The sequence below is a fragment of the Paraburkholderia strydomiana genome (assembly GCF_031456815.1).
GTDB classification, from domain to species: Bacteria; Pseudomonadota; Gammaproteobacteria; order Burkholderiales; family Burkholderiaceae; genus Paraburkholderia; species Paraburkholderia caledonica.
This window is the reverse complement of the sequence record NZ_JAVDVL010000002.1, coordinates 285,965-342,237: the sequence shown is the minus strand read 5'-3', so window position 1 is coordinate 342,237 and position 56,273 is coordinate 285,965. Positions and strand designations below refer to the sequence as shown.

Below are 56,273 nucleotides of genomic sequence, written 5' to 3'. Positions count from 1 at the left end.
GAAGAAATCGTATGAGCCCGAGCCAATCGCGCTCGGCGTGAATACCGACGCCTGGCAGCCCGCAGAGCGCGATTGGCGGCTCACGCGCCGCGTGGTCGAGGTGCTCAGCGAGCGGAATCACCCATTTGCAGCGATCACGAAGTCGTCGCTGATCGAGCGCGATCTGGATCTGCTTGCGCCTATGGCGGCTCGTGGCCAGTTTATGGCAGCCATCACGATCACTACGCTAGACGCGGATATCGCCCGTACGCTGGAGCCGCGCGCGGCTACGCCCTCGCGGCGGCTGCGAACCATCCGCACATTGAGCGAGGCCGGCATTCCGGTCGGCGTGAGCATTGCGCCCGTCATTCCGTTTGTCACCGAGCCCGACATGGAGCGCGTGCTCGAGGCGTGCGCGGAAGCCGGCGCCAGCAATGCGAGTTATATCGTGCTCCGCTTACCGTGGGAGGTCGCACCGCTTTTCAAAGACTGGCTCGCTGCGCATTTTCCCGATCGCGCTGAACGGGTCATGGCGCGCGTGCGCGATATGCGCGGGGGTAAAGACTACGACTCGTCTTTTTCTGCCCGCATGAAGGGCGAAGGTTTGTGGGCCGATCTGCTCAAGCAGCGTTTCCACAAAGCGGTGCGCCGTTTAGGCCTGAACCAGCGCGACCGGGGCATTCTGGATATGTCCCACTTCCGGCGAAACGAGGCGCAGCGGGTTCCGGCGGCAGTTCGCGACAATCCGCAACTCGATCTGTTCTAGCGGATTGCGCGGCGCGCCGGATTATTGCGACAGCGCTTTGGCCGCCTGAACTTGCCCTTCGAAGTAGGTCTGGAAGGAAATGGCGAGGCCGGTCATTAACAGGAAGGCCCCGATCAGCAGCGAAAAGATCACCACGAAGATTACGGTCCAGCCCGATCGGCTCGTGCGCTGCGTGTGCGCGTTGAACTGCCTGTCCCATTTTTCGTCAGGGCGCAGACCGTAGACGATCGCGGCGAGGAATGCAGCCAAGAGCGAGACGGCGCCAGGAAACGCCAGGACCCAGCCTAGCATTGAGGTGCGTTCGCTCGCCACGAGCAACATCGCGCCTGGAATGCCGATCAGCGTGCCGATTACGTGAGCCCAGCCGAAAAGGTCGCGCGGTCCGTACAGGTAAAAGCGATGTGCGCCGAGGGTGCCCAGGAAAAATGCCAGTGCGGCGGTGATAGTTTTGGATCGAAAGTAAGTCGAGGTCGAAACTGGCTTGGACATGTAGGCGAGAGCAGAGTAACGGGCGGTCAGTAACGCGGGCCGAAGGGGTAGTCACGGAGCGGGCACACCGTTGCCGCGGACCGTCGCGCATTCTACGCCGCTCGCGTGCGGCCGGTCACGCGGCGTACGGCCTCAGGGGACGCGGGCATGTTGCCGTCTGGCTTGCTGGTTCCTGTGTCGCGCACCGCGAGACCAGATTGACTGCTGGCCCACTGAAATGTGGAGCGGCCGGACGGGCGTTCAAGGCGCAGAGTAAGTGACGCGATAGATAGCGCCGGCGTAGTCGTCGCTGATAAGCAGGGACCCGTCGGGCAGCGGCAGGACATCGGCCGGGCGGCCCCAGACGGTTTCTCCCGGCTGGAGCCATCCTTCGGCGAACACTTCCTGACGCGCATGACTGCCGTCCGGCTCCGTGACGACGCGCATCACGCGGTAACCGGACTTCTTGCTTCGGTTCCAGGAACCGTGCTCGGCAATGAAAATGTTTGCGCGGTAGTCGGGCGGAAACATGGAGCCGCTATAGAAGCGCATGCCGAGCGCGGCCACGTGCGCACCTAGCTTGGCGACGGGCGGCGTATACGCGCTGCATGGGTGACCCTCGCCGAATTCCGGGTCGGGAATGACGCCGGCGTGGCAGTACGGAAAGCCGAAGTCCATGCCGACGCGCGGGGCGCGGTTGAGTTCGTCGTCGGGTGCGTCGTCGCCCAGCAGGTCGCGACCGTTATCGGTGAACCATAGCTCGTGCGTCGCCGGATGCCAGGCAAACCCGACCGTGTTGCGTACACCGCGCGCCACGACTTCGTAATGATTGCCGTCCGCGTCCATGCGGCCGATCATCGCGTAGCGGTCTCGGTCTTTCTCGCAGACATTGCAGGGCGCGCCTTGCGGCACGTAAAGCTTGCCGTCCGGTCCAAAAGCAATGAATTTCGCGCCATGATGAGTCTCTGTCGGCAGTTTGTCCGTCACTACGACTGGTTTGGGCGGCGCATTAAGGCGCGTATCAATCGAGTCGAAGCGTAAAATCTTCGACACCGCGGAGACGTACAGCGCGCCGTTGTGCCAGGCCACGCCGACCGGAGTCTCCAGCCCCGAGGCCACCACATGGCGCGCGGTTGCGCGTCCGTCCTGCAGCTGGAGCGCGTACACGTGGCCGTCGAGGCTGCCTATATATAGAACGCCTTTCGGCGACAACGTCATGGCGCGAGCACTCGGTACGGCGTCCGACAAGACCTCAATGCGAAAACCGGCCGGCAGCTTGATACGTTCAATAGGCAGCGCGGCAAACACATTGCACGCAAAGGAGGCCAGGAGTGCTGCCGCCACCGTGCGAAAACCGCGACAGAGCGGGGCGTTAGCGGTGCGACGGGCGAAGTAGAGGAGTACGAGAGCGGCTCGGGACAGTGGTTTCACAAGGCGTTCCGTCAGGTTGTTTGGGCTTCTGGGCGCCGCCGACCACCCGCGCCGTATGGGCGGCGCAACCGCGCTGCTCAGTTTATCCCGGTAAGTGTTTGTTATGGCGTCAGTTTCCCGCTATAATCGCGTGTTTCAGTCGTTCCGAACCCCGGTTTTCAAGGATTCTAGTATGGTCATCATCCGCTTGGCTCGTGGCGGCTCCAAGAAGCGCCCGTTCTACAACATCGTCGCAACTGATTCGCGTAACCGTCGTGACGGCCGCTTCATCGAGCGCGTTGGTTTTTACAACCCGGTCGCTACGAAGGGCGAAGCCCTGCGTATCGCTCAAGACCGCCTCACGTACTGGCAAGGCGTTGGCGCACAACTGTCGCCGACCGTCCAGCGTCTCGTGAAAGAAGCGCAAAAGGCGCAGCCGGCTGCTTAATGGTAGCTCGCATGCGGATCGTCGTCGGTTTGCCCGGCGGCTCGTGCAACTCGCATGAGCAGTCCGATACGCAAGATTTTTTGCCGAAGCAGGCGTCGAAGTTCGTTGTGAGGCTCAATCATGTCCGAGCGTGATTCCGGCAGTTCAGGTCGCGTAAAGGCCAAAGAGCCGACACAAGAGCCGCCGAAAGGTGCGAGCTCACGTGCGAAGACGTCTGGTCAGGCGCCATTCGGTGCATTCGTCCGCAAGCCGGTCGAGCGGACCGAAGGCAAGGCGAAAGCCAATGTTGCAAACGCCGGTTCCGAGGCAGCAGCAATGCGCGCGGAAACGGCGGAGAGTTGGCCGGCCGACGCGGTCGAAGTCGGCGCAATCGTCGACGCATACGGTCTCAAAGGCTGGGTCAAGGTAGCCGCTCATGCGGATGCCGGCCATGGCGGCGACGCTTTGCTCAGTGCAAAGCGCTGGTGGCTGATGAAAGGCCGCGAGCGGCAGTCGGCGCCGTCATTGCAGGCGAAAACGCATAGCGACAGTGTGGTGGCCCATCTGGGCGGCGTCACTGACCGTGATGCGGCGTTGTCACTGCGCGGCTCTCGCGTCTATATCAGCCGCAGCGAATTCCCGGCGCTGGAAGCCGACGAATTCTACTGGGTCGACCTGCTCGGCCTGGATGTGGTGAACCTTGCCGGCGTCAACCTGGGCAAGGTGGCAGACATGATCGACAACGGTGCGCATTCGGTGTTGCGCGTCGAATATGCGGTAGCCGACAAAGTCGGTAAGCCGGTCACCGCCGAGCGTTTGATCCCGTTCGTCGGTGTGTTCGTCAAAACGGTGGACCAGGCGGCAAAGCAGATCATCGTCGACTGGGAAGCTGATTATTGACGGTTCAGCAAATCAAGTTCGCTAAAACGGAGAGAGCGATGCAGTTCGATGTCGTCACGCTCTTTCCCGAAATGTTTCGTGCGCTGACCGACTGGGGTATAACCAGCCGGGCAGCAAAGCAGGAGCGCTATGGGTTGCGAACGTGGAATCCGCGTGATTTCACAACCGACAACTACCGCACAATCGACGATCGCCCATACGGCGGCGGCCCCGGCATGGTCATGCTGGCCAAGCCGCTGGAAGATGCGATTGGCGCAGCTAGGGCGGCGCAGGCGGAGCAGGGCATCGACGCGCCGCACGTTGTGATGATGTCGCCGCAAGGCGCCACCTTGAATCACGAGCGTGTCATGAAGTTCGCCGCGCAGCCAGGGCTAATCTTGCTGTGCGGGCGCTACGAAGCGATCGATCAGCGTTTGCTCGACCGCGTTGTAGACGAAGAAGTCAGTCTTGGCGACTTCGTGCTGTCGGGCGGAGAGTTGCCCGCCATGGCCTTGATGGATGCGGTCGTGCGCCAGCTGCCGGGCGTGCTCAATGATTCGCAGTCGGCGGTGCAGGACAGTTTTGTCGACGTGCTGCTCGATTGTCCGCACTACACGCGGCCCGAGGAATACCAAGGCGTGCGCGTGCCTGATGTGCTGCTTGGCGGCCATCACGCGGAGATCGAAGCGTGGCGTCGACGCGAGGCCTTGCGGAACACGTTGCACAAGCGGCCTGACCTGATCGTCAAGGCTAGAAAAAACAAGATGTTGAGCCGTGCCGACGAGGCATGGCTTGCAAGTCTCGCGAAGGAAGAGCCGAAGGCGTAAAGCTTCGGTCTTTCGAGCGGACACCAGGCGGCGCCGCACATGCGTGTACGGCGCCTGATGTGAACCCATCCTCTATCGGGGCCGTAGCCGGGCATTTTCATGCGAGGCAGGTACGAACGCCGACAAGATGGACTTAGGAGTCAGTGATGAATCTGATTGCAAAACTCGAGCAGGAAGAAATTGCGCGCGCCCTCGGCGAAAAGACCATTCCCGAATTCGCTCCTGGCGATACGGTGATTGTCAGCGTGAACGTGGTTGAAGGTACGCGTAAGCGTGTTCAGGCTTACGAAGGCGTCGTGATCGCCAAGCGTAACCGTGGTCTGAATTCGTCGTTCATCGTCCGTAAGATTTCGTCGGGCGAAGGCGTCGAGCGTACGTTCCAGACGTACTCGCCGCTGCTGGCAAGCATCGTCGTGAAGCGTCGTGGCGATGTGCGTCGCGCGAAGCTGTACTACCTGCGCGACCGTTCGGGCAAGTCGGCTCGAATCAAGGAAAAGCTGGTCTCGAAAGACCGCGCTGCTTCCCAGGCGTAAATGCTGTAAGAAAAAGCACCCCTCGCGGGTGCTTTTTTGTTTGCCAGGTCAAAATAGCGGCATCGCCTCTACCGCTCACTCGAGAGATCCGTTGATCCGCCCCGCCTTTGAACCTGAAACGTTGCCTGTCGAAGCGACCGGCGCCCACTTGCCGCCAGTGCCCGCGGAGCGTCTTACGCCCGATGGCCTGCGCCGCCGTTTCAAACAGCATCTTTGCTGGACACCCGAGCCGATCGTCGAGGCGCCGTGGCGCAATGCTCAGGGCGATCCGCGTGTCGCCTCTGTACTGGTCCCGCTGGTAATCCGCGCAAATGGCCTGACTGTGCTGCTCACGCAGCGTGCCGACCATCTCAACGATCACGCAGGCCAGGTCAGCTTCCCCGGCGGCCGGCAGGAACCGTTCGACGCAGACGCCACAGCCACTGCTTTGCGCGAAGCGCAGGAGGAAGTCGGCCTGGCGCCGTCGCGCGTGGAAGTGCTTGGCGCGCTGCCCGACTATCTGACGGGCACGGGTTTTCGCGTGACGCCGGTAATTGGCCTCGTGCATCCGCCGTTCGCATTGAAAGCGGACGCGCTGGAGGTCGCAGAAGTATTCGAAGTGCCGCTCGCATTTCTGATGAACCCGGCGCATCACGAAGAACGCGTGTTCCGGTACGAAGGAGGCGAACGGCGTTTCTTCGCTATGCCGTACCCGCGCGGCGCGTCATTGGAAGCGGCTGAAAGAGACGACGGCACGGGCAGCCACTATTTCATCTGGGGCGCGACGGCCGCCATGCTGCGCAATTTCTATCGCTTTCTAATGGCTTAAGGCGAGGTGACGCGCATGGTCGCCCGATGTTTGGCAACGACCTCGCTCAGCGGCATCCGACCCTGTGCTATCGTTATGAAACAATCGTAAAACTCGAAAAGCACGGCGCATCGCATGACTTTTTTTTCCGTATTGCTGGCTCTGATCATTGAACAGGTGCGCGCACTGTCGCCGAACAATCCGGTATCCGCGCTGCTTCAATACCACGCGGAGTCGGCGGCGCACGGATTCGATGCAGGCAAGCCCAAGCACGGCCTTCTTGCGTGGCTCGTCGTAGTGGTGCCGTGGACGCTCGTCGTCGCGCTCGTCTACTACGTTCTGTACAACATCCATTTCGCGCTTGCGTTCCTGTGGAACGTCGCGGTGCTGTACTTCACGCTCGGCTTTCGCCAGTTCAGCCATTACTTTACGGACATTCATCTCGCGCTCAATAACGACGATGTGCCGCGCGCCCGTGAAATTCTGAACGAATGGACCGGCCTCGACACGCTCGACATGCCGGTCAGCGAAATCGTGCGCCATACGCTGATTCACGCAGTCGTCGCGTCGCATCGCCACGTTTTCGGCGTGTTCTTCTGGTTCCTGATTCCGGTCGGGCCCGCAGGCGCGGTGCTGTATCGCATCGCCGAATATTTGTCGCGCACGTGGGCGCGTCCGGTGGACGACCGTACCATCGCGTTTTCAAGTTTCGCGCAGCGCGCATTTTTCGTGATCGACTGGGTGCCGGCGCGGCTTACGTCGCTGGGGTTTGCGATTGTCGGAAATTTCGAAGACGCGATCTATGCATGGCGTAACCACGCGCGTCAGTGGCCGGATGCGAATGACGGCGTGTTGCTGGCCGCCGGCAGCGGCGCGCTCGGCGCGCGTCTGAGCGGGCCGCTCGCAGAGCCGTCGAGTCTCGACGCGCTCGCCACCGGCGACGGCGGTCCCATGCAAGTCGGCGACGATTGCACGCCGCGCACGCTGCAGTCGGCCGTCGGGCTGGTGTGGCGCGCAGTCGTGTTGTGGATGATCCTGTTGCTCATGCTGACTATCGCCGTGTGGCTCGCTTGACCGCACACGCATGCGAACAAAAAAAGCCGGGTCGCCCCGGCTTTTTTTACGTCCTTCTCCGGGCTCAGGGGCGCTTTGAAAGCTAGGGTCCGCTGAGACCGAGCATCGACCACGCCGCGTCAGTCTGAACAGCATCGCATGAAGCGCATCAAGCGCACCAGCTCGTGTGCGTACTGTGTGTGAGGCGCGAATCACCCGTCCAACGGATCGCGCGCCGTACCGCACTGCCAGCACACGGTGAATTGCGCTTCGAGCCTCTCGCCGCACTGTCGGCACTGCCAGCCCGGCGCACCGGCCGCTGGACCTTGCGATGCGGCATCGATCAAGCGCCGCGCCACGGCCTCGTCGCGATCGTCGACAAGCCAGAGCTCAGGAGCGCACTGATCGGCGGGAATATCGCCGAGCGCGCCGTTCAGATAGCGGTTGTGCAACTCGCACGGAATGCCGGCCGCGGCCAGCACATTGACCCAATGCTGTCCGATGATCAGATTCGGCGCGCGCATCAGCCTCATATCAGCGAACGATCTGACTGGCTTCGTGCACCAGTTGCGCGTACAGCGCATGGCGTTCGCGGCGGATACGGCCATCGGCAACCGCCTCGAGGATCGCGCAGCCCGGCTCTTGCAGGTGATGGCAGTTGTAGAAGCGGCAATTGGGCAAGAGCGGCCGGAACTCCGGAAACGCGCGTTCGAGCCGGCCTTCGGTCATATGATGCAGGCCGAATTCCTGGAAGCCCGGCGAGTCGATCAGTGCGCCGCCTTCGCCATCCACGCTGCGAGTATGGTGCGCGTTGTCCGCCGTGTCATTGCGGGCGAAGTGCGGCAGCGGATAGAGACGCGTGAACGTCGTCGTATGGCGGCCGCTGTTCAGCGCCGTCGAGATCTCGCGCGTGGCGACTTCGGCGTCCGGAATCAGCAGATTCACGAGCGTGGACTTGCCCATGCCGGACTGGCCGAGCAACAGCGTCGAATGACCGCGCAAGTGTTCGATCAACGCGGTGCGAGCGGCCTCGGGTTGGGCCTTGATCGACACTTCCACCACCGTGTAGCCGAGCGCGCGATACGGCTCCAGCCGTTTGCGAGCGCCTTCGAGCGCATCGGTCACGTCGATCTTGTTCAGCACGATCAACGGCTTCAGCTCGTTGGCTTCCGCTGCGACGAGCGCCCGGCCGAGCAGGTCTTCGCTGAAATGCGGCTCTGTCGCGAGCACGATCAGCAACTGGTCGAGATTCGCGGCGAACAGCTTCGACTTGTACTGATCCGAACGATAGAGCAGATTGCGCCGCTCGCCGATTTCGACGATCACGCCCTGGTCCGCAGAAGTGGGCTCGTAGATCACGCGGTCGCCTACCGCGACTTCGCTGCGCTTTCCGCGTGGGAAGCATTGGAGCATCGGGCCGCCGTCTTCGGGTGCGACGAGATAGTGGCGGCCATGTGCGGCCACCACGAGGCCGCCTACGCGCGTGCTGGACGGCGCGCGCGGCGCTTTCTGAGGGCGGCCGCTCATGCGTGGCGCAACAGTCGGTCGATCCGCTGCGACGCAGGCGGATGCGAGTAATAGAACGCGGTGTAGAGCGGATCGGGCGTCAGTGTGGACGCATTGTCTTCATACAGCTTGACAAGGGCGTTGACGAGGTCTTGCGCGCGGGTTTGCGTGGCTGCGAATGCATCGGCCTCGAACTCATGCTTGCGCGACGTGAGACTGCCGAGCGGCGTCACAAAGAACACGAACACAGGCAGTGCAAGGAAGAACAGCACGAGCGCGAGTCCGCTATTACCGCCGACTAGCGACGGCCGCACGCCCAGCCCTTCATAGAACCACACAGACTGCGCGAGCCAGCCGAGCAAGGCGAGCATGGCGAGGCTGAGCGCGAACGTGACCAGCATCCGCTTGATCACGTGACGGCGTTTGAAGTGGCCGAGTTCGTGCGCGAGCACGGCCTCGATCTCGCTGCCCGACAGACGCGCCAGCAGCGTGTCGAAGAACACGATCCGCTTGGCCGCGCCGAAGCCGGTGAAATACGCGTTGCCATGCGCCGAGCGGCGGCTGCCGTCCATGACGAAAAGGCCTTTGGCCGCGAAGCCGCAGCGCTTCATCAGCGCCTCGATGCGGCTTTTCAGCGCTTCGTCCTTGAGCGGTTCGAATTTGTTGAAAAGCGGTGCGATGAACGACGGGTACAGCACCAGCACGAGCATCTGGAAGACGACCCAGACGATCCACGTCCACAGCCACCAGAAGCTGCCCGCCTGGTTCATCAGCCACAGTACGACGAACAGCAACGGCAGACCGAACGCGGCGCCTAGCAAGACGCCCTTCAACCGGTCGACGATGAAAATGCGCTTGCTCATCCGGTTAAAGCCGAAGCGTTGCTCGATCACAAACTGCCGGAAGTAATCGAACGGCAGGTCGATCGCGCTGGTAATCGCGATCACGGCCGCGACCAGTGCGATCTGCCCGACGTAGCCGCGGCCGAGCCAGTCCGTAATCGCCAGATCGAGTGCCTGCACGCCGCCTAGCAGTGTCAGGCCGATCAGCACGGCGGCGCCGACGACAATTTCGATCATCGTGAGACGTGTGCGCTCGACGGTGTAGTCGGCGGCGCGCTGGTGCGCGCTCAGCGCGATAGTGCCGGCAAACTGGCTCGGCACCTGCTCGCGATGGCCGGCGACGAAGCGGATCTGCCGCGACGCGAGCCAGAGTTTAGTGCCGACCATCGCCACGACGGCGACGACGAACAGAACGGTGAAGTACAGGGTAGGCATCCGTGGATTCCGTGGTATCTATGCGAGAATTATATGTTTCTTCCCGCCTCGCAGCGGGGACATGCTCAAACCATCTCAAACGACCAACCGCCGCAGCAATGGGGCTTCCCGCAAGCTTCCTGCCCGGCCATCAGGACTCCCTTCATGACCGACATTCCCGAATCCGCGCAACCGCTGCCGCTCGTGCGCAGCGACATGAATCTCATCTGGCTGGACATGGAAATGACCGGACTCGACCCGGATTCGGACCGCATCATCGAAATTGCGGTGGTGGTGACGAATTCGACACTCGACAGAATGGTCGAGGGCCCGGTTCTGGCGATTCATCAGAGCGACGAGACGCTCGCCAAAATGGACCAATGGAATCAGAACACACACGGCCGGTCGGGACTGATCGACCGCGTGAAGGCATCTACGGTGAGCGAAGCCGATGCCACCGAACAGATTCGCAATTTTCTCAGCACACATGTGCCACCCGGCAAGTCGCCGATGTGCGGCAACTCGATCTGCCAGGACCGCCGCTTCATGGCGCGCTGGATGCCGGAACTGGAGAGCTTCTTCCATTACCGCAATCTCGACGTCAGCACGCTCAAGGAGCTGTGCCGACGCTGGCAGCCGGCAATCTACAAGGGTTTTCAGAAGCGCGCGCTACATACGGCGCTTGCCGACATTCACGAGTCGATCGACGAACTGAAGTACTACCGGGAGCACTTCCTGATTCCGCCGACGCCGGACGCCTCCCTCAACGCGGAATAAGCTAAGCCTGCCGGGGGGCGCGCACCGCGCTCTTCGGCCGGAACGCCTTCACTACTTCCGCGTTGGTCTCCACGTACGGCCCGCCGATCAGGTCGATGCAGTAGGGGACCGCCGCAAAGATGCCGGGCACCTTCACCGTGCCGCCGGCGTCGGCATCGCGCAAGCCTTCCAGCGTTTCCTTGATCGACTTCGGCTGACCCGGCAGGTTGACGATCAGCGCCGCGTGATCCGCCGTCTCGCGGATCACCGCGACCTGGCGCGACAGGATTGCGGTCGGCACGAAATTCAGGCTGATCTGCCGCATCTGTTCGCCGAATCCCGGCATTTCCTTCGTCGCGACCGCTAGCGTGGCCTCGGGCGTCACGTCGCGCCGCGACGGGCCCGTGCCGCCCGTAGTCAGCACGAGATCGCAGCCGACTTCATCGACGAGTTCCGTGAGCGTTGCCGAGATGGTCGGCGCGTCGTCCTGAATCAGGCGCGTGACCACTTGCCACGGCGAACTCAACGCGGCGCCGAGCCACTCCTGCAACGCCGGAATGCCTTTGTCTTCATAAACGCCGGTGGATGCGCGATCGCTGATCGACACGAGGCCGATCAGGATCTCGTCGGGGTGATTGCGCTTCAGCTTGGTGTCAGGCGTCGCGGTCGTCATCGTCGTCTTCCAGTGCGTCGTCGGCATCGGAATCGCTCGCCGCTGCGGGTCCGTCCGCGTTCTTGATCCACTGGAACAACTCGCGGAAGTAACGCGGCGGCTTGTTCTGCTCGGCTTCCTTGCGGGCGTTGCGGATCAGCGTGCGGCCCTGCTGTGGATCGGCATTCGGATGCTGGCGGATGAAATCGGTCAGCGCGGCGTCGTCGGCAAGCAGTTTCTCGCGAGTGCGCTCGATCCAGTGCAACTTGGCCGTTTCCGCCTTGTTGACACCGTTGTAAGTGTCGAGCGCGGTGCGCAGCGCAGCGGTTTCTTCGTCCAGCAACGAGCGCATCACGCGCCCGACGTACTGCACCTGACGGCGCTTGCCTTCGTGATCGGTGATGCGGCGCGCCTCGCGCACGGCGTCGTCGAGCTTTTCGGGCATCGGCATGCGCTTGAGCGCGTCTTTGGGCAGCGCGATCAGCGCCGAGCCGAGTTCCTGCAGCTCGTGCATTTCGCGCTTGAGCTGCGACTTGCTCGGACGGTCGTAGCCGTTTTCGTCGACTTCCGGCTCGGCGGATTCGATGGGTTGAATGCGGGTTTTGCGTGTCATGCCGATATTGTAGCGTGCCAGGCCCGACGAACCGGCTGCGCCGCCGTGCACGGCGACCGACATCGCCGGAAGCGGGCAGCGAATGCCAGGTGCAGCAGCGCTTAGCTTGATATGATCGCGGGATGCGTGAGTGCGCTCGAACGCACGGCAAACGCAGACTGACGCGCATACGAGCAGCGCATATGAAGCGCACTGAACGGCGCGGCATGTGCGAACACCCAAGGGCCGCTCGGCCCCGAACAGGACGGCAACGACAATGGCAGCAGACATGGACGTCAAGCAGCGCTTTTTTCCGCATACCCAAGATGAACTGAAGGAAATCGCCTCGGACATCCTTCGTCACGCGAAGTCGCTCGGCGGTACCGACGCGGCAACCGAAATTTCCGAAGGCGACGGGCTGTCCGTCTCCGTGCGGCGCGGCGAAGTCGAGACGATCGAACATAACCGCGACAAGATGGTCGGCGTGACCGTGTTCATCGGCAACAAGCGCGGCAACGCGAGTACTTCCGACTTCTCGTCACAAGCGCTGAAGGACACGGTCGCGGCCGCGTACAACATTGCCCGCTTCACGGCGGAAGACGATTGTGCGGGTCTCGCCGAGGCCGAGTTGCTCGAGACCGAGCCGCGCGACCTGGATCTCTACCATCCGTGGAATCTGTCCGCCGACGAAGCCGTGGAAATCGCCCGTCGCGCGGAAGACGCCGCGTTCGCCACCGATCCGCAAATCAAGAACTCGGAAGGCGCGAGCGTGTCGGCGCAGCACTCGCAGTTCGTGCTTGCCACGTCGCGCGGTTTCCTCGCCGGCTATCCGTACTCGCGTCATTACATCGCCTGCGCGCCGATTGCCGGCAGCGGCCGCAACATGCAGCGCGACGACTGGTACACGTCTACCCGTAGCGCGGAGCAACTCGCCGACCCCGAAGCGGTCGGTCGTTACGCGGCGCAGCGCGCGCTTGCGCGCATCGGCGCGCGTGGCCTCGACACGCGCAAGGTGCCGGTGCTGTTCGAAGCACCGCTCGCCGCGGGTCTGCTCGGTGCGTTCGTGCAGGCTACGAGCGGCGGCGCGCTGTATCGCAAGACGTCGTTTCTCGTCGATAGTCTCGGCAAGCCGGTGTTCGCGCCGCATGTGCAGATCGTCGAAGATCCGCACGTGCCGCGTGCCATGGGCAGCGCGCCGTTCGACGAGGAAGGCGTGCGCACGCGGCAGCGTTCGGTGGTGAAAGACGGCGTCGTGGAAGGCTATTTCCTCTCGACCTATTCGGCGCGCAAGCTCGGCATGCAGACTACCGGCAACGCGGGCGGCTCGCACAACCTGTCGCTGCTCAGCTCCAACACGCGTGCGGAAGACGACTTCGAAGAAATGCTCAGGAAGCTCGGTACAGGGCTGCTGCTGACCGAACTGATGGGCCAGGGTGTCAACTACGTGACGGGGGACTATTCGCGCGGCGCGTCCGGCTTCTGGGTCGAAAACGGCAAGATCCAGTATCCGGTCGAGGAGATCACCGTCGCGAGCACCTTGCAGGAGATGTTTCGCCATGTCGTAGCGATCGGCGCGGACACGATCACTCGGGGCACCAAGCAGACGGGCTCGGTGCTGATCGAACGGATGACGATCGCCGGGCAGTAAGCGGTTTTCCAGCGTTGTAACGGTACAGACGAAAACGCCACGCAAGTTTGCGTGGCGTTCTGCTTTTTCGGCGTGCTTCGTTCCGCTTTTGTCAGCGCGCTTCACTGCGCTCGGGCGCCTTACGTCACCGGCTTTTGCGCTTGTATGTGACGAACGCGTAGTCGAAATCGTTCGGTGCATGCGCGCGATGCGTTTCGTGTGCGACTTCTTCCCACTCGTTCGGATCGACCGCCGGGAACGTCGCGTCGCCGTCGAAATCGGCGGAAATCTCCGTGACGATCATCTTGTCTGCAAGACGCAACCCTTCCACATACAACTGGGCACCGCCGATCAGAAACGCTTCGGGCGCCTGGTCCTGCGCGGCGAGCTTGAGCGCTTCGCCGAGCGTGGTGGCCGCGTCGCAACCCTGGAAGCGCCGACCGGCATCGCGAGTCACGACAATGTTGCGGCGTCCCGGCAACGGCCTGCCGATCGACTCATGCGTTTTGCGGCCCATGATGATGGGCGCGCCCATGGTGGTCCGCTTGAAAAACGCGAGGTCTTCGGGGAGTCGCCAGGGCAACTGGTTGTCGCGGCCGATCACGCCATTATTGGCGCGAGCAACGATCAGGGTGAGCGTCGTCATCGAATGGAAGAGGGAACATAACCCGCCTGATTCTACCTGACGCACACGCTCCGGCCGCCGCTCTGGCGTGATCCATCGAGCGGCGACGCCCAGCGGCACCGGCCGAAAAATGCCGCGCGTACTGCGACATCGGCTGAATCCGCGCAATAAAAGCCGATTGAGTGGCGAGTCTTCCTATACAGCGATTGGCGAACATCTCGGACCGCTCGCAAACCATTGGTGCATTGGTGAACAACGTTCCCGTCACCAATCAGATAAAGTAGTGGCACAGGAAACTATGCAGGTTGAACCCGCCAGAAGAAAATACCTATTAGATGCTAATTGAAACGGTACGATCTACCTGCGTTCCTACGTATGAGAAAAGCGCTTCCACATTTCGTAATTCGTAAGTTGATTACTTATTTATCGGCGTGGACGCCTTGCTGGGCAAGGGCGGGCGGATTAAATTCGCATAATTGTTTTCCAAGCCGCGCGCGTATAGTAAGCTCTCGGAAAGAGCTTCAATTTTAAAAAAAGCCCGCTAACGGGCCGTCTCAAACACACACGCCGCTTTCTGGGGATCAGCTGTCCGCACGGAATGGAATGGCCGTTCGGTTTTTGCTATTTGCGAATCCCGAATGTGCCAGCGTGTCTGAATTGCGGTTCAGGTGCGTGCATCATCCTTAACGTTCGTTGACGAGAGGATCTGAATAATGGAACCCGCAACGCGGCAACTGATTTACGTTTCGCGAGAGCCAAGCGCGGAACTGAACACCCGCTTCCACCAGCGTGGCTGGAATGTCGAAGTGGTGGGATCGGCGCGCGACGCGCGCCGGGCCGTACGCGCCGGTTCGGCAGCGGGTGGCCTGCTCGATTTATCGAGCCATTTCCAGCCGCATGAAATTGCAGCATTCGAATCCTGCCTGACCATGCCGAACGTCGGCTGGGTCGCCGCGACCATGCCTGGGCAACTCCAGGACGCAGCGCTGCGCCGTCTGGTACGCGATTATTGTTTCGACTATGTGACCGTCCCTTACTCCGGCGACCGGATCGTCGATTCCGTCGGTCACGCATACGGCATGATCTCGCTCGGCGAACCCGCTTCGAACGATGCATCGCAGGGCGCCGAAGGTGAAATGGTCGGGTCGTGCGACGCAATGCTGGCGCTGTTCCGCTCCATCCGCAAAGTGGCGATGACTGACGCGCCGGTCTTTATCTCGGGCGAGTCAGGAACGGGCAAGGAACTGACGGCTGTTGCGATTCACGAACGCTCGGCGCGGCGCAACGCGCCGTTCGTACCGATCAACTGCGGCGCGATTCCGCCGCATCTGCTGCAGTCCGAACTGTTCGGCTACGAACGGGGCGCGTTTACCGGTGCGAATCAGCGCAAGATCGGCCGCGTGGAAGCGGCCAACGGCGGCACGCTTTTCCTCGACGAAATCGGCGATCTGCCGCTCGAAAGTCAGGCGAGCCTGCTGCGCTTCCTTCAGGAGCGCAAAGTCGAGCGGCTGGGCGGCCATAGCGCGATCGACGTCGACGTGCGGATCATTTCCGCAACGCACGTGGATATGACGGCTGCCATGATCGAAGGACGTTTCCGCTCGGACCTGTATCACCGCCTGTGCGTGCTGCAAATTGACGAACCGCCGCTGCGCGCGCGTGGCAAAGACATCGAGCTGCTCGCGCGCCATATGCTGGAGCGTTTCAAGAAAGACGCGAGCCGGCGCCTGCGCGGTTTCGCACCCGACGCAATCGCCGCTTTGCACAACTACGGCTGGCCGGGCAACGTGCGCGAGCTCATCAACCGCGTGCGTCGTGCGATTGTGATGTCCGAAGGACGCGCGATCACGGCGCGCGATCTCGAACTCGCCGAGTACGTGGAGATCGTGCCGGTGTCGCTCGCGCAGGCGCGCGAAGCGGCCGAGCGCCAGGCGATCGAGCTTGCACTGTTGCGTCACCGTGGACGTCTTGGCGACGCAGCCCAGGAACTCGGTATCTCGCGTGTCACGCTGTACCGGCTGCTGTGCTCGCACGGCATGCGTCATATGGAAAGCGAGCCGCTGGCGTCGCCGCACGGCACGTTGCCCGCATCGGTGCCGCATCTCTGAGGTGCGGCCACACGCAACGGTTGTGAGCTGGCCGCTCCGCAGCGGCCTGTAGACCGGACGGGCCGCGACGCGTCGGCCTCGCCGTGGTTTTCGCGCGGGGCTCGTCGCACCAGGCCGCCTTCCTTCCATAGTCTCTCGCAAGCGGTCGGCGCCCGCCGGACGCGCTTGGTAAAATCGGGTTTTCCGCTCAATCTCGCGGCGCACCGCTTCCGGACCGCGTCGAAGGAACCCGCATGAAACAATACCTCGATCTCGTCCGCACGATTCTCGACACTGGCACGTGGCAGGAGAATCGCACCGGCATCCGTACCATCAGCATGCCGGGCGCCATGTTGCGCTTCGATCTACAGCAGGGTTTCCCGGCGGTCACGACGAAAAAGCTGGCGTTCAAGTCGGCCGTGGGCGAACTGGTCGGTTTCCTGCGCGCGTCGCGCAGCGCCGCCGATTTTCGCGACCTCGGCTGCAAGGTGTGGGACGCGAACGCCAACCAGAACCCGCAATGGCTTGCCAATCCGTATCGCGAGGGCCCCGACGACCTGGGCGACGTATACGGCGTGCAGTGGCGGCAGTGGCCGGCCTACAAGGTGCTCGACGCCAGTGCGAGCGCGCAGCTTGCGGATGCGACCGCGCGCGGTTTCCAGGTGATCACTGAATTCGACGAGAACGGTAGCCGCAAGGTGCTGCTGTACAAGGCGATCGACCAATTGCGTCAATGCCTCGACACCATCATGCAGAATCCGTCGGACCGGCGAATCCTGTTTCATGCGTGGAATCCTGCGGTTCTGGATCAGATCGCGTTACCGGCTTGCCATCTGCTGTACCAGTTCCTGCCGAATGTGGCGAAGCGCGAAATCTCGCTGTGTCTGTACATCCGCAGCAACGATGTCGGGCTCGGCACGCCGTTCAATCTGACCGAAGGCGCGGCCCTGCTGCATCTGGTGGGACGCTTGACGGGCTACACGCCGCGGTGGTTCACGTACTTCATCGGCGACGCGCACATCTACGAGAACCAGTTGGACATGCTGAAGCAGCAGCTCACGCGAGAGCCCTATGAAAGCCCCAAGCTCGTCATTTCCGAGCGGGTGCCGGACTACGCGAAGACCCACGTGTACGAACCGGAATGGCTGGAAAAGATAGAGCCGTCGGATTTCTCGCTGGTCGGCTACCGGCATCACGAGCCGCTCACGGCGCCCATGGCTGTCTGACGCGCCTGACCAAAAAAGCCTCCGCGATTCCCATCGCGGAGGCTTTTTGTTTTCTGCCGACGGCAGACTGCTCGCAGGGAAGGGCGCTTAGCCCTTGTGATGCTCGTCGTGGCCACCGGCCGAGCGCTGCTCGCCGTGCTGCTGTGGCTCAGGACGCGGCTGCTGCACTTGCTGCGGATGAAACTCCTGACGCGGCGCCTGCTGAGCTTGCGGTTGCGGACGCGGTTCAGGACGCGGCTGCTGCGCCTGCTGCGGATGAAACTCCTGACGCGGCGCCTGCTGAGCTTGCGGTTGCGGACGCGGTTCAGGACGCGGCTGCTGCACTTGCTGCGGATGAAACTCCTGACGAGGCGCCTGCTGAACTTGCGGTTGCGGACGTGGTTCAGGACGCGGCTGCTGTTGAACCTGCGGCCGCTCGACCGCTCCGGCGCGCTGCGCGGGCTGCCGTTGATCTTGCGCCGCATGCTGCTGTTGCCCCATCGCCGGATTTTCCACGGGGCGCGGCGCCTCGCGTGACTGCATCGCTGGATTCCGCTGACCTCCTGGCTGCTGCGACCACTCCGGCCTTGGCGTCTGCGCCTGTTCACCGCCTCGCTGACGACCCTGCTGCGCTTGCTGGGCCATAGGCATATGCGGCTGCGTCCACGCCGGCTGCTGACGCCCATCCGCGGCAACTGACTGGCCCTGCTGCTGAGCCGGTTGTCGAGCCGGTTGCTCTGCCACTCCGCGCTGTTGTGCCACGCCCGGGTTGCCGCCGTTCGCCTGCGGCGGCCGCGGCACGCCGTTCGGCGGGGCACCTGCTGCGCCAACCTGCTGCCCATTCCACCGCAGGGGCGCGCCGGGACGCTCCGGCTGGGCGCCCGCGCGCCCCGGCTGAACGGCGACAGCCGCGTCGCCTGGACGGCGCCCGGCCTGCGGCACGTTGTTCTGCGGCTGGCCCGGGGCGCCCGGCGCGGCCAGTCCGCCCGGTCCCGGCTGAAGAACTGGCGCTCCCGCCGCCGCCCCCGGCATTCGTCCCGGAAGATGCGACTGGACGACCCGCACGTTCTGCACCGGCAACGCACCGGGCCCACCCGACATGTGCGCCGGGACCGACGTCCGAACGATGGGCTGCCCGGCGCCCGGCACGCGTCCACCGCTTTGCGCGAAACGCTGCGCGAGGCCATCGCGGTAGGCGGGCGGCATCGACGGACTACGCGTCGCGACGACTGGACGTGTCATCACCCCCGCCGGCGGCCGGTAGTTCGCGTTGCGCAGACCCGGCCCGTAACTCTCGCGCACCGGCGCGATGCCCGGGGCGCCCGGGTTGATCCGCGCATTGCGCCACTGCGCGGGATCCACCTTCTGCGCAAAGCGCCCCACAGGCTGTCCATGCACGAAAGCCGTCGCCGGAACCGCCGTCACAGCGCGCGGCGCCCGGTAGTTGACGTACGTGTTGTGAATGTTGGTGATATTGCGGTTGTAGTTGTTGATGACCGTCGTCTGATTGACGCGTTCGTAGTAGCGCGGGCTCCAGTGATCGTGGTCGCCCCAGTGCGGATGCCACCGTTCGCCCGGTCCGAGCGGGAACCACGCGACGCCCGCGGCCATCGCACCGCCAATCGCCAGGTTCACGCCCCAGTCGACTCCGCCGCCTCCGCCACCGCCGCCGACGAAAGCCACTAGCGCCGGCGCATAGACTGGCGGCGCGCTGACCACGACCGGGCCCGGCACCCATGCCCAGGAGTCGTCGACGTAGGCCCAGCGGCCGTAGTGATACGGAGCGAACCCCCACGGTGCGTCGTCGACCCAGGTCCAGCCCCAGGGCGCCTGCCATACCCAATGTCCGTCGTGGTAAGGCGCCCAGCCGGCGGGCGTCGCGCGCGGCACCCAGACCTCGCCGTACTGTGGGCTGCTGCGCCACGTACCGTTGGCGTCCAGATCCTGATAACCGGGGATTTCGCGCGATACATAGCGCGCCGATACCGAGCGGTTTTCGGCGGCGTCGCGGCTTGCGGCCCATTGGTCGAAGCCGTCGGGCCCCGGCGCGCCATTGTCGGCAAGCGTTCGCAAAGAAGTGCCGGCAAAGCGGATCTGCTGGCCGGCCGCGATCGCCACCTGGGCGCCGTCGCCATAAACCGTCGCATTGCCGTTGCGAACGGTGACGGTGGTGCTGCTGCCGTCCGGCGCGACGTCGACGCGGTAGTCGCCCGGGCCGTTCAAGCCGAGCGCGAGGTTCGGCGTGTCGATTTCATACGACGACCCCGGCGGCAGTTCCCGCACATGCGCCGACAACGTCCCTTGCGCGACCTTCAACTGCGCGCTGTTGTCGTCGAGACCGAGGATATCCAGGCTCGTCGACTGGCCGAGACGCACGGCGGTCGAGCCGATATGCAGCTCGGAACGCGCGTTCTGATCGTTCCACAACTGGTCGCCGGTGGTGAGCGGCCGGTTGATCTGCGCGTACGACCAGTCGGCGGCGCCGGCGGGCTCGGTGGTCACGGTTCCGGCCATGTAGTTCAGCCGCGCGACGCGCCCGGGCGGATCGCTGTCCGCAGCGACGCCCTGCGGCGCCGGCGCGGCTTGTTGCGCGAGCGCGGCCTGCGCGGCGAACAGGAAGGCGGCTGCGGCGATCAGCGAGTAGCCGATGGTGCGACGGGTTGACGAGGTTGTCGATGGTGAGGTCGTGGTTCTCATGATTGTTCTCCGACGGACGATGCACGTGCAGCATCCGTGAACCACTGTACCCGCGCCGTTTGTTTCAAGACGCCCACTTTTGTAAAGCCTGGTGGCGACTGGTAACAAAAGGTCTCTATCAGGCCGCGTCGGGCTCCGAGCCCGCAGTCACTCATTCGGCCAGGAAGGCGTCGAAGTGTCGGTGTCCGGCCGGCGTGATGCGCAAGATCCGCGGCCGTTCGGTCCGTTCGACCCAGCCGTGCGCGGCCCACGAGTCGAGCAGCGCCGCCCCGAGCGCGCCGCCGAGATGCGGGCGGCGTTCGCTCCAGTCCGGGCAGGTGCACGCGAAGCGGCGCCGGCCGCTGCGCTGCGCGGACAGGTCGATGCCCCAGTCGGAGAAGCGGGCGGCCCCCTCCGGTGTGGCTTCGAGCGACGCACCGTTCAAAGCCAGCACTCCTCGTCCGACGAGCCGCTCGAACACGCGTACGGACAACTCGCCGGCCATATGGTCGTAGCAGGTACGTGCGTAGCGCATGTCGGTCGGAACGGTGCGCACGGGGCGTGGCACCGGGCGCTGCGGCGCGCTGACTTGCGCGACGTTGGCGAGCGCTTCGATGGACGCCGCGATGTCGGCCGACGCAATGCGGAAATAGCGATGCCGGCCGCGCACTTCGAGCGCGAGCAGACCTCCCTCGGTCAGGCGCGCGAGATGAGCGCTGGCCGCCGACGGCGACAGTCCCGCGATCATCGTCAGTTCGCCGGCGGGGCGGGCGCTGCCGTCCATCAACGCCCACAGCATGGCTGCGCGGCCGGGATCGGCGAGGAGCGCGCCAATGCGGCTCAGGCCGGGAAAATGATTGTGTTCGTCTGCGAGGCTGGCGGGCATGACGCGTCTCCGTATCTGTCGGTCTTCGATGCGCGTGGCGCAACGTACGATGCAACCACTTTACCTGGCAAATGCATTCGATGTTTCACCCTGACGTGAACCGTCGATTGCAGCGCGGCGCATGCGCCTGAAGCGCCAGGCTAGAATCGGAGCCTGTCTTTGCAGGATACGCAGTCATGAAAACAGTTCTGGCCGTTGTCGTTTGCATCGTCTTGCTGGGCGCCTGCGCTCAAGGCGGCTCCGGCTCGGCATCGGGCGCGAGTACCGGCAGCGTGACCATGTACGGCACGATCGACGAAGGCATCACCTTCCGCAAATAGAGGCGTCGTCGGCCTCGTTGCCTCTTTCGGCAAGCATCGAATTGGCAGAAACTGATGCATCGTTGTCATTACTGCCACGCGCAGTCGGGTGACGATGTGGTTTTCGCCAAGTGAGCACTCGGCGGCTCAGCTCAGTCAGGCCAGTCAGGCGATTTCGAGCCGTGGCGGCGAGTGCGGGCCGCTTGTGCCGCTTGTGCCGCTCCTGCCACTTCGACCACCTTCGCTGCCGGGACCGATCCATGCCGCCTGCCGCACCAGCTTCGTCTTCTCGATCCGCCGCCGCTTCTGCCTTCACTGCCGTTTCCGCGGATCCGCGCGGCTCCGGCCCGCATGGACGCCGTGACGCGCGTGTGCTGGCTGTGTGCCAGGCGTTGTACACCTCGTCGGTGTCGATCGATCTCACGCTGACCGGTCTCGTTGGCTACACGCTCGCCGACGACAAGGCGCTAGCCACGCTGCCTTTCTCGCTGATCACGGTGGCTGCGGCGCTCACGACGATCTTCGCGTCGTTTCTGATGGCGCGCATCGGCCGTCGCGCGGGTTTCGTGCTGGGCGCGAGCGTCGGCGCGTTGGGCGGTGCTGTTTCGGTGTGGGCGATCTTTCATCACGACTTCTGGGCTTTTTGCGCGGGGACCGCGACGGTCGGCGTATTCCAGGCGTTTGCGCAGTACTACCGGCTCGCCGCCGCAGACGCAGTCGGTCTCGAAGCCAAGAGTCGCGCAATTTCGACGGTTCTCACGGGCGGCGTGGTCGCGGCCGTCTGCGGCCCGCTTCTCGCCGCGTGGAGCAAAGACTGGCTCGTGCCGGTGACGTTCGCGGGCTCTTACGCGCTCGTCACCGGACTCGGACTCGCGTCGATTGTCCTGTTGATGCTGCTTTATCGCGACATGGCGCCTGCGCCGGCCGTGGCAAGTACCCACGACGTCGCACGGCCGCTCGCGGAGATCGTGCGGCAACCGATCTTCGCTGCGGCGCTCGCGAACAACGCGCTCGGCTATGCCGTGATGACGTTCGTCATGACCGCCACGCCGATCGCGGCGGTCGCGTGCGGGCACAGCATCGGCGACGGCGCGTCGATCATCCAGTGGCATCTGGTCGGCATGTTTGCACCGTCTCTGTTTTCCGCGCGGCTCATCAAGCGTTTCGGCGTGCTGCCGGTGATTGGCGCGGGCATCGCGCTCTCGGCACTATGCGGTGTCTTCGCATTGCGTTCGACCGATCTGCCGCACTTTTACGCCGCGCTCGCGTGTCTCGGCGTGGGCTGGAATTTCATGTTCGTGGGCGGGTCCACGCTGCTCGCGCAGTCGTATAGGCCGTCGGAACGGGCGAAGACGCAGGCCACCAGCGAATTCACGACGTTCGCGTTCTCCGCGCTCGGTTCGCTATTCGCAGGGCAACTGCTGGCGCGCTTCGGCTGGGCGACGATCAACGCGGCGATCTTTCCGCTGCTTGCCGCAGCGGCGCTCGCCACGCTCGCCTATGCGCGGTCGTCCAGACGTCGCGCGATGGGAGGGGTCGCGTGATGAGCGTGCGTCATATCGTATTTGCCGTCGCACCCGATCTGGTCCTGCTCGACGCGTGCGGCCCGCTGGAAGCATTCTGGCGCGCCGAACTGACGATAGCCGCTGCGCAGGGTGCGAGCGATGGCGGTGCACGGGTGCCAATACCGGCGAACCCGGCCACGCATGCGGATGCGTCCGTGCCCGCATCCACGCACTCGCCCGCACCCCCGATCGCCTATCGCACGACAGTCGCTTCGATCGACGGCGGCGTCTTGCAGACTTTTCCGGGCCTGCCGGTCGTGACCGAACGACTCGATTCACTGGACGCCGAGCCTATCGACACGCTGATCGTCCCCGGCGTTCCGGTCGATCAGCATTGCACGCTGCAGCCGGAACTCGTCGCGTGGATCAGGCGCAATGCGCCGCGCGCACGGCGCGTGTGCTCGGTATGCACGGGAGCGTTCTATCTGGCGGCGGCCGGTCTGCTGGACGGCCGCCGCGCGACCACACACTGGCGGGATGCGCCGCATCTCGCGCGCCGCTTTCCCAATGTTCATGTCGATGCCGATCCGATCTTTATCCGCGACGCAGGCCCGGACGGAGCCCGAGGTGACGGCGAACGCGTGGTCTGGACGTCGGCGGGCGTGACGGCGGGCATCGATCTCGCGCTTGCGCTGATCGAAGAAGACCTCGGCCACGCCGTCGCGATGCAAGCAGCGCGGCGCCTCGTCGTCTTCATGAAGCGGCCCGGCGGGCAGTCGCAATTCAGCGCGGCACTCGCGGCACAGGCGTCGGCGGGAGGGCCGTTCGAGGCCTTGCATAGCTGGATGGTCGCCCATTTGCGCGAGGACCTCACGGTCGAGCGCCTCGCCGAGCACGCACGGATGACGCCGCGGACCTTCGCGCGCCGCTACGTCGACGAGGTCGGGCGCACGCCGGCGAAAACCGTCTCCGCATTGCGCCTCGAAGCGGCTTCGCGGGCACTGGCCGAATCGCGCCGGCCGCTGAAGCGCATCGCGCTCGATTGCGGTTTCGGCAGCGAGCAGAATCTGCGGCGCGCGTTCGTGCGGCGCTTCGGCGTGCTCCCGCTCGAGTATCGCGAACGGTTCATGTCCGCGACCGCGCCTGCGTCGGCTAACCGTCGCGAGGCACCCGTCCGCGCAGGCGACGACGTGCGCTGAACGACTGCGCGCGAAGCGACGTTCGAGCCGGAGAACAGGCCAGCGCCGCGGCACTGTACGAGCTTGCAGCGGCCACAGCGATGAGCCGGCTGATCGGATTGCGCGCCGAAACCGGCTGCGCGCATGGACGTTGCACGCACTTCCGCCCGATAAGTGACCACGCTGTCAATATTGCGCTCGTATAATCGCCTCCTTTCAATGCATCCGATTGACCGGAGTCAAGATGAGTAGCCATCTCTCAGCGCCGCTGGAACGTTCCGAAACCACGTTCCGCTTTCTTGCCGAACCCAGCTCGGTCAACTTCGGCGGCAAGGTGCACGGCGGCGCGCTGATGAAGTGGATCGACGAAACCGCATATGCGTGCGCGGCGGTGTGGTCGGGGCGTTATTGCGTGACGGTCAGCGTCGGCAATATCCGTTTCCGTCGACCGATTCTGGTGGGCAACCTCGTCGAATTGCGCGCGCGCGTGGTGGCGACAGGGCGCACCAGCATGCACATCCATGTGTCGGTGCAGGCTGGCGACCCGAAGGGCGGGGAGTTGCTGCAAACCACCGATTGTCTCGTCGTGATGGTCGCGGTCAATGAAAACGGACACCCGGTGCAGGTGCCGTCGTTCGTGCCGGAAACCGACGAACAGAAGCGCCTCGCAAAGTACGCGATGGACGTGAAGGAAGCGCTCGACGCGATCGTCGAGCTGAAGCCGGAAGAAGTGGCGCAGGGCAAGATTTGAACGACGCTTGCCGAAGTTGGCCTGTGCACTGCCAAAACTGCAGGCGGCGATCCTTTGCCGCTTGAACTCCCGATTTTCCCGTCCGGGCTAATCTGAATCAAACCCGCATCGAATCAAACTGGGCGACTCACCGCGAGTCGCCCAGCGCGTCAGGCGTGGGAGCGGGCAGGTGCCAATCAAGGCACCGAATGGCCCACCATATCGCCCGGCCGCACCCATTCGTCGAACTGCTGCTCAGTGACATAGCCGAGCGCGAGCGCCGCGGCCTTCAGCGTGGTGCCCTCCTTGTGCGCCTTCTTCGCGATCTGCGCGGCCTTGTCGTAGCCGATGTGCGGATTGAGCGCCGTCACGAGCATCAGCGATTCGTTGAGCAGCGCGTCGATCCGCTCGCGATTCGGCTCGATGCCGACTGCACAGTTGTCGTTGAAACTCAAAGCGCCGTCGCTGAGCAGGCGGATGGATTGCAGCACGTTGTGCGCGATCATGGGCCGGAACACATTCAGCTCGAAGTTGCCGCTCGCCCCGCCGATGTTCACCGCGACGTCATTGCCGAACACTTGCGCGCACAGCATCGTCAAGGCTTCGGACTGCGTGGGATTGACCTTGCCCGGCATGATCGAGCTGCCCGGTTCGTTCTCCGGAATCGACAGTTCGCCCAAGCCGCAGCGCGGACCGCTCGCGAGCCAGCGGATGTCGTTGGCGATCTTGTTCAGACTCGCGGCCACCGTCTTTAGCGCGCCGTGCGCGAAGACGAGCGCATCGGCTGCGGCCATTACCTCGAATTTGTTGGGCGCGGACACGAACGGCACGCCGGTGAGCTTCGCGATGGCAGCCGCGACCTTGCCGGCGAACTGCGGATGCGCATTCAAACCGGTGCCGACAGCCGTGCCGCCCTGCGCGAGTTCATATAGGTGCGGCAACGTCGATTCAACATGGCGGATGCCGTGGTCGAGCTGCGCGACATAGCCGGAGAACTCCTGACCGAGCGTGAGCGGCGTTGCGTCCTGCAAGTGCGTGCGACCGATCTTGACGATGCCGGCAAACGCCTTCGCCTTCCCGTCGAGCGTGTCGCGCAACGTCTTGAGCGCAGGCAGCAGATGCTTGACGATGCCGTGCGCGGCGGCCACGTGCATGGCCGTCGGGAAGACGTCGTTCGACGACTGGCCGCGATTCACGTCGTCGTTCGGATGCACTTTGCGCGCTTCACCGCGCTCGCCGCCGAGCAGCTCGCTCGCGCGATTCGCGATCACTTCGTTCAGATTCATGTTGGTCTGCGTGCCGGAGCCGGTTTGCCAGACCGCGAGCGGAAACTCGTCCGGATGCTTGCCTGCGATGATCTCGTCGGCCGCCTGCATGATCGCGTGCGCCTTTGTCTCGTCCAGCACGCCGAGGCCCAGGTTGACCTCGGCGGCGGCGCGCTTGATCACGGCGAGCGCGGTGATCAGTTCGGGCGATTGCTTCTCGGTGGAAATGCGGAAATTCTGCAACGAGCGCTGCGTCTGCGCGCCCCACAAATGAGCGTTCGGCACAGCGATTTCACCGAACGTATCGCGCTCCATTCGTACGTCTTCAGTCATGGTTGAGCTCCGCTTTTAAAGTTCTGCGTTGACCGGCAATAGGGAGAATAGCCCCGTTAGCGCGTTCCGGTATAACCCTGCCTGCGGGTCGAAAATGTAGGTGCGGCGCGTGCCGTCTTCGACATCGGTCCACACGAGCGGGGACAGCGGCGCGCCGATCGAACGAAGATAGGCGAGCTGAGCGCCGTCAGCGAGCGTCACGCGGTAGCTTCGCTCCGGCGCCGTGGCGGTGGCGAAAATGTCGGCGACCTGCGCAGCCAGTTCCGGGCTGTGGATCACGAGTGCGAGTTCGGTATTCAGATGCGCCGAGCGCGGATCGAGGTTCATCGAGCCGATCACCAGAATCCGGCGGTCGATCACGTAAGTCTTCGCATGCAGACTCGCGCGCGAACGCGACCCGGCGATTCCCGCCGTGGGCGTATCCTGGCGCGGCTTGAATTCGTATAACTCGACGCCCTGTTGCAGCAGCGGCACGCGAAACGGACTGTAGCCCGCTTGCACCGCAACCGCGTCGGTGGCGGCGAGCGAATTCGTCAGGATCGCTACGCGCACGCCCCGGTGCGTGAGTGCGCCGAGCGCCGTCACGCCTGCGTCGTGCGGAACGAAGTAGGGCGACACGACGAGGAAATCCTTGTGCGCGTCCTTCATGAGCTCGCCGAGCCGCTTCATCGGTGGACTGACGTAGTCCGGCGACGGGCTCTCGATTTTCTCCGGCTGATCCGCCTCGAACTCCGCTTGCGCCCAGGTCAGGCCGAGTTGCTTGCCCGCAATCTGCGTGGCGAGCGGCGTCGCGTTTAAGGGTTTCGCGTTGTATGGATCTGCGTAGGTGCGCCAGTGCTTGCGCAGGTCGTCGCGTGTCTGATCAAGTTCTTCGCGATCGAATTTCTGCTTGTTCAGCACGCCGAGCGGATACGCGACACTGCTGTTCCAGTAGTCGTCGAAACTCGCCGAGACATCGGCGGTGATCGGGCCGGCGGCGAGCACGTCGATGTCGCGGAACTGCAGGACTTCGCTCGCGTTAAAGTATTCGTCGCCGAGATTGCGGCCGCCGACAATCGCCAACTGGTTGTCTGCGATCATCGCCTTGTTGTGCATGCGGCGCGTGAAGTGGCCGATCTGCGTGAAGACATTCGTAGTGCGCTCGAACACACCCTCACGCGCGCTACCGAACGGATTGAAGACGCGAATCTCGATGTTGCTGTGCGAGTTGAGCCCCGCCATGATGCGGTCGATGTCCTTGAAGTTCAGGTCGTCGACCAGCATGCGCACGCGCACGCCGTGATCCGCCGCGTACAGCGCGGCGCCGAGCAGCAGCTTGCCGGTGGTGTCCTCGTTCGCGATGTAGTACTGCATGTCGAGCGTTTTCGTCGCCGCGCGGGCGAGCGCGATGCGCATCTGCAGTGCGTCCGTGCCGCTCGAGAGCACACGAAAACCCGATTCCCCCGAATGAGCGGCTTCGAGCGGTTCAAGCGCCGCGCGAAGCGGCGTGTTTTCGGTCGGTGATAACGCGTGAGTGACCGGGCGGTCGAACGCGGTGGCGGGAGGTTTGGTTGCGCACGCAGTCAGAAATGCCGACGTGCAGCACAGCAAGAAAAAATGTCTGGCGGAGCGGATTGCGCGCTTAAGTTGCGTCGCGGTCTGCTTTTGTTCTGTATGCCACTGCACGCTTTTCCCCTTGTTGTTCAGGCTTTTCGTAACGGCAGCGCAGATGCTTCAGCCGCGCTGCCGAGAAATCCATTCTAAGGGGAATCGCGCCGCCGGACTGTGCACCGCGGCACGCCGGCGGCGTCTGGGACCGCGATGAGCGGTGGCTCGAAACCGTCAGACGCGTTCGGTGTTCAGCCCGCGTTCGCCTTCGGCATACGTCGAGCCCTTCGCCGGGCGCCCTGCCCAATAACCCGCGAGCAGCGACCCCGACAGGTTGTGCCAGACGGAGAACAGCGCGCCGGGCAACGCGGCAATTGGCGTGAAGTAGAGCTTGCCGAGCGTCGCGGCGAGGCCCGAGTTCTGCATGCCGACTTCAATCGCAAGCGTGCGGCAAACGGCTTCGTCGAAACCTAGCAGGCGGCCGCCCCAATAGCCGCCGAGCAGGCCGATGCCGTTATGCAGCACCACCCCGAGCATCACCACGAGGCCGACGGACGCAATGCTTTTTTGCGTGCCGCCCACCACCGCGCCGATGATCAGCAGGATCGCGACCATCGAAACCAGCGGCAGCACCGGCTCGATCTTGCGAACCGTCTTGCCGAACAGGTGATTCACCACGAGGCCGACCACGATCGGCAGCGCGACGATTTGCAGGATGCTCATCAACATGCCGTGGACGTCGACGGCGATCGACGCATCCACGTAAAGGCGCGTGAGAAGCGGCGTCGCAAAGACTCCGACGAGCGTGGACAACGCACTGATCGTCACCGACAGCGCGACGTCGCCGCGCGCCAGATAGATCATCACGTTCGATGCCGTGCCGCTCGCCACGCTGCCCACGAGCACCATGCCGGCGGTCAGGTCGGGCGGCATGCGCAAGGCTTTGGCGATGACCCAGGCGGCGAGCGGCATCACGAGGTAATGCAGCACGATGCCTGCGATCACCGGCGCGGGCCGTGTGAAGACGCGCTGAAAGTCGGCGACGGACAGCGTGACGCCCATCGCCAGCATGATGATGGTCAGAAGCGTGGTGACGTGCGGGGCGATGCCGGTGAACGAAGCCGGCGAGAAATAGGCTGCAACCGAAATGAGCACGGCCCAAACGGGAAAAAGACGGGTGATGCGGGCAAGCATGGGGCGAGGTCCTTGGTTATGTTTTATGGCGAGAAGCGGAGGTTGGTCGTTCGCAAGCGGGCGCAGTGCTGAAGGCGGCGACGCTCTGCCGGGTGCGGCGCCTCACGGACTGCAGCGAGTGCCTTTGAGCGGGCCGCGCCCTATGTCGCGGTTGCTGCAGTTGAGTCGCAAGCGAACGGCAGGTTGTCAGCGGATGGTGGACCTGCCGGCAGCGCGGTCCTTTGTGAGGCGCGCAAGCGGAGCTTCGGTGGATGGACGCGGATTCGCGACACGCACCGAAGAAGTCACGCATTTTAACGTTGTGGGCGGCAGCTTGCTGGCTCTATGGTTGCGCGTGCAACGGGTTTGCCGCGACGTTGGCTCGCTGTGCCATTGTCCCTTTTGCGGCGAGACCGGCCGCCGGGCCTTAAAGCGGACCTGTCACGCAGCGCGGGCGTGCCTGAAACCGCGAGTCCGTTACCCGCGTTCAGACCGATGCGGCAGGCGGCGCGTCCGCCGCGACCGGCACGCGCCGCAGGCTTAGCTTGTGAAAGCGCAGCGTCATGAGCAGCGCGACGCTCGCGAGTCCGGCCGCGAGGCCCCACCACAAACCGCGAGCACCCAGCCCGGCATGAAAGGCGAGCGTATAGCCGGTCGGAAAACCAATCACCCAGTAACCGAATGCGGCGGCGATCATTGGTATGCGCGTGTCTTTCAGACCACGCAGACAGCCAGATCCAACCGTTTGCATGCCGTCGACGATCTGAAAAATCGCTGCCACGCCGAGGAGCGAACTCGCGAGCGTAACCGTCGCCGCATTGGCCGGATCGTCCAGGTGCAGATAGAGGCCGACGATCCAATGCGGCGCGGCGATCAGCACGATTCCCGACAACGTCATGAAGCCGACGCCAAGCGCCAGCGCGACGAAGCCCGCATGACGCGCGGCGAGCGGCTGCCCGGCGCCGGACCAGAAGCCCACTCTCACATTGGCCGCCTGGCCGATCGCGAGCGGCACCATGAATGCCACTGACGCGACGTTCAGCGCGATCTGATGTGCGGCCAGTTGCGACTCGCCGAGCAGCCCGACCATCAGGCCGGTCGCGAGGAAGAGCGTCGATTCGACGCCGTAGGTGATCGCCACCGGCCAGCCGATACCGAACAGCTCGCCCATCAGCGGGACGTTGGGACGCGTGGCGACCACGAAATGGCGATAGCGCGGCCGCAGATGCAACAGCGCCATCAGCACGAGCGCGGTCAGCCAGACGGTGATGGACGTCGCAGCCGCCGAGCCGAGGAAGCCGAGCCGCGGCAGCCCGTAGGCCCCGTGAATCAGCCCGTAGTTGAGAAAGCCGTTCACGCCGACGCTGACCAGCGACACCCACAGGAGCCGCCGCGCCGCGCCGATCGCCGGCAGGAAAGAGCGCATCAGACCGACGCCGATCAGACTGCCCAGCGCGCCCCAGCGCAGCACCGCCGCATACTCGCCGACGTTATGCGCGAGCAGCGCCGGTTCCCCGAACGCACGCAGGATGGGCGTCGCGAACGACAGCAAGGCGAACGCCGGCACCGACAGCAACACCGACAACACAAAACCGGTCCAGTAGATGTGCGGCACGCGGCTTTCGTCCTGCGCGCCGCGCGCATGCGAAACGCTCACGCTGACCGACGTCAGCACGCCCTGCAGTAGCGTCACGACCACGAAGAACAGATTGGCGCCCAGACCGCCGGCCGCGAGCGCGTCCGGTCCGAGAGAGCCGAGCAGGATCGTGTCGGTGACGCCCATGGCCATTTGCGACAGTTGCGCAATGGCGAGCGGCGCGGCGAGCCGCGCGGTGTCGGCGGCGTGGCGGGACAAGGTCGGCGGACGGGTGGCCACCCGGGTGAAGCCGGATTGAGTCATGGAGCGTGTGAAAGTTGACGGAATGACGACGCCGTGACCGCTGGCGACCGCCGCGGCACTGGAAGCAGCGAAGGCAACGGAAGCGCGCTCTACGAGAGACGCGTGGGCTCGCGGTCGCATGGCGGTTCACGAGCCTCGTAATGACGCCGATCAAGGCGGCTCGCCACGGTTTCCCGGCGAGCCCACGGTCGGCGATGTCAGCGGGGCCGTTCGTCTAGCGAAACCAACAGCTTATTGCGTGACCGCTGCAAAGTCGATGGATCAAGCACATTTTTGGTGCGCGAGTTTCCTGCGGAATCTCGTGGGACCAGCGCGGCAGGACGTCAGGCTTCGTGGACCGCGATTCGCGTGTCGCCGAGCAGTACCACCTGTCCTGCGCGGATCTTGCACGTTTTACGCGTTTCGACGCGGCCGTCCACAGTGACGGCTCCGTCCGCCACCATCATCTTCGCCGAGCCGCCACTGTCCGCGAGCCCCGTGATCTTCAGCAGATTGTGAAGTTCGACGTAGTCGCCGGTGAGCGTGAAATCGAGGTTGGGCATGGGCATTGCACCTTCAGGCAAGGGGTTCGCATCATAAAGCACAAGCTTGCCCCTAAGAAGTCGCGTTGTCTCGCGCAGTGTTTCGTGAACGCATCGCAAGCAAATGCAAGCAGATGTTATCCGTTTGTCGGAAAGTGAAACGTTGCGTAACACCGGTCGTCACAACACGACCTCACTCGTAAAGTGCATCTCAGCAGGAAAGCTTGCCGGATCTAGTTCGGCTATGAGCAGACCGGGAGGTCGTCCAGCGCGCCGCAGTGCGATGCAGGGCGTTTCGACCCGGCCACAACAACTCTAGAGAGGAATTTGCCATGACCCAGATTCGTACGCTCCTGATCGGTACCGCCATGACCGCATTCGCCGCTACGGCAGCAGTCGCGCAGACCACGCAGCCCGTTCAACCGGCTGCGGGCATGAATACCCAAGTACAGGTTCAGACGCCCGGCGCCGACGTCGCGCCGGCCGCTCCTGCCGCCCAAGGCGTGCAGCCGGTAACGCCGGCACCGACTCGCCTGACGGCCTCGGGCTCGCCCGATCCGCTGGTACAAAAGCGCGAAGCCAACGCGAAGGCTAACGCGGAGTACCGCGCGTCGAAGAAGGCGTCGAAGGCCGAGCTGAAGGAACAGCAGAAGGCTGCCAAGTCCGAATACAAGGAGCAGGTGCGCGACGCAAAGATCAACAAGAAGGCGGACAAGCAGGCCGCTGACAACGAAATGAAGATGAACCTGCAAAGTCAGGCGGGCGCCCAGACCGACGGCGGCGAAGTTAAGCACTAATGGCAGGCGGAGCCGCGGGCTCAGGTTAGCCCGCGGCGTCGAACCCGACTCGACCTGATGAGACTGTTAAGGAGGAACCGCATGAGCAACACTCGATTTACTAATTCCGCAAAATCCCCGACCGCGCGGCTTTGCGCACTGTTGATCGCGGGCTGCCTGTCGTCGGCCGCATTCGCGCAGGCAAGCGATCCGGCCGCGGCGCCGGTCACGCACGCCGATCACAAGGCGGCGAAGCAGCAAGCCAAGGCAGACAAGAAGGCGGCTGTCGCGCAAGCCAAGGCCGACAAGGAAAAGACCGAAGCCCAAGCCGACGCCGACAAGGCGCACGCCGAGGCCACTCTGAAGGACGCGAAGAAGCAGTAGGTTCCTGCTTCCTGATGAGCAGGTGCGACTTGCTCAACGAAACGGCCCGTCTGCGTAAAGCACACGGGCCGTTGCTTTTGTTCGGCTCGTAGGCGTGCGGGGCGGCGCGCGCGTGACTGCGCAGCAGCCACGCTAAAAAAGGGCGCTTGTGCGCGCGGGTTGTACGGATATACAGTATGCGTCGCCGTTCCCGATCCATCCAACGCCCTTAAAACACCGTGCTTTCCGTCGCAGAAACGCCGTCGCCGTCCGATACCGCCGCCTGGCTTGCGAAGCTGAACGACGCGCAGCGCGAGGCCGTCGAATTCGGCACCGATACGCCTCATTCACCGCCGGGCGCCTTGCTGGTCATTGCGGGCGCGGGCTCCGGCAAGACCAGCACGCTTGCGCACCGTGTGGCCAATCTGATGGTGAAGGGCGCCGATCCGCGCAGAATTCTGCTTCTGACATTTTCGCGTCGCGCGGCGCTAGAAATGACACGCCGCGTCACACGTATTGCCACGACGGCGCTCGGCACGCGCGCCGCGCTCGCGCAAGGGCTGACATGGGCGGGCACGTTCCATAGCGTCGGCGCGCGGCTTTTGCGCGAATATGCAGAACTGATCGGACTTGCACCGGCCTTTACGATCAACGACCGTGAGGATTCCGCCGACCTGATGAATCTGGTGCGGCATGAACTGGGTTTGTCGGCGAAAGAAAGGCGCTTTCCGGCTAAGGGAACCTGTTTCGCGATTTACTCCCGCGTCGTGAACACCGGCGCGTCGCTCGGGCAGGTGCTGGAGAGCGCGTTCCCGTGGTGCCGCGAGTGGGAAGCCGATCTGCGCATGCTGTTCGCCGCCTATGTCGACGCGAAGCAGAAGCAGAGCGTGCTCGATTACGACGACCTGCTGCTCTACTGGTCGCATATGGCCGCGGAGCCGGCAATTGCCGCGGATCTGTCGGCGCGCTTCGATCACGTGCTGGTCGACGAATATCAGGACACCAACCGGCTGCAGGCGTCGATTCTGCTCGCGCTGAAGCCGGACGGACGCGGCCTGACCGTGGTCGGCGACGACGCGCAGTCGATCTATTCGTTTCGCGGCGCCACCGTGCGCAACATTCTCGATTTCCCGGCGCATTTCGATCCGCCTGCGGTTCAGGTCACGCTCGAACGCAATTACCGCTCGACCGAGCCGATTCTTGCCGCATCGAACGCGGTGATCGAACTGGCCAGCGAGCGTTATACGAAGAACCTGTGGACCGACAAGTCGTCGGCGCAACGGCCCCGGCTCGTCACCGTCGCCGATGAGGCCGACCAGGCGCGCTATATCGTCGAGCAGGTGCTGGAAGCGCGCGAGCAGGGCATGACACTGAAGTCTCAGGCGGTGCTGTTTCGCGCCGCGCATCACAGCGCGGCGCTCGAGATCGAACTCACGCGCCGCAACATTCCGTTCGTGAAGTTCGGCGGCCTGAAGTTCCTCGATTCCGTGCACGTCAAAGACGTACTGGCGGTGCTGCGTTGGGCCGAGAATCCGCGCGACCGGGTGGCCGGTTTTCGCGTCGTACAGTTATTGCCCGGCGTGGGGCCGGCCACGGCCGCGAGAGTGCTCGACGAAATCGTCGCGCGTGCCGGTGTGGGCAATCCCGCCGACACCGCGGGCGGCACGCTCGCCGCGTTCGCGCCGCCGCCTCGCGCGCAGGAGGACTGGCATCCCTTCGTCAGGCTGATGTCGAGCGTGTATGGGCGGCAGACGCCATGGCCTGCGGAGTTCGAGATGGTGAGGCGCTGGTACGAGCCGCATCTGGAGCGCAATCATGAAGACGCCGCAATCCGTCATGCCGACGTGTTGCAGATGGAAAGCATTGCGGGCACGTATGCGTCGCGTGAGCGCTTTCTGACGGAACTGACGCTCGATCCGCCCGATGCCACGAGCGACGAATCGGGCGTGCCGCTCATCGACGAAGACTATCTGATCCTGTCCACCATCCATTCGGCAAAGGGACAGGAATGGCGCAACGTGTTCGTGCTGAACGGGGTCGACGGCTGCATTCCGTCCGATCTGGGCACCGGCAGCGAAGAGGAAATCGACGAAGAACGCCGCCTGCTTTACGTGGCGATGACGCGCGCAAAGGAAGACCTGCATATCGTCGTGCCGCAGCGCTTTTACGTGCACAACCAGACGCATATGGGCGATCGTCACGTGTGGGCGTCGCGCACGCGCTTTATCCCTGCGCACCTGATGCCTTTGTTCGACGCGTACGCATGGCCGCGCGTGCCGGTGCCCAGTGCGCCGACGGCCGCGGGGCTTGCCGCGGCGGCGCAGGCAAAAATCGAAATCGGAGCAAGGCTCAGGAAGATGTGGGACTGAGCGGCGCTCAGGTGAGCGGCGAGGCGGGGCTCGATGCCGCACGGGCTGTCGCCGTGCGGGAGCTTCCCGGAGGGCTCTCTGGATCGCTTTCGGCAGCAGGCAACGTGCTTTACGCGCTAGCTGCTGCTGGTGGGCAGACGCTGGGCCGAGTTAGCGCGACTGCCGTTGCTGCTGTTGCGGGGCGGGGCGCGGCGGCACGAAGAAGTTGCGCAGCCACGCCGCCATCCGCGAAAACACGTCGTACGGTTCCTCAACGAAGATTTCCGGCTTCAGCAGGCGGAGATATTCCATGATCTGTTGCGCTTCCTGCTTCTGGAACGAGCCGTGCGAAATGCCGAGCCGCAGCAGGCCGCGCAGTTCGCCCAGCTTTTCGCGGGCGGTGCTGCCCACGCTCGTTTCGCACGCCACCTTCGCTTCATAAACACGCTGACGCAGCGATTCCACGAGCCGCCATGCCGGCGTCTGCATGATTTCCTCGAGCGCCTGGATATCCTGCACTGCGCTCTTGATCTGTGCCGAGAGCGGGTCGACCAGCACCGCGTCGCCTTCGGCTTCCTTGACGATCGCCGCCGCCCAGTCGCGGCATTGCTTGGCCAACTCTTCCGGCGTCCACTCCGAGCGCGCTGCAAAGCCGAAACCGAATTCCCCGGCCTGCCGCATCAGAATCGCGACGACGTCAGGAAACTCCTTGTCCAACGTGCGTTTCGCCCATGCATACTGGCCGCCCTGCAACATCCGCTGAACGGCGTGCTCGGTCAGCGGCACCATGTTGTCGAGCAGCTTCGCTCGCAAAAAGTCCTCGAACGAAGGCGTCGCGAACTGCGGATCGAGCTTCAGCGATACGCGCAGAAATGCATCGAAATCCTTGCGCAGCGTCGCAATGGTCTCGTCTTTGAGCGTGAGGGTAATTTGACCCATGTGTCTATCCCGTTTGGTCCTGCCGCGCGGCCTCGTCGTGTTCGTCCGGTCGCAAGCGGACCCGGAAGACTGGACGTGCAATGGCTGCGCGTTTGATTCCTGCCTGTTGCCGCGTCTGACGGGATGTATCCCGACGAGCGGACCTCGACTGCATATCGGCGGATCAACGGGAAACTTAAGGGTTTTATCGGATATGAGGCAGGCTTTGCCGCACTGCCTGGACGGTAATGCGACGCTCGTCCGGAGCCGACGTTGAAGGCGGAAGCCCCGCCACCGGCGGCTTCCGCGTGAGTGAGCCCTTACGTGCCGGAGCGCACGTGCGTTATCGCAGCACCACGCCTTGCCAGACGAAAAACACCGTGAGGCCCACGGCGATGGTTACGAGCGGCCGCCGCGTCAGCGCGCTCACGATTACAGCGGCCAGTGCGCCGACCAGTTGCGGATTGCGCCACGTCAGTTCGGCACCGGTGTCGGCGCCATGCGGCGAGACCGCCATCGGCACGATGATCGCCGTCAGCACGGTGACCGGCACGAAGCCGAGCGCCGTGCGTACCAGAGGCGGAAATACCAGCCGGTCGCCGAGCACGAAGACGGCGGCGCGGATCACCCACGTGATGAGCGCCATGCCGAGTATCAAAACGACGTAGTTCATCGCGATCCCTCCGCCGACCGGCGCGCACGCCGCAAGCCGAAGCCCGGCGTGGAAAGCAGTACGCCGACCACGACGCCCGCGAAAACGGCGGCGAGCAGTCCGAGCTTGTACGGCCACGCTTGCCAGAAGAAGGCCAGCGTGCCCGCGGTTACCGCGGCCGCAATGTAGCGCAACGCGGTGAGTTGCGGCACGACGATCGCGATGAAGGTGGCGACCATCGCGAAGTCGAGTCCGAGCGATTGAAGTCCGGGGAAGGCAGCGCCGAACAGCAGGCCGGCGACTGTCCAGAGCTGCCAGTTCAGATACATCGCGAGACCGGCGCCGAAGAAGTAGTGCGGGCCGACGGTGCCCGGCTCGCGGTTCCGATAGTGCTCCCACGCGACTGCGAATACTTCGTCCGTGAGCAGCGCACCGAGGGCCCAGCGCCAGCGCGCCGGAAGGTGCGCGACGTGCGGCGCGAGTGTCGCGCTATACAGAACATGCCGCAGATTGACCACGAGCGTGGTGGCCCAGATCACCGCGAAGCTCGCGTGGCCCGCGATCAGCCCGAGCGCGATAAATTGCGCGGAGCCCGCGAAAACGATGAGCGACATCAACTGGCCGTGCCACAGATGCAGCGGCCCGGACGCGACTAGCGTGCCGAAAATGACGCCGAAAGGCGCCGAGCCGACCATCATCGGGATGATGTCGCGCGCGCCCGTGGTGACTTCCTTTAAACGGACTGAGTGGGTCAAAACTTGCCTCCTTTGAGTCGGGAAGCATAACGGGGCAGGCAGAGCCGGGCTTGTACGTTCTTGCGGACGATCACTGTCCCTGCCAGCGTCCGGGCGGCACGCCGAACATGCGCCGGAAGTGCCGCGTGAAATGGCTCTGATCGGTAAAGCCGCTGGCGGCCGCCACGTCTGTTACCGGGACACCTGCCCGCAACGGCGCAAGCGCGCGTTGCAGGCGTATCTGATTGCGCCAGGCGTGGGGCGGCAGACCCGTCGCGCGGTTGAAAAGGCGCGCGGCGTGAAATGGCGAGAGTCCGGCCGCCTGCGCCACGTCGGCGAGCGTGACCGGTTCGAGCAGGTCGCCTGCCAGACGTTCTTTCATGACGGCGACGCGGGCGTCGTCGGCGGCTATGCGCGAAGGCTCGGGCAGCGTCTGCGAATAACGCACGAGCAGCGTGGAGAGCGCGTCGAGTGTGGCGGCTTCGGCCGCCAGCGCGTCGCTGCCCGCTTCGAGCATACGGTGCGCGTTCGCGAGCCGCACGGCAAGGTCGGGATCGTGGATCACGCCGGGTGCAAACCACGGCAAAGGCTGCGGCTTGCCGGCGATCTGATCGGCGAGTTCGTGGATGAACTGCACCGGCGCGTACGTTACGCGATAGCGCCAGCCTGCTTCGACTGCCTTCGAACCCGTGTGGAGTTCGCCGGGATTGATGATCGGCACGCCTCCGGCTTCGGCGACATAGTCCGAACCGCGATACCGATAGCCTTCGGCGCCCGCGACGATCACGGGAATCGTGTACGCATCGTGCCAGTGCGGTGCGAACTCGTGGTCGTGATATTCAGCGGTGAGCAGGTCCGCACCGGGCAGAAGCGGCGTGCGCCAGTAACGGGCTGAATTCTGAAAACGATGGACGGCGGTCATTGCATGGCTCTCGCACAGCCAGTCAGTTTAGCGCGGAGCGACGGCTGCGGGCATGGCGGCGCGCTTCGTTCGGGGGCGCGCGCCGTGCGCTTTTTCGTAGGACGTCGCCCGCGCTGACCCGCGGTTGGTCACTTCACAGGGATGGCGGTGCCGGCCGGCATCGGCACGGCGCTCACACTGTTTTTCGCGCTGCCGCTGACGACCCGGTCGCTATAGGTGAGATACACGAGCGCGTTGCGCTTTGTGTCGACCACGCGCACCACATGCAACGCCTTGAAGATTAGCGACATGCTCACGGAAAACACATCGGCTTGCTGTTTCACCGGACCGGCGAAATGAATTGCTCCGACCTGACGGCAGGCGATCGACGCCTCCGTGGGATCTTCCGCGATGCCGAGCGTGCCTTTTACGCCACCCGTGCGCGCACGCGACACGTAACAGGTCACGCCTTGAACGAGAGGATCGTCATAAGCCTCGACGACAACCCGGTCGGAACCGGTGATGTGAAAGTTCGTATTGACGCTGCCGACTTCTTCGCCGTGCGCGACCGGCACAGCGGCGGCGGCGACTGCAAGCGCGATTTGCAACGTGGTGATTTTCATGAGATGGCCGGGTTGAGCAGGAAGCGTTGGAGGCGCGTTGTGCGCCGCAAAGCTGTCATCGTATACCGCGGGAAGATTTGCGAGACGTTCGGCGACGGCTCGGCAGACGAGCCTTGGAAAAACCGCCGTGAATTGATGAGAGGGGAGCGACGCGCTGACCGCGAATGAGGTGCTCGCCCTGAAGGAAGACCGAACTGAAGGAAGGCTAAAAACAAAAAGGCCCGCACGGATGCGGGCCTTTAAAATTTTGGCTCCTCGACCTGGGCTCGAACCAGGGACCTACGGATTAACAGTCCGGCGCTCTACCGACTGAGCTATCGAGGAACAGCAGTACAACTTGATCTACATAAAAAAGCCCGTCTTGGTTAACGGGCTTTTGCAATTCTTGGCTCCTCGACCTGGGCTCGAACCAGGGACCTACGGATTAACAGTCCGGCGCTCTACCGACTGAGCTATCGAGGAACAGAAAAACAACAGCAGAGAAGCGAAATTGTAGAAGCAGCGTTGGCGCCTGTCAATACCTTGTGTTCATCTCAATTTGATCCGAACTACCGGGAGGTATGACGGGCTCTCAAACGCTCAGCGCGCGAGCAGGGCGAGCTTTTCCTTGACGTCCTTGAACTCGTCGGCTTCCGGCAGCGGCGCCTTGGTCTTGGTGATGCTCGGCCAGTTCTTGGCGAGATCGGCATTCAGCTCGATGAAGTTCTGCTGGTCGCCCGGCACGTCTTCTTCGGCATAAATGGCGTTCACCGGGCACTCGGCCACGCACACTGCGCAGTCGATGCATTCATCGGGGTCGATCGCGAGGAAGTTGGGACCTTCGCGAAAGCAGTCCACCGGGCACACATCGACGCAGTCGGTATAGCGGCACTTGATGCAGCTTTCGGTCACAACGTGAGTCATTCAGGCAGCTCCTGCATGCGGAATCAGGGAAGGCGCAAACGCCAAAAGCGGTATTGTAACGTAACGTCAAGAGGCGCATGCAGCATCGCACAACGCCGTTTATATGTTTTCGTGATTAGTTTATTGCGTGCGCGAAGAGTAACGGGTTCACGCTCGGCGGCGCGAGGGCAGGCCGCGCTCGCGCCTGAATGACGGCGCATTCGGGTAACATGCGTCAAGCCGGCGCGCACGAGGCGCCCCGATGCATGGGTTGAGTCAGGCCTTCCGTACTTCCTGCGGTCCAGTTCGCACCATCATGATTATTACTTCGCTGCTCGACACCGATCTGTACAAGTTCACGATGATGCAGGTGGTTCTGCATCATTTCCCCGCGGCCAACGTCGAGTATCGCTTCCGTTGCCGCACGCCGAACGTCGACCTCGTGCCCTACATCGGCGAGATACGCGACGAAGTGCGCAAGCTCTGCCAGCTGCGCTTCACCGACGAGGAGCTCGACTACCTCCGGCGCATGCGCTTCATTAAGGGCGACTTCATCGAGTTCCTCGCGCTCTTTCATCTGAACGAGAAGTACATTTCGATCGAGCCGTCGCCGAAGAACAACGGCGAGATCGACATTGAGATCAAAGGTCCGTGGCTACACACGATCCTGTTCGAGATCCCGATGCTCGCAATCGTCAACGAGGTCTACTTCCGCAATACGCAGCAGGAACCGGACTACAGCGAAGGCCGCGGGCGCCTGGTGGACAAGATGAAACTTCTGGGCGCGCGGCCGGAATTTGCCGACTGCAAGATTGCCGACTACGGCACGCGTCGCCGCTTTTCGAAGCAATGGCACGAAGAAGTGATCCTCACGCTGAAAGACGGCCTTGGCGAACAGTTCGCCGGCACCAGCAACGTGTTTTACGCAATGAAGCACAGCCTGACGCCGCTCGGCACCATGGCGCACGAGTATCTGCAGGCGTGCCAGGCGCTCGGCCCGCGGCTGCGCGATTCGCAGATCTTCGGCTTCGAAATGTGGGCGAAGGAATATCGCGGCGACCTTGGTATTGCACTGTCGGATGTTTATGGCATGCAGGCGTTTCTGCGCGACTTCGACATGTACTTCTGCAAGCTGTTCGACGGCGCGCGCCACGATTCGGGCGACCCGTTCGATTGGGGCGAGCGCCTGCTCCAGCACTACGAGGCGAACCGTTGCGATCCGCGCACGAAGATCCTGGTGTTCTCCGACGCGCTCGATATTCCCAAGGTGCTGCAGCTGTATGAGCGCTTCCGCGGACGCTGCAAGCTCGCCTTTGGCGTGGGCACGAATCTGACCAACGACCTCGGCTATAACCCGCTGCAGATCGTGATCAAGATGGTTCGCTGCAACGGGCAGCCCGTGGCGAAGCTGTCCGATTCGCCGGGCAAGAACATGTGCGAGGACAAGGCGTATCTCGCGTATCTGCGGCAGGTTTTCGGCATCGCGCAGCCCGAGGAAGAGTCCGCGAATTAACGGCTTGCGCACGCGTGTTTCCGCGCGTCTGAAGTGTTCCTATGCCGTTCGGCCAGGGTGTTCGCGCGGAGGGTGGCCGGTATAATTCCGACATATCGCACGGCTATCGACACGAGGACTTTCGCATATGGACACATCGATTGCCCGCCGCAACATTCTGGCGCGCATCCGCGCGGCGCAAGGCCGGGAGCCGGAGCCGTCCCCGTCCGAGCGGGAAGCGGCGGCGGACTATCTGGCGCGCCATCCGTCTGGCCCGCGCCCGGATATGCCGGCGGACCTGACCGGGCGGTTCATTGAAGAAGCGCAGAAAATGGCGACCACCGTCGACACGGTAGCGTCGCTCAGCGACGTGCCGGCCGCGGCGTATCGCTATCTCGCAGATCACTCGTTGCCGTTGCAAGCCATTGCCTGGGGAACGCTGCAGGATCTGCGCTGGAACGACGCAGGCCTCTCAGTTGAATTTCGCAAGCCGAGAGACGGTGACGTAGTGGGCCTGACCGGCTGCTTTTGTGCGACTGCCGAAACTGGCTCGCTCGTGTTGCTGTCCGGTCCGGACACTTATGCGTCAGCCGGTCTGCTGCCGGAAACGCATATCGCAATCGTGCCGGCTTCGCGCATCGTGGCGGGACACGAAGAAGCGTTCACATTGATCCGCAGCGAGCGGGGCGAGCTTCCGCGTGCGGTCAACTTCATCTCTGGGCCTTCGCGCACCGGGGATATCGAACAGACCATCGTGCTCGGCGCTCATGGGCCGTATCGCGTGCATGTGATCGTCGTACTCGGCGCCTGAGTGAAAACCACGCTTGTCTTCACGCGTGCGTAACTGTCCGCGGTGTTCAAGTCATTTCAACAAAGAAGGACCTCCGGCATATGACTAGACGTGCCGTGCCGACGTGCATGGTGCTCGTGGCTGCACTGACGCTGACGAGCTGGCCCCAACTGGCCTGCGCCGCCACACTCGAAGGCGCTTCGCTTTCCGCGCTCTGGGGATTGCCGTTTGCGGGCATGCTGCTCTCCATTGCCCTCTTTCCTCTCGTCGCACCGGCTTTCTGGCATCACCATTTTGGCAAGATTGCGGCGGCGTGGGCGCTGGTGTTTCTCGTGCCGTTCGCGTTTGCATTCGGTTGGGGCATCGCGTTAGGCACGCTAGTCCATGCGTTGCTCGAAGAATACATTCCCTTCATCGTGTTGCTGACTGCGCTGTACACGGTTGCGGGCGGCATCTGCGTGCGCGGCAATCTGCACGGCACGCCGCGCCTGAACACAACGATTCTCGCGCTCGGCACGTTGCTCGCGAGCGTAATGGGCACGACTGGCGCGGCGATGCTGCTCATCCGTCCGTTGCTGCGCGCGAACGACAATCGCCGGCATGTGGTGCACGTGGTCGTATTCTTCATTTTCCTGGTCGCGAATGCGGGCGGCTCGCTCTCGCCGCTGGGCGACCCGCCGCTCTTCCTGGGCTTCCTGCAGGGCGTCGACTTTTTCTGGACCACCACGCATCTCGCGCTGCCCATGTTGTTCGTTTGCGGTGTTCTACTAACAGCGTTCTATTTCCTCGACTCGCACTATTTCCATCAGCGTGAAGAAGAGCGTTCCCGTTTTCTTGACCCCACGCCCGACTCGCCGCTCGGCATCGACGGCAAGGTGAATTTCCTGCTACTTGGCGCGGTTGTCGGGCTCGTTCTGATGAGCGGGCTGTGGAAATCCGGCGTCAGTTTCGATGTGCTCGGAACCCATGTAGATTTACAGAATGCCGTACGCGATGTCGCGCTCGTCGTCGTCATGTTGCTTTCACTCGCATTGACGCCGCGTGCGGCTCGCAAGGGCAACGACTTCAACTGGGCGCCGATCGAAGAGGTGGCCAAGTTGTTCGCGGGCATCTTCGTGACGATTGCACCCGTCATCACGATACTGCGCGCGGGCGAAGCCGGTGCGTTTGCCGGCGCGGTTCATCTCGTCAACGATTCCGCAGGACGACCGCAAGACGCGATGTACTTCTGGGCGACGGGCCTGCTATCTTCGTTTCTGGACAACGCGCCGACGTACCTGGTGTTTTTCAACCTGGCCGGCGGCGATGCTTCGTCGCTCATGACAACCGGCGCCACCACGCTCGCGGCGATTTCGGCGGGTGCAGTGTTCATGGGCGCGAACAGTTATATCGGCAATGCGCCCAACTTCATGGTAAAGGCGATTGCAGAGTCGCGCGGTGTTCGCATGCCGAGCTTTTTCGCTTATCTGGGGTGGTCCGGTGCGGTGTTGCTGCCGCTTTTTCTTGTCACCGGTTGGCTGTTTTTCTGACACTGAGTCTGAAGCCGAGGCCGTCGAACTCGACACGCTATACGGAGAATTGCAATGCAGAAGATCCTCGTCGCCCGTCCGATTTTTCCCGATGTGATCGAACGGCTCAAACAGTATTTCGACGTCGACTGGAATCAGGGCGACGTGCTGTCCGCGGAAGAACTGAAGCGCCGTCTCGTTGACAAGGACGGCGCACTGACCGCGGGCGATCCTGTCGGCGCGGAGGTTCTCGCGGCCGCGCCGCGCCTTCGCGTGGTGTCGAATATGGCGGTGGGTTACAACAACTTCGACATGGCGGCGTTCAACGCAGCCAACGTGCTCGGCACGAATACGCCGGACGTGTTGAACGAGTCGACCGCGGACTTTGGCTGGGCGTTGATGATGGCTGCGGCTCGGCGCATCGCGGAATCGGAGCACTGGCTGCGCGCGGGCAAGTGGCAGAAGTGGGCGTACGACGGCTTTCTCGGTGGCGATATCCACGGCTCCACGCTGGGCGTGATCGGCATGGGCCGGATCGGCCAGGCGCTCGCACGGCGCGCGAAGGGCTTCAACATGCAGGTCATTTATCACAACCGCTCCCGGGTCGCGCCCGAGATCGAAGCCGAGCTGAATGCCGAATATGTGTCGAAGCAAGACCTGCTGCGGCGCGCCGATCATGTCGTGCTCGTGCTGCCCTATACGAAGGAGAATCATCACACGATCGGCGCTGCCGAACTCGCGCTGATGAAGCCCACCGCGACGCTGACTAATATCGCGCGCGGCGGCATCGTCGACGACGCAGCGCTCGTCGAGGCGCTTCGCTCCGGGCAGATCGCCGCGGCCGGCCTCGACGTCTTCGAGGGCGAGCCGAATCTGAATCCCGATCTGCTGAGCGTACCGAACATCGTGTTGACGCCGCATATTGCGAGCGCAACCGAGGCGACGCGCCGTGCAATGGCCAATCTCGCCGCGGACAATCTGATTGCCGGCCTTGGCGAAGGTCCGCGCGCCGGTCGGCCACCCAATCCGATCAATGCCGAAGTTATCGGCCGGGCGCGTGCATGACGTTGATTCTTGTCGCGGCCGTCGCAGTGCTGGCGGCTGCGCTCGTGCTTACCGTGGTCTTGCTGATGCGAGTCCACGGTCGCGCTAATGAGCACGAGCAGTTCGAAATGCTGAGCGATCGCATCGATACCGCAGCCGACGCGCAGGCACATGCCTATGAGCGCCTCGAGCGGCAATTGCGCAATGACATCACCGAGACCGCGCGCGTGTCGCGTACAGAGCAGAGCAGCGGCTTCGCGCATTTCCAGCAAACGCTGGCCGCGCAATTCAGCAGCATGACGACTGTGCAGGGCGGCAAGATCGACGGATTCGCGCAGCAACTGGACGCAGTGCGTCACAGCCTTCAGCAGCAGGCGCAGCAGGCGCGTGACGAACAGGGACGCTCGCTCAAGCAGTTCGGCGATACCCTCAGCCTGCAGCTCGGACAACTCACCGAGGTAAACGATCGCCGCTTCGCCGAGGTTCGCGCGACCATCGAACAGCGGCTGAAGGACATCGAGGCGAACAATGCCAGCAAGCTGGATGAAATGCGCCGTACCGTCGACGAAAAACTGCACGCCACGCTCGAACAACGCCTAGGCGAGTCGTTCAAGCTCGTGTCGGACCGCCTCGAACAGGTACATCGCGGTCTGGGCGAAATGCAGACGCTCGCGGCCGGCGTCGGCGATCTGAAGAAGGTGCTGACGAACGTGAAAACGCGCGGCACCTGGGGCGAAGTGCAGCTCGAAGCGTTGCTTGAACAACTGCTCACCGCCGACCAATACGCAAAGAACGTCGCCACCGTGCCGAAGAGCGCGGATCGCGTCGAGTTCGCTATCCGCCTGCCTGGACGGGTGGAGGCGGGCGGTGCGGCCACACCGGTATGGCTGCCTATCGACGCCAAGTTTCCACGCGAAGACTACGAGCGGCTCATCGACGCGCAGGAACGGGCCGACCCCGCCGCAGTGGAAGAGGCGTCGCGTGCCCTGGAAGCCAGGATTCGCGCAGAGGCACGCGCCATCGCCGAAAAATACGTGTCGCCGCCGCACACCACCGATTTCGCGCTGCTGTACCTGCCCACCGAGGGTCTCTACGCGGAAGTGCTGCGTCGGCCAGGTTTGTCGGATCTGCTGCAACGCGATTACCGCGTGACGATTGCGGGCCCCACTACGCTGACTGCATTGCTCAACAGTTTGCAGATGGGTTTTCGCACGCTTGCCATCGAGCGGCGCTCAAGTGAAGTGTGGCAAGTGCTCGGGGCGGTTAAGACGGAGTTCGGCAAGTTCGGCGACGTGCTGGCGAAGACCAAAGCGCAACTCGAAACAGTCACGCGTTCTATTGAAGCCGCTGAGACGCGCACCCGCGTGATGAATCGCAAACTGCGCGATGTCGAGGCGCTGCCCGGAGAGGAGGCGAGTGGTCTGATAGGCGGCGCGTTGCCGGGCGTCGATCCCGACGAGCAGTAAGCAGCAAGCAATGAGCAACAAGCAATGAGCAGTAACGCTGGCGCGGCGCGTGCGCGTCAGCAGTCCGCGCCTGCCGCGTCAGCGAGCGCGGCGGCAGTGGCGCGGAGCGGGGCACGCATCAGGCTTCTTCCGGTGCGTCGGTCAACTGGATTTCAATGCCGCCGAATCGCGACGCAACCCAGTTGTATGCGTGGCATGCAATCCACAGCAGGATGAAGCCAAGAATCGCATTCAACAGCAGCGCGCTGAACACCGTGCTCAGTTCGACAGAACCGTAGCGCACGAACGCGACGAGCACGCCGAGCAGCACGATCGGCACAGAAAACGTCAGATAGACGAGGATAAGTGCTTTGGCCGTCTGTCCCGGTGCGATGAACGAGATCTGTTTTTTCATGTAAGTCAAACCCGCATGTCGTAGTGGTAATGGGTAAAGCTGAATATGACCGTGGATGAAAGCGCCACGAGGCGGATACGTCAGATCAAGCCGTGGAACAGCATGATACTGACGCGTTCGCCCTCGCCAATGTCGCCTTCTTCATGGCCGAGCACGATGAAACAATTGGCCTCGCTCATCGAACTCAATACGCCGGAGCTTTGCGAGCCTGTCGGCGTGACCTGCCACTGGCCGTTCGCGGCCTGGCAAGCTATGCCGCGCTGGAATTCCGTGCGTCCGGCGCGTTTGCGGATTGGCCGCACGCTCGCCGCGTGAATCAGCGGCAGCGGCTGCGGCGCGGCGCCCGACATGAGCAGCAGCACTTCGCGCACGATCTGATAGAACGTCACCATCACGGCGACCGGATTGCCCGGCAGACCGAAGAATAACGCAGGTCGTCCAAGACCCGGCCGCTCGCCGGACCATACGCGGCCAAACGCAAGAGGGCGGCCCGGGCGCATGGCGAGGCTCCAGAACGCGACGTCGCCGAATGTCTGCAACAACTGCCTTGTGAAATCCGCCTCGCCAACTGAGACGCCACCGGAGGTCAGCACCACGTCGGCACTCTCCGCGGCGCTGCGCAGCGCGGCTTCGAGCGCGGCAGGTTCGTCCCGGATCACGCCCAGATCCAGCGCTTCCACGTTCAGGCGCCGCAACATGGCGAAGAGCGTGTAGCGGTTGCTGTCGTAGACCGCGCCCGGGTCGAGCGGCTCGCCCAGAGAGCGCAGTTCGTCGCCAGTGGAAAAGAATGCGACGCGCAAGCGCCGCCGAACATTGATTTCGCCGATGCCGAGCGAAGCCAGCAGGCCGAGGTCGGATGCGCGAATAATGCGGCCCGCATGTAACGCAACGTGGCCGCGAGCGAGGTCCTCGCCGGCTAGCCGCCGGTTTGCGCCTGCCTCGACCGCGTCGGCTGCAAAGCTGATCGAAGCGGAGTCGGCATTGCGCTCGACCAGTTCCTGCGGCACCACGGTGTCGCAGCCTTCCGGAACGCATGCGCCCGTCATGACGCGCACGCATTGCGCTGCTCCGACGTGGCCAGCAAACGGATGTCCCGCCAAAGCTTTGCCGACGACGGTCAGCTCGACCGGCTGCGCGCCGCTTCGCAATGCGGCGCCGTTGAACGCATAGCCGTCCATTGCGGAATTGACGTGCGACGGCACGTCGATCGGCGAAACGATGTCTGCGGCCAGCACGCGGTCGAGGGCGTCGCGCAAGGCCACGCGTTCGACGGCCGTAACCGGCGTCGCCCACTGGCGGGTAATCGCCTGGGCAGCCGAAACAGGTAGCGCATGAGGATCGTACTGCGCGACGCAGCGGGAAAATTCGTTATGCGTGGTCATGAAGAGCTGGACGTCGCGGCTGGCGGCTAGGTGGCGCTTGCCGTGCGGCGGAGCGGGATTCAGCCGGGGCCCCGATCACGCTCGAGGTCGGCGAGTTCTTGTAACGAATTGATATTGTAAAACGCACGCTCGTCGGTAAAGACGACTTCCACGGTCTTGTGGCGCGCGTACCACGCGCGCACCTTCCGCTCGCCGGCGGCCAGGTAGGCGGCGAGGTCGTCGGCGAGACCGGTGCGCAGCAGCGCGAAAACCGGGTGAAGCGAGCGATTTCCGTCGGCGTCAACGGTTGTAACGGTGGCGATGTCAGCTGCGTTTGCAGCAAGGGCCTGAGCAAGGCGCGCGGCGAGGTCGGCGGGGAGCCAGGGCGTGTCGCACGGCGCGCTCAGCAGGTATTCGCTGCGAGCAGTGCGCAGACCGGCCAGCAAACCGGCCAATGGCCCTGGGAATTCAGGCAACGTGTCGGCGACGATCTCTGCGCCGAACGGCGCACCGAGTGCTGCGTAAGCGTCCGGGTGGCGATTGGCGCTGATCAGCAGCGCGCCCGTCTGCGGCGCAAGGCGCTTCAGCACGTGACCGGCGAGTGGCTCGCCGTGCAAGGTCTGCAAACCTTTGTCGGCGCCGCCCATGCGTGTACCGCGGCCGCCCGCGAGCAGCAGGCCGGTAATCTGTTCGCGCGTCGGCGTCGCGGCTTGACCCATCCCAGCGATCAGCCGCCGATGTACGACATTTCGACGCGCCGTGCGTCCTGCTCGCGTGCTTCGGCCGCGTTGCTGCCGCGCAATTGCGAATAGCGGTCGCCGCGGCCTTGCCAGATTTCGGCGACGGCAGTTGCGATTTCGGCGTCGGTTGCCCCGCTGCGCAGCAACGCGCGCAGGTCGTGGCCCGACGATGCGAACAGGCACAGGTACAGCTTGCCCTCGGTCGAAAGGCGCGCCCGTGTACAGCTCGCACAAAACGCGCGGGTCACGCTGGAAATGACGCCGATTTCGCCGCTGCCGTCGGCATAGCCCCAGCGCTGCGCTGTCTCGGCTGCACTGTGCGCTTCGAGCGGCGCAAGCGGGAAATGCTCGTCGATGCGCGCGATCACGTCCGCCGACGGCAGCACTTCGGTCATGTTCCAACCGTTGGACGTGCCCACGTCCATGTATTCAATGAAGCGCAGCACGGCGCCCGAGCCTTTGAAATGGCGCGCCATCGGCACGATTTCGCTGTCATTCGTACCGCGCTTGACCACCATGTTGACCTTCACCGGCGCGAGGCCGACGGCGTGCGCGGCGGCGATTCCGTCGAGCACGTCGGCTACCGCGAAATCGGCGTCGTTCATGCGGCGAAACAGCATGTCGTCGAGCGCGTCGAGGCTGACGGTTACGCGGGTGAGGCCTGCGTCCTTGAGGCTGCGCGCCTTCCGGGCGAGCAGCGAGCCATTCGTGGTGAGCGTCAGGTCGAGCGGCCGGCCTGCTGGCGTAGTGAGTTGCGCGAGGCGTTCGATCAGGAATTCGAGATTCTTGCGCAGCAGCGGCTCGCCGCCCGTCAGGCGAATTTTTTCGACGCCATGCGCGACGAAAAGCCGCGCGAGCCGCTCGATTTCCTCGAAGCTTAACAACGCGCTGTGCGGCAGGAATGCATAGTCCTTGTCGAACACGGCGCGCGGCATGCAGTAGACGCAGCGGAAGTTGCAACGGTCCGTCACCGAAATGCGCAAGTCTCGCAACGGACGCGCGAGCGTGTCGTGCAGCGCGCCGCTAGGCGTCTGCACCGGGCCGGAAATGACCGGCGCCGCGCTGAGGTCGGCAACAGGGATGATGCGTCGGGACATGAGTGACTTGCGTTGTGCCAAACGGATAAGGCGATTCCTTCATTCTATCGGAAATGCCTTAAACGGCTGGGCGATGCCAACCCCTGTCGGGGTTTACGGGGAGGGCAGGGAGGTCGCTAGGGCAATGCGTTTCGCATGCGCAAAAAACAAAAAGCCCGCCGGTGAGGGCGGGCTTTTCGAAGCGGGTTGCAAGCTTACTGCGGATGCTTCCCGGTTTCCACTTGCTGCATCGGTGCCGTGTCGAGCGGCGGCAACGGCTTGCGCTCACGCACCACGCGCGGCGGTTTCACCGTTTGTGCGGCGGCTTCTTGTGCTGCGCGCAGCTTGTCGGCGTCGGTATTGACCCAGACAAGACCGGCTTGCTCCAGCACCGGCTTCAAGGCTTCAGCCGAGACGCCGCCGTTGAACGACGCGCGCGACGCCGACGGCGCTTGCGATGCCTGCGTGGCTTCGGCCACATCGGCGACTTCGGCGGCTTGCGGCGCGGCGGCGACAGGCGCCGGCTCGACCGCTGCTGAGTCCGCAGCCGGTGCGACTGCTGCCACGACCGGTTTCTGCTCGACGATCTGCGGTTGCGGTGCCGGCTCGGCGGCCGGAGCTGCGATCACTTCCGCCGGAGCGGCGGCCGCAGGTTCGACGTGAGCCTGCTCGGCTTGCGCTTCAGCCGCAGCCTCTTCACGAACGACCGGTTCCACGAGCGATACCGTCTCCGCCGCAGCCGGTGCAGCCTGCGCCGGTTCGACTGGCGCCACAGCTTGTGCAACAGGCGCCTGCACGACCGGTTCGACGGCAGCCGGAGCAGCCGGCACTTCGGCGACCGGCACGACCGTTTCCGTCTTCGCTGCCTTTTCGACAGCGAGTGCCGGCGTTTCGGTTGCAGCGTGGAGCTCCGTGACGACAGCCGTCTCGGTTGCAACGGCGGCAACAACGACTTCCACCGGCGCCACTTCCTTCACTTCCCGGGCTTCGCTCACTTCGGGCTTCGATTGGACGGGCTGATGCGCGGTGCGCACCGGTGCGTCGTCGCTGACGTTGACGTTGTCGCCTTCCGCTTCCGCGACGTCTGCCGCCAGGTTGCCGTTCACGTCTTCCTCACGCTCACGACGACCGCCGCGACGGCCGCGACGGCGACGACGACGCTCTTCGCCGTCACGCGCCACAGCTTCCTGATCGACCGGCGCAGCGTTGTCAGTAACGGCCGTCTGGTTTTGCGCCAGTGCCAGTTCTTCCGCGGTTTGCGCCTCGGCCTGGGTCATCGCATCGGCGGTTTCTGCCTGCGGTTTGCGGCGCTCGCCGCGCTCAGCGCGTTCTCCACGTTCGCGGCGCTCGCCGCGTTCCTGACGCTCGCCACGCTGTGCGCCTTCGGCCGTTTCAGCACGCTCGCCGCGATTGTCGCGCTCGCGGTTGTCACGCCCTTCGCGCGGTTCCCGTGCTTCGCGGGGTTCACGGCCTTCACGCGCTTCGCGGTTGCCGCGAGGTTCACGAGCCTCGCGCGGTTCACGCGGCTCACGGCCTTCGCGTGCATCACGCACCTCGCGGCCTTCGCGCGGCTCGCGTTCCTCGCGACGCTGCGAAGGCTGCTGGCCTTGACGGCCGCCGTTCGTCGCTTCGCCACGGGCTGCCGCATCGCGACCACCCGCGCCACTGCGACGATTACGGTTGCGATCGCCGCCGCGTTCGCCGGTGCGCTCACCGCGCTCCGAACGCTCGCCACGCTGTTGCGGACGGGCCGGCTTTTCGGTAGCCGCAGGCGCAACGGGCGCCGGCGCCGCCGGCTGCATGCCGAACAGATTCTTCAGCCAGCCGATGAAGCCGCCGCTCGCCTGCGTAACAGCGACGGGCGCCGGCGCTGCGACCGGTCGAACCGGCGCGCTCGGAGCCGGCTTCTCGGGCGTGATGCCCTTGACCGCCGCTTCCTGCTTCGGCTTCACTTCTTCGGTGCGCTTGCTGTAACCGGTTTCCGACTCCAGCTCGCGAGCCGCTTCTTCGGCCATCTTCCACGAAGCGCGCGGTTCGTCGAGGCGCGCGTCGTCGTGACGCAGACGTTCCAGCTTGTAGTGCGGCGTATCCAGGTGCTTGTTCGGCACCAGCACGACGTTCACCTTGAAGCGCGATTCGATCTTGTTGATTTCCGAACGCTTTTCGTTCAGCAGGAAGGCAGTCACTTCGACCGGCACCTGGCAATGGATCGCCGCGGTGTTTTCCTTCATGGCTTCTTCCTGAATGATCCGCAGCACTTGCAGCGCGGACGATTCGGTATCGCGGATGTGGCCCGTGCCGTTGCAGCGCGGGCACGTCACGTGGCTGCCTTCCGACAGGGCCGGACGCAGACGCTGACGCGACAGTTCCATCAGGCCGAAGCGCGAGATTTTGCCCATCTGGACGCGCGCACGGTCGTGCTTGAGGGCGTCTTTGAGGCGTTGCTCGACTTCGCGCTGGCTCTTGGCCGACTCCATGTCGATGAAGTCGATCACGATCAGGCCGCCCAGATCGCGCAGGCGCAACTGGCGCGCGACTTCGTCGGCGGCTTCGAGGTTGGTGCGCGCGGCCGTTTCCTCGATGTCCGCGCCCTTCGTGGCGCGGGCCGAGTTCACGTCGATTGCAACGAGCGCTTCGGTGTGGTCGATCACGATCGCGCCGCCCGAAGGCAGCGGGACCGTGCGCGAGTACGCCGTTTCGATCTGATGTTCGATCTGGAAGCGGGAGAAGAGCGGCACGTCGTCGTGGTAGCGCTTCACCTTGCTGACATTGTCCGGCATCACGATGTCCATGAAGGCGCGTGCCTGGTCATGAATCTCGGTGGTGTCGATCAGAATTTCGCCGATGTCCGGCTGGAAATAGTCGCGGATCGCGCGAATCACGAGGCTCGATTCGAGATAGATCAGCATCGGCTGGCCGCTCGAACCGCTTTGCGACGCGGCTTCGATCGCGCGCCACAGTTGCATCAGGTAGTTCAGGTCCCACTGCAGCTCTTCGGCGCTGCGGCCAATGCCGGCCGTGCGCGCGATGATGCTCATGCCTTCCGGCAATTGCAGCTGCGCCATGGTTTCGCGCAGTTCCTGGCGGTCGTCGCCTTCGATCCGGCGCGACACGCCGCCGCCGCGCGGGTTGTTCGGCATCAGAACGAGATAGCGGCCGGCGAGCGAGATGAAGGTGGTGAGGGCTGCGCCCTTGTTGCCGCGCTCTTCCTTTTCGACCTGGACGATCAGTTCCTGACCTTCCTTGAGTGCGTCCTGAATGCGCGCGGAGCGCATGTCGACGCCGTCGCGGAAATACTGGCGGGCGACTTCCTTGAACGGCAGGAAACCGTGGCGGTCTTCGCCGTAGTTGACGAAACAGGCTTCAAGCGACGGCTCGATGCGGGTAATGATGCCCTTGTAAATATTGCCTTTGCGCTGTTCGCGCCCGGCGGTTTCGATGTCGATGTCGATGAGTTTTTGCCCATCGACGATGGCAACGCGCAGTTCTTCCTGCTGCGTCGCATTGAACAACATGCGTTTCATGGAACGGCTCCAGTGCGGCTCGGCCGGCGCGCGTCGCCTTCGCGGTTGTCAGTCGCGAGCGCGAAGCGGGCAGCGGCATGCCGCGCCTTATTGTGTTTTCACAAGCACGCTGGAGCGGGAAAAATGGCGGGAGAATTGCCTGAGGGGGCCCGGCTCCATAAAGAAGGAGCGCGGTGCCGCAGGGCACATGCGAACACGGCTTCAAATAACGACCCGACACGCCGCGGGTTCTGCCGGCAGACCTTCATAAGCCTTTCGTCCCCTCTCGCCGGTGCGCCAACTGGGCGCGTGACCGGAGGGTCGAAGGCTGCGGTCGTGCCGCAACGGGAAGTTCGCGCAAGCGGCGCGTCTTTTCCTGCTGGGGGTGTCTCGCCTCATTTTGACGTCGCCAAGTCTTGTACTTTCTACAAGACGCCATGGGCGCACGCCGTATTTTCGCAACTCGCAGCTTCGTACAGCAGGACGTAAGACGCCCGATACCGAAGCTGAGAGTTAAATTCTTTTTTACCAAAATTCCGTTACCGTCGAAGCCGACCTTGACCGAACGCGCCTGTGGGCGCCGTCCCTGCCGAGTGCTGACTTCGTGCGTGCAACTTGTTGCATCTCATTTTCAGGGTGAGCAACCAGACCCCGGCACAAGTAAAATAACGATTTACGCTTGCACCTGCGCAATCCGCCCGAATTCCGGACACTGCGCCGGCCGCCGCAGACTGCTGGGCAAATTATATTCAGAATGAAAGAGTTAGGCAAAATATCCCAGAAATCGGTGACAAGCGCGGTCGCGAGCGATCAGGTCTCAGTGATCGAGATCGACGACAGCGCGGCCGGACAGCGCATCGACAACTTTCTGTTGCGAGTCTGTAAAGGCGTCCCCAAGAGCCACATTTATCGCATCCTGCGCAGCGGGGAAGTGCGTGTGAACAAGGGCCGGATCGACGCGCAGTATCGGCTCGAACTCGGCGATCTCGTGCGCGTGCCGCCCATCCGGGTCGCGCAGCCGAACGAGGCGGTGGCGCACGCGCCGGTGCCGAGCGCTGAGTTCCGGACCATTTTCGAAGACGAACACCTGCTCGTCATCGACAAACCGGCGGGTGTCGCGGTGCACGGCGGCAGCGGCGTCGCGTTCGGCGTGATCGAGCAGATGCGCGAGGCGCGGCCGCAGGCGAAGTTCCTCGAACTGGTGCATCGGCTGGATCGCGAGACCTCCGGCATCCTCATGCTCGCCAAGAAGCGTTCGGCGCTCGTGAATCTTCATGACCAGATTCGCGAGAACAGGATGGATAAGCGCTACTATGCGTGCGTTCATGGCGAATGGGCGAGCGACTGGGGGCGTCGCCGCGCCGTCAAGGAACCGCTGCACAAATACCTGACCGCAGACGGCGAGCGGCGCGTGCGCGTGCAGGCCGACGGTCTGGCGTCGCACACGGTCTTCAATCTCATCGACCGCTGGCCCGACTACGCGTTGCTCGAAGCAGAGTTGAAGACGGGCCGCACGCATCAGATCCGCGTTCATCTGCAGCATCTGGAACTGCCGATCGTCGGCGATGCCAAATACGGCGACTTCGCGCTGAACAAGGCGCTGGCTCGCGCGAATGCCAAACCCGGGCTCAAGCGCATGTTCCTGCACGCTTACCGGCTGAAGCTGACGCACCCCGCAACCGGCGCGCCGCTGCAGCTGGAGGCACCGTTGCCGGCCGAATGCCGCAATTTCATCGCGCAGCTCAACGAATTACGAAATGGGTCACACCCGGAGACGGCACCGCATGGCTAGAGAGCAGTTTGACCTGATCGTCTTCGACTGGGACGGAACGCTGATGGATTCCACCGCGCACATCACGCGCAGTATCCAGGCAGCGTGCCGTGATCTCGGTCTGCCGGTTCCAGCGGACGAAGCCGCGAGCTATGTGATCGGCCTCGGTTTGCGCGACGCGCTGCAAATCGCCGCGCCCACGCTCGATCCGAGCGACTACCCACGGCTCGCCGAGCGCTACCGGTTCCACTATCTGGTGAAAGATCAGACCACAGAGTTGTTCGTCGGCGTGCGCGAAATGCTGCAGGAGTTGCGCGATCAGGGCTATCTGCTGGCGGTGGCGACGGGTAAAAGTCGCGTTGGACTCAACCGCGCGCTCGATCAGGTGCGGCTGACCAGCCTGTTCGACGGCACCCGCTGCGCGGATGAGACGTTTTCCAAGCCGCATCCAGCCATGTTGCACGAATTGACGCGCGAACTGGGGCAGGACCCGGTGCGCACGGTGATGGTCGGTGACACGACCCATGATCTGCAGATGGCGATCAACGCTGGCGTCGCCGGTGTCGGCGTGACCTACGGCGCGCATCCGGCCGGGTCGTTGAGCGCGCTGTCGCCGAAATATGTCGCCTCCAGCGTGGGCGCGCTGTCGTCCTGGTTGAGGGAGAACGCATGAGCACCGGCGTGAGCGAGGGCGGGGGCGAGGCTACCGTTCAGGCGGTTCGGGTGTGCGCATCCGGGGAACTCGTGGACGGCGGAATGGGCGTGCGGCGGGCCGCCAGAATCGGTGCCGATGAAGTCGTGGTGTTTTTTGTTCGCTACGAGGGTCGTGCTCACGGCTATCTGAACCGCTGCGCTCACGTTCCGATGGAACTGGATTGGGCGGAGGGTCAGTTCTTCGAATCGTCCGGTTTATACTTGATGTGCGCCACACATGGGGCGATTTACGCGCCGGATACCGGCAAATGCGTAGGCGGTCCGTGCCGCGGCGGCAGGCTGCGGGCGCTGAAAGTAGACGAGCGCGATACGCCCGAGGGCCGCGCTGTGTTCTGGCTTCCCGACGGCGAGTTGCAACCCGCCGCGTCCTGATCCGCGTTTTGATCTGTCTTCCTCGAAAATTCCACTGCACGCATGTCCGATAATTTGACGCCTGAAACGAAAGAACCGGCTATGAGCGGCCATAGCCGAGTCTCCGCCGACGAGCCCGGCTGGGAACGCGCGGCGCTCGAGCGCATAGCGCTTGCTGCAATCAACGAACAGCGTGCCGCTCGCCGCTGGAAAATCTTCTTCCGTCTGCTGTTTCTTGTCTTGCTGGGGCTGGTGATCTGGGCGGTGTTCATATTTTCCGGCGACAAGCTTGCGGCTACGGGCCGTCATACGGCATTGATCGCACTTGACGGCGAAATCTCCGCAGATACGAACGCCAACGCCGAAGATGTTGGCGCG

At 63.7% G+C, this 56,273-nt stretch carries 53 protein-coding genes and 2 tRNA genes (2 of these 55 running past the window's edge); 27 read left to right on the top strand and 28 right to left on the bottom strand.

Annotated elements, in window-relative coordinates; genetic code table 11:
* Positions 1-745: the 3' portion of a PA0069 family radical SAM protein gene (locus J2W46_RS07135; RefSeq protein WP_310352471.1), read on the top strand. It extends 401 nt beyond the left edge of the window; 745 of the gene's 1,146 nt are visible here — the last part of the coding sequence; its start codon lies off the left edge, out of view; the stop codon is at positions 743-745.
* A 21-nt stretch (positions 746-766) separates the two neighbouring features.
* On the opposite strand, the gene J2W46_RS07130 is transcribed toward J2W46_RS07135, so the two are convergent.
* Both J2W46_RS07130 and J2W46_RS07125 read right to left on the bottom strand, forming a co-directional pair.
* On the bottom strand, positions 767-1,234 hold the full coding sequence (locus tag J2W46_RS07130) for an NINE protein (RefSeq protein WP_310352469.1): 468 nt from the start codon (positions 1,232-1,234) through the stop codon (positions 767-769).
* 240 nt (positions 1,235-1,474) lie between these two features.
* Positions 1,475-2,557 carry a PQQ-dependent sugar dehydrogenase gene (locus J2W46_RS07125; RefSeq protein WP_310353076.1) on the bottom strand — a complete coding sequence of 361 codons (1,083 nt, stop codon included), beginning with the start codon at positions 2,555-2,557 and terminating at the stop codon, positions 1,475-1,477.
* 259 nt (positions 2,558-2,816) lie between these two features.
* Between J2W46_RS07125 and rpsP the strand changes: the two genes are divergently transcribed.
* The 6 genes from rpsP (at position 2,817) to J2W46_RS07095 (ending at position 7,150) form a co-directional block, all read left to right on the top strand.
* Positions 2,817-3,071, top strand: coding sequence for a 30S ribosomal protein S16 (gene rpsP, locus J2W46_RS07120; RefSeq protein WP_006400702.1), 255 nt, complete (start codon positions 2,817-2,819; stop codon positions 3,069-3,071).
* Positions 3,072-3,191: 120 nt separating this feature from the next.
* Positions 3,192-3,950: a ribosome maturation factor RimM gene (gene rimM / locus J2W46_RS07115; protein ID WP_310352467.1), complete on the top strand. Its 759-nt coding sequence runs from the start codon at positions 3,192-3,194 to the stop codon at positions 3,948-3,950.
* A gap of 38 nt (positions 3,951-3,988) precedes the next feature.
* Positions 3,989-4,756 (top strand): tRNA (guanosine(37)-N1)-methyltransferase TrmD, encoded by a 768-nt coding sequence (gene trmD / locus J2W46_RS07110; RefSeq protein WP_310352466.1) that lies wholly within the window; start codon positions 3,989-3,991, stop codon positions 4,754-4,756.
* Positions 4,757-4,902: 146 nt separating this feature from the next.
* A complete protein-coding gene (gene rplS, locus J2W46_RS07105; RefSeq protein ID WP_020069334.1) occupies positions 4,903-5,289 on the top strand; it encodes a 50S ribosomal protein L19 in 387 nt (128 codons plus the stop codon).
* Positions 5,290-5,380: 91 nt separating this feature from the next.
* Positions 5,381-6,097, top strand: a complete 717-nt coding sequence (locus tag J2W46_RS07100) for a CoA pyrophosphatase (RefSeq protein WP_310352465.1) — start codon at positions 5,381-5,383, stop codon at positions 6,095-6,097.
* A 114-nt stretch (positions 6,098-6,211) separates the two neighbouring features.
* A complete protein-coding gene (locus J2W46_RS07095; protein ID WP_020069336.1) occupies positions 6,212-7,150 on the top strand; it encodes a CobD/CbiB family protein in 939 nt (312 codons plus the stop codon).
* A gap of 191 nt (positions 7,151-7,341) precedes the next feature.
* Here the strand turns inward: J2W46_RS07095 and J2W46_RS07090 are convergent, their stop codons facing one another.
* From J2W46_RS07090 to J2W46_RS07080, 3 genes are read right to left on the bottom strand one after another with little or no spacing between them, the layout of a single operon-like run.
* Positions 7,342-7,662: a putative signal transducing protein gene (locus J2W46_RS07090; protein WP_087752516.1), complete on the bottom strand. Its 321-nt coding sequence runs from the start codon at positions 7,660-7,662 to the stop codon at positions 7,342-7,344.
* A gap of 1 nt (position 7,663) precedes the next feature.
* Positions 7,664-8,656, bottom strand: a complete 993-nt coding sequence (gene rsgA / locus J2W46_RS07085) for a ribosome small subunit-dependent GTPase A (protein ID WP_310352461.1) — start codon at positions 8,654-8,656, stop codon at positions 7,664-7,666.
* Positions 8,653-9,912, bottom strand: a complete 1,260-nt coding sequence (locus tag J2W46_RS07080; RefSeq protein WP_131321481.1) for a M48 family metallopeptidase — start codon at positions 9,910-9,912, stop codon at positions 8,653-8,655. Before J2W46_RS07080 ends, rsgA begins: the two co-directional genes overlap by 4 nt.
* 144 nt (positions 9,913-10,056) lie before the next feature.
* Here J2W46_RS07080 and orn point away from each other — a divergent pair, with 144 nt between their 5' ends.
* Entirely contained in the window at positions 10,057-10,668 is a 612-nt protein-coding gene (gene orn / locus J2W46_RS07075) for an oligoribonuclease (RefSeq protein ID WP_020069340.1), read from the top strand.
* A 1-nt stretch (position 10,669) separates the two neighbouring features.
* On the opposite strand, the gene mog is transcribed toward orn, so the two are convergent.
* Complete coding sequence (gene mog, locus J2W46_RS07070; RefSeq protein ID WP_310352457.1) at positions 10,670-11,320, bottom strand: molybdopterin adenylyltransferase; 651 nt, start codon at positions 11,318-11,320, stop codon at positions 10,670-10,672.
* Positions 11,301-11,912: a ribosome biogenesis factor YjgA gene (yjgA, locus tag J2W46_RS07065; protein ID WP_088173629.1), complete on the bottom strand. Its 612-nt coding sequence runs from the start codon at positions 11,910-11,912 to the stop codon at positions 11,301-11,303. Before yjgA ends, mog begins: the two co-directional genes overlap by 20 nt.
* A 256-nt stretch (positions 11,913-12,168) precedes the next feature.
* Here yjgA and pmbA point away from each other — a divergent pair, with 256 nt between their 5' ends.
* Positions 12,169-13,539 (top strand): metalloprotease PmbA, encoded by a 1,371-nt coding sequence (gene pmbA / locus J2W46_RS07060; RefSeq protein WP_020069344.1) that lies wholly within the window; start codon positions 12,169-12,171, stop codon positions 13,537-13,539.
* 124 nt (positions 13,540-13,663) lie between these two features.
* Here the strand turns inward: pmbA and J2W46_RS07055 are convergent, their stop codons facing one another.
* Complete coding sequence (locus tag J2W46_RS07055; protein WP_020069345.1) at positions 13,664-14,164, bottom strand: dihydrofolate reductase; 501 nt, start codon at positions 14,162-14,164, stop codon at positions 13,664-13,666.
* Between the two features lie 692 nt (positions 14,165-14,856).
* Between J2W46_RS07055 and J2W46_RS07050 the strand changes: the two genes are divergently transcribed.
* The gene (locus J2W46_RS07050; RefSeq protein WP_020069346.1) at positions 14,857-16,251 is read left to right on the top strand and encodes a sigma-54 dependent transcriptional regulator; all 1,395 of its coding nucleotides are present in this window, start codon (positions 14,857-14,859) and stop codon (positions 16,249-16,251) included.
* A gap of 233 nt (positions 16,252-16,484) precedes the next feature.
* Positions 16,485-17,456 (top strand): thymidylate synthase, encoded by a 972-nt coding sequence (locus J2W46_RS07045; protein ID WP_020069347.1) that lies wholly within the window; start codon positions 16,485-16,487, stop codon positions 17,454-17,456.
* Positions 17,457-17,543: 87 nt separating this feature from the next.
* On the opposite strand, the gene J2W46_RS07040 is transcribed toward J2W46_RS07045, so the two are convergent.
* Positions 17,544-20,132, bottom strand: coding sequence for a DUF6600 domain-containing protein (locus J2W46_RS07040; RefSeq protein ID WP_310352449.1), 2,589 nt, complete (start codon positions 20,130-20,132; stop codon positions 17,544-17,546).
* Positions 20,133-20,283: 151 nt separating this feature from the next.
* Positions 20,284-20,997, bottom strand: coding sequence for an ArsR/SmtB family transcription factor (locus J2W46_RS07035; protein ID WP_310352445.1), 714 nt, complete (start codon positions 20,995-20,997; stop codon positions 20,284-20,286).
* Positions 20,998-21,173: 176 nt separating this feature from the next.
* Between J2W46_RS07035 and J2W46_RS07030 the strand changes: the two genes are divergently transcribed.
* From J2W46_RS07030 to J2W46_RS07015, 4 genes are all read left to right on the top strand, one after another.
* Complete coding sequence (locus tag J2W46_RS07030; RefSeq protein ID WP_310352442.1) at positions 21,174-21,317, top strand: hypothetical protein; 144 nt, start codon at positions 21,174-21,176, stop codon at positions 21,315-21,317.
* Between the two features lie 239 nt (positions 21,318-21,556).
* A complete protein-coding gene (locus J2W46_RS07025) occupies positions 21,557-22,840 on the top strand; it encodes an MFS transporter (RefSeq protein ID WP_310352439.1) in 1,284 nt (427 codons plus the stop codon).
* Entirely contained in the window at positions 22,840-24,000 is a 1,161-nt protein-coding gene (locus J2W46_RS07020) for a GlxA family transcriptional regulator (RefSeq protein ID WP_310352437.1), read from the top strand. The genes J2W46_RS07025 and J2W46_RS07020 overlap by 1 nt, the downstream gene beginning before the upstream one ends.
* A gap of 223 nt (positions 24,001-24,223) precedes the next feature.
* Positions 24,224-24,730, top strand: coding sequence for an acyl-CoA thioesterase (locus J2W46_RS07015; protein ID WP_310352436.1), 507 nt, complete (start codon positions 24,224-24,226; stop codon positions 24,728-24,730).
* Between the two features lie 176 nt (positions 24,731-24,906).
* Here the strand turns inward: J2W46_RS07015 and fumC are convergent, their stop codons facing one another.
* The 5 genes from fumC to J2W46_RS06990 all read right to left on the bottom strand — a co-directional run bounded on the left by fumC (position 24,907) and on the right by J2W46_RS06990 (position 31,509).
* Positions 24,907-26,307, bottom strand: a complete 1,401-nt coding sequence (fumC, locus tag J2W46_RS07010; protein WP_027804847.1) for a class II fumarate hydratase — start codon at positions 26,305-26,307, stop codon at positions 24,907-24,909.
* Positions 26,308-26,322: 15 nt separating this feature from the next.
* Positions 26,323-27,972, bottom strand: a complete 1,650-nt coding sequence (locus J2W46_RS07005; RefSeq protein ID WP_310352431.1) for a phospholipase D family protein — start codon at positions 27,970-27,972, stop codon at positions 26,323-26,325.
* Positions 27,973-28,128: 156 nt separating this feature from the next.
* Entirely contained in the window at positions 28,129-29,088 is a 960-nt protein-coding gene (gene panS, locus J2W46_RS07000; RefSeq protein ID WP_020069356.1) for a ketopantoate/pantoate/pantothenate transporter PanS, read from the bottom strand.
* Positions 29,089-29,554: 466 nt separating this feature from the next.
* Complete coding sequence (locus J2W46_RS06995; protein WP_310352428.1) at positions 29,555-30,967, bottom strand: MATE family efflux transporter; 1,413 nt, start codon at positions 30,965-30,967, stop codon at positions 29,555-29,557.
* A gap of 323 nt (positions 30,968-31,290) precedes the next feature.
* On the bottom strand, positions 31,291-31,509 hold the full coding sequence (locus J2W46_RS06990; protein ID WP_011489423.1) for an RNA-binding S4 domain-containing protein: 219 nt from the start codon (positions 31,507-31,509) through the stop codon (positions 31,291-31,293).
* Positions 31,510-31,820: 311 nt separating this feature from the next.
* On the opposite strand from J2W46_RS06990, the gene J2W46_RS06985 reads away from it, so the two are divergent.
* From J2W46_RS06985 to J2W46_RS06975, 3 genes are all read left to right on the top strand, one after another.
* The gene (locus J2W46_RS06985; protein WP_087752828.1) at positions 31,821-32,285 is read left to right on the top strand and encodes a hypothetical protein; all 465 of its coding nucleotides are present in this window, start codon (positions 31,821-31,823) and stop codon (positions 32,283-32,285) included.
* 81 nt (positions 32,286-32,366) lie between these two features.
* Entirely contained in the window at positions 32,367-32,648 is a 282-nt protein-coding gene (locus J2W46_RS06980; protein WP_310352422.1) for a hypothetical protein, read from the top strand.
* A gap of 218 nt (positions 32,649-32,866) precedes the next feature.
* Positions 32,867-34,996 (top strand): ATP-dependent helicase, encoded by a 2,130-nt coding sequence (locus J2W46_RS06975; RefSeq protein WP_310352420.1) that lies wholly within the window; start codon positions 32,867-32,869, stop codon positions 34,994-34,996.
* A 150-nt stretch (positions 34,997-35,146) separates the two neighbouring features.
* Here the strand turns inward: J2W46_RS06975 and J2W46_RS06970 are convergent, their stop codons facing one another.
* The 8 genes from J2W46_RS06970 to fdxA all read right to left on the bottom strand — a co-directional run bounded on the left by J2W46_RS06970 (position 35,147) and on the right by fdxA (position 39,706).
* Positions 35,147-35,914 (bottom strand): DUF4088 family protein, encoded by a 768-nt coding sequence (locus J2W46_RS06970; protein WP_020069361.1) that lies wholly within the window; start codon positions 35,912-35,914, stop codon positions 35,147-35,149.
* Between the two features lie 322 nt (positions 35,915-36,236).
* On the bottom strand, positions 36,237-36,566 hold the full coding sequence (locus J2W46_RS06965) for an AzlD domain-containing protein (protein ID WP_087752826.1): 330 nt from the start codon (positions 36,564-36,566) through the stop codon (positions 36,237-36,239).
* On the bottom strand, positions 36,563-37,243 hold the full coding sequence (locus J2W46_RS06960) for an AzlC family ABC transporter permease (protein WP_020069363.1): 681 nt from the start codon (positions 37,241-37,243) through the stop codon (positions 36,563-36,565). Before J2W46_RS06960 ends, J2W46_RS06965 begins: the two co-directional genes overlap by 4 nt.
* 127 nt (positions 37,244-37,370) lie before the next feature.
* Positions 37,371-38,201 carry a helix-turn-helix transcriptional regulator gene (locus tag J2W46_RS06955; protein ID WP_310352417.1) on the bottom strand — a complete coding sequence of 277 codons (831 nt, stop codon included), beginning with the start codon at positions 38,199-38,201 and terminating at the stop codon, positions 37,371-37,373.
* A 128-nt stretch (positions 38,202-38,329) separates the two neighbouring features.
* Positions 38,330-38,803: a CreA family protein gene (locus J2W46_RS06950; protein ID WP_310352415.1), complete on the bottom strand. Its 474-nt coding sequence runs from the start codon at positions 38,801-38,803 to the stop codon at positions 38,330-38,332.
* A gap of 248 nt (positions 38,804-39,051) precedes the next feature.
* Positions 39,052-39,127 (bottom strand) — tRNA-Asn (locus J2W46_RS06945).
* Between the two features lie 62 nt (positions 39,128-39,189).
* A tRNA-Asn gene (locus J2W46_RS06940) sits at positions 39,190-39,265 on the bottom strand.
* A gap of 117 nt (positions 39,266-39,382) precedes the next feature.
* Entirely contained in the window at positions 39,383-39,706 is a 324-nt protein-coding gene (gene fdxA, locus J2W46_RS06935; protein ID WP_020069367.1) for a ferredoxin FdxA, read from the bottom strand.
* Between the two features lie 295 nt (positions 39,707-40,001).
* Between fdxA and pncB the strand changes: the two genes are divergently transcribed.
* The 5 genes from pncB (at position 40,002) to J2W46_RS06910 (ending at position 45,985) form a co-directional block, all read left to right on the top strand.
* On the top strand, positions 40,002-41,198 hold the full coding sequence (gene pncB, locus J2W46_RS06930; RefSeq protein WP_020069368.1) for a nicotinate phosphoribosyltransferase: 1,197 nt from the start codon (positions 40,002-40,004) through the stop codon (positions 41,196-41,198).
* Positions 41,199-41,325: 127 nt separating this feature from the next.
* Positions 41,326-41,988: a LutC/YkgG family protein gene (locus tag J2W46_RS06925; protein ID WP_310352412.1), complete on the top strand. Its 663-nt coding sequence runs from the start codon at positions 41,326-41,328 to the stop codon at positions 41,986-41,988.
* 107 nt (positions 41,989-42,095) lie between these two features.
* On the top strand, positions 42,096-43,496 hold the full coding sequence (locus J2W46_RS06920; protein ID WP_310353072.1) for a sodium:proton antiporter: 1,401 nt from the start codon (positions 42,096-42,098) through the stop codon (positions 43,494-43,496).
* Between the two features lie 54 nt (positions 43,497-43,550).
* Entirely contained in the window at positions 43,551-44,540 is a 990-nt protein-coding gene (locus J2W46_RS06915) for a 2-hydroxyacid dehydrogenase (protein WP_088173474.1), read from the top strand.
* Positions 44,537-45,985 (top strand): DNA recombination protein RmuC, encoded by a 1,449-nt coding sequence (locus tag J2W46_RS06910; RefSeq protein ID WP_310352409.1) that lies wholly within the window; start codon positions 44,537-44,539, stop codon positions 45,983-45,985. The genes J2W46_RS06915 and J2W46_RS06910 overlap by 4 nt, the downstream gene beginning before the upstream one ends.
* Positions 45,986-46,103: 118 nt before the next feature.
* Here the strand turns inward: J2W46_RS06910 and J2W46_RS06905 are convergent, their stop codons facing one another.
* The 5 genes from J2W46_RS06905 to J2W46_RS06885 all read right to left on the bottom strand — a co-directional run bounded on the left by J2W46_RS06905 (position 46,104) and on the right by J2W46_RS06885 (position 53,080).
* Complete coding sequence (locus J2W46_RS06905; protein ID WP_006053283.1) at positions 46,104-46,379, bottom strand: hypothetical protein; 276 nt, start codon at positions 46,377-46,379, stop codon at positions 46,104-46,106.
* An 80-nt stretch (positions 46,380-46,459) separates the two neighbouring features.
* Positions 46,460-47,761 (bottom strand): molybdopterin molybdotransferase MoeA, encoded by a 1,302-nt coding sequence (gene moeA, locus J2W46_RS06900; RefSeq protein ID WP_131320295.1) that lies wholly within the window; start codon positions 47,759-47,761, stop codon positions 46,460-46,462.
* A 59-nt stretch (positions 47,762-47,820) separates the two neighbouring features.
* Complete coding sequence (gene mobA, locus J2W46_RS06895) at positions 47,821-48,459, bottom strand: molybdenum cofactor guanylyltransferase MobA (RefSeq protein WP_204522249.1); 639 nt, start codon at positions 48,457-48,459, stop codon at positions 47,821-47,823.
* An 8-nt stretch (positions 48,460-48,467) separates the two neighbouring features.
* Positions 48,468-49,577 carry a GTP 3',8-cyclase MoaA gene (moaA, locus tag J2W46_RS06890; RefSeq protein ID WP_310352407.1) on the bottom strand — a complete coding sequence of 370 codons (1,110 nt, stop codon included), beginning with the start codon at positions 49,575-49,577 and terminating at the stop codon, positions 48,468-48,470.
* Positions 49,578-49,771: 194 nt separating this feature from the next.
* A complete protein-coding gene (locus J2W46_RS06885; protein WP_310352404.1) occupies positions 49,772-53,080 on the bottom strand; it encodes an Rne/Rng family ribonuclease in 3,309 nt (1,102 codons plus the stop codon).
* Between the two features lie 733 nt (positions 53,081-53,813).
* Between J2W46_RS06885 and J2W46_RS06880 the strand changes: the two genes are divergently transcribed.
* The 4 genes in view from J2W46_RS06880 to J2W46_RS06865 are tightly spaced (at most 42 nt apart) and all read left to right on the top strand, a layout consistent with a single transcriptional unit that may run on beyond the window.
* On the top strand, positions 53,814-54,851 hold the full coding sequence (locus tag J2W46_RS06880) for an RluA family pseudouridine synthase (protein WP_027804850.1): 1,038 nt from the start codon (positions 53,814-53,816) through the stop codon (positions 54,849-54,851).
* Positions 54,844-55,503, top strand: a complete 660-nt coding sequence (locus J2W46_RS06875) for an HAD-IA family hydrolase (protein WP_020069378.1) — start codon at positions 54,844-54,846, stop codon at positions 55,501-55,503. The genes J2W46_RS06880 and J2W46_RS06875 overlap by 8 nt, the downstream gene beginning before the upstream one ends.
* Positions 55,500-55,916, top strand: coding sequence for a Rieske (2Fe-2S) protein (locus J2W46_RS06870; RefSeq protein ID WP_020069379.1), 417 nt, complete (start codon positions 55,500-55,502; stop codon positions 55,914-55,916). Before J2W46_RS06875 ends, J2W46_RS06870 begins: the two co-directional genes overlap by 4 nt.
* Before the next feature lie 42 nt (positions 55,917-55,958).
* Positions 55,959-56,273, top strand: the 5' portion of a protein-coding gene (locus J2W46_RS06865; RefSeq protein WP_020069380.1) for a S49 family peptidase. 690 nt of this gene lie beyond the right edge of the window; only the first 315 of its 1,005 coding nucleotides appear in the window; the start codon lies at positions 55,959-55,961; its stop codon lies off the right edge, out of view.

Bases quoted from the DNA above. Each gene is read 5' to 3' on its own strand.
- J2W46_RS07130 (WP_310352469.1), bottom strand. From the start codon at position 1,234: ATGTCCAAGCCAGTTTCGACCTCGACTTACTTTCGATCCAAAACTATC.
- rpsP (WP_006400702.1), top strand. From the start codon at position 2,817: ATGGTCATCATCCGCTTGGCTCGTGGCGGCTCCAAGAAGCGCCCGTTC.
- rimM (WP_310352467.1), top strand. From the start codon at position 3,192: ATGTCCGAGCGTGATTCCGGCAGTTCAGGTCGCGTAAAGGCCAAAGAG.
- trmD (WP_310352466.1), top strand. From the start codon at position 3,989: ATGCAGTTCGATGTCGTCACGCTCTTTCCCGAAATGTTTCGTGCGCTG.
- rplS (WP_020069334.1), top strand. From the start codon at position 4,903: ATGAATCTGATTGCAAAACTCGAGCAGGAAGAAATTGCGCGCGCCCTC.
- J2W46_RS07095 (WP_020069336.1), top strand. From the start codon at position 6,212: ATGACTTTTTTTTCCGTATTGCTGGCTCTGATCATTGAACAGGTGCGC.
- J2W46_RS07090 (WP_087752516.1), bottom strand. From the start codon at position 7,662: ATGAGGCTGATGCGCGCGCCGAATCTGATCATCGGACAGCATTGGGTC.
- rsgA (WP_310352461.1), bottom strand. From the start codon at position 8,656: ATGAGCGGCCGCCCTCAGAAAGCGCCGCGCGCGCCGTCCAGCACGCGC.
- J2W46_RS07080 (WP_131321481.1), bottom strand. From the start codon at position 9,912: ATGCCTACCCTGTACTTCACCGTTCTGTTCGTCGTCGCCGTCGTGGCG.
- orn (WP_020069340.1), top strand. From the start codon at position 10,057: ATGACCGACATTCCCGAATCCGCGCAACCGCTGCCGCTCGTGCGCAGC.
- mog (WP_310352457.1), bottom strand. From the start codon at position 11,320: ATGACGACCGCGACGCCTGACACCAAGCTGAAGCGCAATCACCCCGAC.
- yjgA (WP_088173629.1), bottom strand. From the start codon at position 11,912: ATGACACGCAAAACCCGCATTCAACCCATCGAATCCGCCGAGCCGGAA.
- pmbA (WP_020069344.1), top strand. From the start codon at position 12,169: ATGGCAGCAGACATGGACGTCAAGCAGCGCTTTTTTCCGCATACCCAA.
- J2W46_RS07055 (WP_020069345.1), bottom strand. From the start codon at position 14,164: ATGACGACGCTCACCCTGATCGTTGCTCGCGCCAATAATGGCGTGATC.
- J2W46_RS07050 (WP_020069346.1), top strand. From the start codon at position 14,857: ATGGAACCCGCAACGCGGCAACTGATTTACGTTTCGCGAGAGCCAAGC.
- J2W46_RS07045 (WP_020069347.1), top strand. From the start codon at position 16,485: ATGAAACAATACCTCGATCTCGTCCGCACGATTCTCGACACTGGCACG.
- J2W46_RS07040 (WP_310352449.1), bottom strand. From the start codon at position 20,132: ATGAGAACCACGACCTCACCATCGACAACCTCGTCAACCCGTCGCACC.
- J2W46_RS07035 (WP_310352445.1), bottom strand. From the start codon at position 20,997: ATGCCCGCCAGCCTCGCAGACGAACACAATCATTTTCCCGGCCTGAGC.
- J2W46_RS07030 (WP_310352442.1), top strand. From the start codon at position 21,174: ATGAAAACAGTTCTGGCCGTTGTCGTTTGCATCGTCTTGCTGGGCGCC.
- J2W46_RS07025 (WP_310352439.1), top strand. From the start codon at position 21,557: ATGCCGCCTGCCGCACCAGCTTCGTCTTCTCGATCCGCCGCCGCTTCT.
- J2W46_RS07020 (WP_310352437.1), top strand. From the start codon at position 22,840: ATGAGCGTGCGTCATATCGTATTTGCCGTCGCACCCGATCTGGTCCTG.
- J2W46_RS07015 (WP_310352436.1), top strand. From the start codon at position 24,224: ATGAGTAGCCATCTCTCAGCGCCGCTGGAACGTTCCGAAACCACGTTC.
- fumC (WP_027804847.1), bottom strand. From the start codon at position 26,307: ATGACTGAAGACGTACGAATGGAGCGCGATACGTTCGGTGAAATCGCT.
- panS (WP_020069356.1), bottom strand. From the start codon at position 29,088: ATGCTTGCCCGCATCACCCGTCTTTTTCCCGTTTGGGCCGTGCTCATT.
- J2W46_RS06995 (WP_310352428.1), bottom strand. From the start codon at position 30,967: ATGACTCAATCCGGCTTCACCCGGGTGGCCACCCGTCCGCCGACCTTG.
- J2W46_RS06990 (WP_011489423.1), bottom strand. From the start codon at position 31,509: ATGCCCAACCTCGATTTCACGCTCACCGGCGACTACGTCGAACTTCAC.
- J2W46_RS06985 (WP_087752828.1), top strand. From the start codon at position 31,821: ATGACCCAGATTCGTACGCTCCTGATCGGTACCGCCATGACCGCATTC.
- J2W46_RS06980 (WP_310352422.1), top strand. From the start codon at position 32,367: ATGAGCAACACTCGATTTACTAATTCCGCAAAATCCCCGACCGCGCGG.
- J2W46_RS06970 (WP_020069361.1), bottom strand. From the start codon at position 35,914: ATGGGTCAAATTACCCTCACGCTCAAAGACGAGACCATTGCGACGCTG.
- J2W46_RS06965 (WP_087752826.1), bottom strand. From the start codon at position 36,566: ATGAACTACGTCGTTTTGATACTCGGCATGGCGCTCATCACGTGGGTG.
- J2W46_RS06960 (WP_020069363.1), bottom strand. From the start codon at position 37,243: ATGATGGTCGGCTCGGCGCCTTTCGGCGTCATTTTCGGCACGCTAGTC.
- J2W46_RS06955 (WP_310352417.1), bottom strand. From the start codon at position 38,201: ATGACCGCCGTCCATCGTTTTCAGAATTCAGCCCGTTACTGGCGCACG.
- J2W46_RS06950 (WP_310352415.1), bottom strand. From the start codon at position 38,803: ATGAAAATCACCACGTTGCAAATCGCGCTTGCAGTCGCCGCCGCCGCT.
- fdxA (WP_020069367.1), bottom strand. From the start codon at position 39,706: ATGACTCACGTTGTGACCGAAAGCTGCATCAAGTGCCGCTATACCGAC.
- pncB (WP_020069368.1), top strand. From the start codon at position 40,002: ATGATTATTACTTCGCTGCTCGACACCGATCTGTACAAGTTCACGATG.
- J2W46_RS06925 (WP_310352412.1), top strand. From the start codon at position 41,326: ATGGACACATCGATTGCCCGCCGCAACATTCTGGCGCGCATCCGCGCG.
- J2W46_RS06920 (WP_310353072.1), top strand. From the start codon at position 42,096: ATGGTGCTCGTGGCTGCACTGACGCTGACGAGCTGGCCCCAACTGGCC.
- J2W46_RS06915 (WP_088173474.1), top strand. From the start codon at position 43,551: ATGCAGAAGATCCTCGTCGCCCGTCCGATTTTTCCCGATGTGATCGAA.
- J2W46_RS06910 (WP_310352409.1), top strand. From the start codon at position 44,537: ATGACGTTGATTCTTGTCGCGGCCGTCGCAGTGCTGGCGGCTGCGCTC.
- J2W46_RS06905 (WP_006053283.1), bottom strand. From the start codon at position 46,379: ATGAAAAAACAGATCTCGTTCATCGCACCGGGACAGACGGCCAAAGCA.
- moeA (WP_131320295.1), bottom strand. From the start codon at position 47,761: ATGACCACGCATAACGAATTTTCCCGCTGCGTCGCGCAGTACGATCCT.
- mobA (WP_204522249.1), bottom strand. From the start codon at position 48,459: ATGGGTCAAGCCGCGACGCCGACGCGCGAACAGATTACCGGCCTGCTG.
- moaA (WP_310352407.1), bottom strand. From the start codon at position 49,577: ATGTCCCGACGCATCATCCCTGTTGCCGACCTCAGCGCGGCGCCGGTC.
- J2W46_RS06885 (WP_310352404.1), bottom strand. From the start codon at position 53,080: ATGAAACGCATGTTGTTCAATGCGACGCAGCAGGAAGAACTGCGCGTT.
- J2W46_RS06880 (WP_027804850.1), top strand. From the start codon at position 53,814: ATGAAAGAGTTAGGCAAAATATCCCAGAAATCGGTGACAAGCGCGGTC.
- J2W46_RS06875 (WP_020069378.1), top strand. From the start codon at position 54,844: ATGGCTAGAGAGCAGTTTGACCTGATCGTCTTCGACTGGGACGGAACG.
- J2W46_RS06870 (WP_020069379.1), top strand. From the start codon at position 55,500: ATGAGCACCGGCGTGAGCGAGGGCGGGGGCGAGGCTACCGTTCAGGCG.